Source organism: Streptomyces dryopteridis, from assembly GCF_049606955.1.
GTDB lineage: Bacteria > Actinomycetota > Actinomycetes > Streptomycetales > Streptomycetaceae > Streptomyces.
The window spans coordinates 56452-112759 of record NZ_CP187113.1; the positions used below are offsets into that span (position 1 = coordinate 56452).

The window sequence follows — 56308 nt, forward strand, 5'->3', positions numbered from 1 at the left end:
GGGTGCTCTGGACGTAGGTGGCGGTGTCGTCGAGGGTCACGCCGTCCGCGTCCCGGCCGACGATGTTGATCCACCGGTCCTGGAGGTACTGGGTGCCGGTCACCACGACGGTGGTGCCGACGGGGCCGCGGTTGGCGGACAGGGCGATGGCCCGCGGGCCGGTGGGCGTGTAGGCGCGGACGGTGAGGGGGCCGGTGGCCTCCTTGGTGCCGTCGTTGACCTTGACCAGGTACTGGCCGTCGGGCACGGCGAAGGCGTCGGCGAGGGTCGCGGTGCCGGTGAGGTTGCCGTTCGCGTCGATGGCGAGGGTGTCGGAGGTGAACCGGCCGGGGTCGCAGCCGCCGCCGTCGGCGGCGCAGAGCAGCGGGGTCGGGTCGGCGTTCGGGGTCCAGACGGTGCCGGTGAGGGCGACCGCGGTGTGCGGGCGGGCTTCGGCCGGGGTGGTCAGGGTGGCCGGTTTGCCCTCGTTGCCCTCGGCGGTGACCCCGCCGACGCTGCCGCCGCCGGCGGTCACGGAGCAGGTGGTCTGGTAGGTGCCGCCGAAGACCTTGGTCTGGGTGACGGTGCGCAGCGGGGTGAAGGCGATGGCGCCCTTGGCGTTCGCCGGGACGAGGAAGTCCCCTTCGTAGGGCGGGATGACGACGGCCTGTCCGCTGGTGGCGTCGAGGAGCACCTCGGGGCCGCGCACGGTGACGGTGCCGGTGGCTCCGCCGGACATGGCGAGGTCGATGCTCGGGGTGGTGGGCATGTCGTTGATGCTGACGGTGCTCTTGGCGGGGCCCGGGTCGAGGGTGACCTTGGCGTGCACCTTGCCGCCGGGCAGGACCACGGCGGGGCTGAGTTCCACGGTCATGGCCTGGGGGCCGGTGGCCTCGCCCTGACCGGCGGGGAGCACGCACTTGACGGTGGGGGTGATGGTGCCCGCGTGGGCCGGGGCCGCCGCCGCGAAGAGGCCGACGGTCAGCAGGGCGGCACTCGCCGACGCTGCCACGAAACGGTGCGCCATTAATCTCTGTCGAATTGCCATGGGGGTCTCCGTATTCCTCTCGGGAAAATCGGGGGTGGTGGATCGGCGAAATCCCGCCGGAGCCGCGGCGACGGAGAACTGCGAGAAAAGGGGCGGATTTTCGCCCTTCGCGGGGCGTCCGGACAGGTCGGCGGGAATTTCCGGCGCCATTGCGTGGGGCGGATGGGGGACGTGGGACGGTCGGACGGGTTCTCGCGCCGAACGCCCGCCCTGCCGGGGTGGCGGAGCGGGCGTTCGGGGCCCGGCCGGGGCCGGTGCGGCGGTTTCCGCTCAGGAGAGCGAGAGGGTGAGCACCGCCTGGTAGGTCCCGGCGGAGACGACCGCGGGAACGGACAGGGTCAGACCGGCGCCGGCGTCGAAGGACCCGCCGGTGACGGAACGGGCCCCGTCGCCGCCGAGCGAGCACAGCGCGGCGGGGGTGGAGCCCAGGGCGGCGAGCGGCCCCGGGGTGGGGCTGCCGACGCTGCCGGTGCCGGCCGCGCAGGTAGGTCGCCAGGAGACCGCGCCGGCGTCGATCACGGCCCCGCCGGCGCCGCCGGTGAAGTCGGTGAGGGTGCCGGTGAGGGACCAACCGGTGTTGTTGCCGCGGGCGTCGAGGACGGTGACCTTGTTGAGGTCGCCGCCGACGGTCTGCGGGCGGCCGGTCAGGCCGACGGTGCCGAAGGAGACGCTGCTGCCGGCCTGGACCATCGTGAGGTTGCCGTTGCCGACGGTCACCCCGAGGTTCTGGGTGGCCTGGTTCTCACCGCCGCCGGGGTCGGGCGGGGTGACGCGGAACGGGAGCTTCTCGATGGTGTCGGGGTCGTTGCCCTCGTCGGCCTGGATGAAGGCGATGGCGTCGGAGGAGACCGTGAACTCGATGGAGAAGGTGCCGTCGGGGGCGCTCTTGCCGTAGGCGGCCGTGTCGTCGAGCGTGGCGCCGTAGGCGTCGAGACCCACCACGTTGATCCACTGGTCGGGTCCGTAGCCCCGGCCGGTGACGGTGATCACGGAGCCCAAGGGGGCCTGGGGCACCGACAGGTTCAACTGCCGTTCGCCGGCCGCGACCGCCTTGACGGTGAGGGGAGCGGTGGCCTCCTTCGTTCCGTCACCCACCTTGACCAGGTACGAGCCGTTGGCCACGGCTCCGGCCTCGGCGAGGTGGGCGGTGCCGGTCAGGGCCCCGTCCGAGCCGATCACCAGGGAGTTCGCGGTGAACTTGGTCGGGTCGCAGCCGCCCCCGTCCGTGCCGCACAGGGAGGGGACCGGGGTGGCCCCGGGGGTCCAGCCGGCGCCGCCCAGCGTGACGTCGGTGTTGGGCCGCACCTCCCCGGTGGGGGCGGTGAGGGTGGCGTCGGGGCCGCCCTCGCCCTTGGCGGTGACGGAGCCGATCACCCCGCCGCCCGAGACCACCTCGCACACGGTGGTGAAGGTCTGTCCGAAGACCTTGGTCTGGGTGAGCAGCTTGGTCGGGGTGAAGGTGACCTCGCCGGCGGCGTTGGTGGGCAGCAGGAACTCGCCCTCGTACGGCGGGATCCTGATCGGCTGGTCCTTGACGATGTCGAGCGGGATCTCCGGCCCCCGGGCCGTGACGGTGCCGCTCGCGCCGCCGCCGAGCCGGAAGTCCACGCTCGGGGTGGTGGGCACGTCGGGCAGGTCGAACCCGCTGGTGGCCGGGGAGTCGCCGAGGGTGACCGATGCCTTGACCTTGCCGCCCGGGGCGACCTCGGACGGGCTGAAGGTGACGGTGATCTCCTGGGGCCCGGTGGCCTCGCCCTGACCGGCGGGCAGCACGCACTTCACCGTGGGGGTGATCGTGGCCGTGACCTTGGGCGGGCTGTTGGCCGCCGCGACCCCGCCGCCGAGGGCGAGGACGCCCGCGAGGGTCACGGCGAGGCGCCGATACGTGGGACGTCGTGGTCGTAACACCTGTCGCCTTTCTCTGTGGTTTCCCTGTCGCGTGTTGGCACATTGAGATGGCAGGGGGTGCAGAAGTCAAGACAAAACAGGGGCGGTTCCCGGCCGTTGACTATTTCCGGTCGCACCGTTTCACTGCGAGACAATGCCGGGCCCGGCACCCCGCACCATGTGTGAAATCCCCGGTCGTCGACCGGGGTTCGAGTCCCCTCGGGAAAGGAAGACTTTCATGTCCGTCTCCTTACGCCGCGCCACGACATCGGCGGCACTGGTCACGGCGGGGGCCCTGGTCTCCGTCGCCGCGCTCGCGACCAGCGCGTGGGCGGTGAGCCCGAGCACGGCCACCGCGTCCTACAACTGCGGCACCTGGGGCAGCGGCACCGCGACCCTGACGGCCACCGATTCGGGCGGGGTCAAGAAGATCAAGCTGACCTCGACCTCGATCACGATGCCGGCGGGGTCGAGCGCGAACCCGAACAGCATCACCACCACCCTCAAGGTCAAGAAGACGGCGGGCGGGGTGACGAGCGAGGTGCAGTTCTCCGGCACCGTCAACCCCGGGATGAGCGGGGGCAACCCCATCACCCTCGGCCCGATCGCCCTGTCCTCGGGCACCTTGGCGGCGGGCAACACCTCGGATTCGTGGGTCCTGGCCGGCGCGCCGAGCGCGTCGAACTGGTCCCTGCGGATCGTCACGTCCTCGCCGACGGCGGCGACGGTGTACTGCACGGCGACGGGAGCGCAGTCGTCGGTCTTCACCTGGTGACGCCGACCGATCGGTGAGGTCCGCCGATCGGTCGGGGGTCGCGGCCGGCGTCTCGCGCCGGTCTCCGCACCGCGCCCCGCCCTCTCCCTTGCCCCGGTTCCTCGGGACAAGGGGGAGTCACGGTTCAGGCGAGGGAGAGGAAGAGCTTCTCCAGCTCCGCTTCGGTCAGCGGCGGGGTCTCGCCGTCGGCGGCGTTCATGCACTGCCGCATCCCCGACGCGATGATCTTGAAGCCGGCCCGGTCCAGGGCCCGGGAGACCGCGGCGAGCTGCGTCACCACGTCCTTGCAGTCGCGTCCCGCCTCGATCATGGCGATGACGCCGGCGAGCTGCCCTTGGGCGCGGCGCAGTCGGGTCAGAACGGCGTGGGTGGCTTCGTCGCCGGCGGGGATGGCGGGCATCACGGGCTCTTTCCGGGTGGGAGGTGGGTGGGGCGGGAGGGGGCGCCCTCAGTCGCGGAGCGCGGCACGGGCGCTGTGCAGCGTATCCGGCGCCGGACGGTTGAACGGCAGTCGGCCCAGGACGCGGGCCATCGCGCAGGTGTCACTCACCGCCGACCACACCAGTCCGCCGGCCACGCCGGCGGCGAGCAGCCGGGCCCGGGGCGCGCGCAGTCCCAGCGCCAGCCCGGTCAGCACCAGGGCGCCGGCCGTGAACCGGACCTGCCGGTCCATGGCCCACGGGGCGCGGCCGGCGGGGGCGGGTCCGGCGGCCAGGGGCAGGCCGGCGGCCTCCCAGGCCGCGGTGCCGCCGGGCAGGTCCCGGGCGGTGATGCCCGCGTCGCGCAGCGAGTCCCGGGCGGCGGCCGAGCGGACCCCGGAGGCGCAGACCAGGACCAGGGGACGGCGGGCGCTCGCGGCGCGGAGGTCCTCGCGCAGGGCGTCCAGGTGGGCGAGCGGCACGTTCAGTGCGCCGGGGACGGCTCCGGCGGCGTGTTCGGCGGGGCCGCGCACGTCGAGGACGAGGGCCTCGCCGGCCTCGATGAGCTCGTGCAGGGCCTGGGGGGTCAGGGGCTGGGTGACGGTGGTGGTCATCGGGTCTTCCTCGGGTGCCGGGGCTGGGTGGGTCGGGCCGGTCAGGGGTGGTGGGGGCGGGCTGCGGACCAGGTGGCGTAGCCGCCGTCGAGGTTGCGGACCCGGCGGCCGAGGCCGGTCAGGAGCCGGGCCGCGGTGTGGCCGCGCAGGCCCACCTGGCAGTGGACCAGGAGGTCTCCCGGGGGGAGTTCACCGGCTCGTTCGCGCAGGGAGTCGACGGGGATGTTCACCGCGCCGGGTATGGAACCGGCGGCGTGTTCGGCCGGGGTGCGGACGTCGACGAGGGTGGCGCCCTCGGCTTGCGCGGCGGCCAGTTCGTGCCACTGGAGGGTGTCGGCGGTGCCGCTGATCAGGTTGTCCGCGATCAGGCCGACCATGGTGACGGGGTCCTTGGCGGAGCCGTAGGGCGGGGCGTAGGCGAGTTCCAGGTCGGCGAGGTCGCGGACGGTGAGGCCGCCGGCGATGGCGGTGGCGAGCACGTCGATCCGCTTGTCGACGCCGTCGGCGCCGACGGCCTGGGCGCCGAGGACGGCGTGGGTCTCGGGGTCGTAGAGGACCTTGAGGGCGATCGGCGAGGCGCCGGGATAGTAGCCGGCGTGCTGGCCGGGGTGGAGGTGGACGGCCTGGAAGGGGCGGCCGGCGGCGCGCAGCCTCTTCTCGTTCCAGCCGGTGGCGGCGGCGGTCCGGTCGAAGACCTTGACCACGGCGGTGCCGATGGCGGGGCGGGCCGAGACCGGGCGGCCGGTGATGGCGTCGGCGATCAGGCGGCCGTGTCGGTTGGCGAGGTTGGCCAGGGGGACGAGGGTGGGGGCGCCGGTGAGGGCGTCGGTCTTCTCTGCGGCGTCGCCGGCGGCGTAGACGGCGGGGTCGACCGTGCGGCAGGCAGCGTCTACGGCGATGGCGCCGGTCGGGCCCAGCGGCAGGCCGGCGGCGCGGGCGAGGTCGGTCTCAGGGCGCACCCCGATGGCGAGGAGGACGAGGTCGGCGGGGAGGACGCGACCGTCGGCCAGTCGTACGGCGTCCGGGGTGAGGGCGGCGAGTTCGGCGCCCAGTTCCACCGCCACTCCCCCGGCGCGCAGGGTGTCGGCGAGGGGGGCGGCCATCTCGGGGTCGAGGGGAGGGAGGACCTGGTCGGCGCGTTCGACGAGGGTGACGGCGAGGCCGCGTTCGCGCAGGTTCTCGGCGGCCTCGACGCCGATGAACCCGGCTCCGACCACGACGGCGGTGCGGGCTTCGGCGAGGGCTTCGGCGAGGCGGTCCAGGTCGGGCACGTCGCGCAGGGTGTGGGCCCGCTCGACGCCGGGGAGGTCGGGGACGAGGGGGCGGGCGCCGGGGCTGAGGACGAGGTGGTCGTAGGGCTCGTGGTGGAGGCTGCCGTCGGTGAGGTCGCGGACGGTGACGGTGCGCGCGGCGCGGTCCACGGCGAGCACCTCGTGTCGGACGCGGACCTCGATCCGGAACCGGGCGGCGAGGGATTCGGGGGTCTGCAGGAGCAGGTCCGCACGGTCCTCGATGACCCCGCCGAGGTGGTAGGGAAGGCCGCAGTTGGCGTAGCTGACGTGCGGACCGCGTTCCAGGACCAGGATCTCGGCCTGTTCGTCCAGGCGGCGCAGTCGGGTGGCGGCGGACATCCCGGCCGCGACGCCGCCGACGATCACTGTCCTCATGAGGGTCTCCTGTTGCGTGGCTCGAAAATGCTGACTGGATACCCCCCTGGGTATGAGCATATACCGAGGGGGGTATCCGGAGGCGAGCCGGGGACCTCGGTGTCGCGAAGTGGGGTCGAAGGTCCCGGGGAACGCCGACGGCCCGACACCCCGTCCGCCGCCCCGGGTATCGGGCGGTCGTGCGGTGGGTGTCGGGCCGCTGGGTGGCGGGCCGGGTGGTCCGGTCTAGCGGGTACCGTCGAGGTCCTTCGGGAGGGCCCCGAGGTGGTCCAGGAGGCCGTCCCCGAGGGCGGCGAGGCCGCGGTGGAAGGCGGTGCGGGCGTGTTCCTCGATCATGTCGAAGAAGCCGCCCGCCCAGGTCAACGGGTGCTCGTCGAGGAAGGCGCGCCGCGCGGCCAGCAGGTCCCGGGCGCGGTCGGGCGCCCCGGCCTCCACGGCGTCCAGGGCCCGGACGCTCAGGGCCGCCACGAAGGACAGCTCCAGGCCGAGATGGTCGTCGGGTTCACGACCCTGCCGGGGCGCGGCCAGGCCGTGCCGGGCGTACCAGGCGCGGACCTGGAGGGTCTCGGTCTCGAAGAGCAGCCCTTCCGGGGACCGGTGCACGGATTCCCACGGCGGGGCCAGGAGGGCCTCGGGGCCGACGAAGAGCCGGTTGTGGTCGGCCCGCACGGCGCTCGCGTCCTCGCCGAGCCGCCGGGAGTCGGCCCAGCGGACGAGCCCCTCGGCGGTGCGCCCGGTGGCGGGCAGCGGCCAGTCCGCGAGCAGTTCGGGGTCGCGGACCCCGTCGAGGTGCTGTTGGTCGGGGGCTTCGAGGAGGAGGCGGGAGACGACGGTGCAGGCCGCGGCGGTGGCGTCGAGTTCCCGGACGGCCTCGGCGAGGGCCTCGGCCGAGGGGGGCGGGGTCGGGTTCACGGGTGGGGTCTCGTTCCGGGTCACATGCCGATGCGGGTCATCGACTCGTAGAACTGCGAGCGGCCGATCAGTTCACCGACGAGGACGAGGGTGAACGCGGCGGTCGTGAGGGTCGCGGCGCGGCGCGGGCAACCGGCGCGGCGGGCGCTGTGCCGGTACAGGAGGGCCGCCAGGACGCCCGCGCCGGCGAAGACGAGGAGCAGGCGGGCGATGAACCAGGCACCGGAGAAGACGCCGGCGCTCGCGGCGGCGGCCGGGCCGCCGTCGGCGAGGGCGGTGAGGTGCAGCGGGATCAGGACGCTCTCGACGCCGAGGAAGGCGATGGCCGTCAGCGAGGTGCCGGTGAGGGCGCTGCGCAGCAGCGGGGTGGAGGTGCCTTCCGGCGCGGCGCCGCGGACCCGGCGCAGCAGGGCCGGGGCGGCGAACGCGGTGGCGGCCGCGAGGGAGCCGAGGAGGAAGGTGGTGGTGAGGAAGAAGGCGGGGGTGCGCCAGGTGTGCCAGGCCGGGACCACCGGGAGGGTGTAGTAGATCATGCTCATCGACCAGACCAGCCCGAGGCCGGCGAGGGCGGTGACCACCGCGAGGATCCGCCGTGCGAGGACGCCGCCCCGGTCGAACCAGGCGCTCGCCGCGTAGAGGAAGAGCAGGCCGCCGAAGACCACGCCCATCACGATCTCCCGGCTCAGCCAGGAGGAGCCGACGTGTCGGAAGACGTTGAGGACGTTGCCGATGTCGTTCATGTGGAAGATCGACGCGAACATGCCGAGGCCGAGGCCGGCGAGGGCCGCGTACACGCCGGGGTGGGTGAGGCGGTCGATCGCGGCCCGGTCGTGACCGCCCTTGACGCGGGCGAGGAGGCGGACCGCGCAGACCACGACGAAGGCGCCGACGCTCATCTGGGCGAGCACCGTGAAGGCGATCATGGGGAGTTCGTGCACGTACACGGTCAGATCTCCTCGGAGTTCGCGATGGCCCCGGTGCCCGTGCCGGAGGGCTGCGCGTCCCGGTGCGGGGTGATGACGAGACGGGGGCGGGTGATCTTGGGGTCCGGGAGGGGTTCGACGCCCGCGAGCTTCCCGTGCCGGGAGCGGAGTTCGTCGATCGGGCCCCAGTCGAGGGCGCGGGAGGGACAGGCCGCGACGCAGGCCGGGTCCTCGCCCTCGGCCCGGTAGTCGGCGCACATGTCGCACTTGGACATGTGGCCGGTCTCGGGATTGAACTGGGGCGCGGAGTAGGGGCAGGCCCATTCGCAGTAGCGGCAGCCGACGCACTTGGAGTCGTCGACGGTGACCACGCCGTCGGGTCCCTGGGTCATGGCCGTGGTGGGGCAGACCTTGACGCAGGCGGGCTCCTCGCAGTGGTTGCAGGAGATGGACATGTAGGACGCGAACACGCTCGGGGTGAACGTCTCCCCGCTCTGCTGCCAGGTGCCGCCGCAGTATTCGGCGACCCGGCGCCAGTTGACCGCCTGCGGGAGGTCGTGCTTGTCCTTGCAGGCGATCTGGCACGCCTTGCATCCCGTGCACAGGGACTGGTTGAAGTGGAACCCGAGCTTCTGGGGCTTGTTCGTCATGGTGGTCTTCGCTCTCCCCGGCCTCAGATGCCTTCGACCTGGACCAGGTTGGTGTGCTGCGGATTGCCCTTGGCGACGGGGGTGGGTCGCCAACTGGTGAGGGTGTTGATCGAACCGCCGACGTCCACGCCCGACTTGTCGGGCCGGTACCAGGCCCCTTGCGGGACGGAGACGACGCCGGGGGCGATGCGGGGGGTGACGCGGGCGGCGAGCCGGATCCGGCCCCGGTCGTTGAAGACGTCCACGGTGTCACCGTTGTCGACGCCTCGGCGCCGGGCGTCCTCGGGGTTGATCCACACCATCTGGGGGTGCGCCTCCCGGAGCCAGGGGACGTTTCCGTAGGTGGAGTGGGTGCGCTGCTTGTAGTGGTGGCCGATGCACTGGAGCGGGTACTTGCCGTGCCGCTTGGCCTCTTCGGGGCCCTCCCAGGTCTCGACGTGTTCGGGGAGGGCGGTGATCCGGTCGCCTTCGGGGAGCTGCCAGGTGCGGGAGCGCTCCCACAGGGTGCCGGAGAAGATCTCGATGCGGCCCGAGGGGGTCTTGAGGGGGTTCTTCTCGGGGTCGGCGCGGAAGCCGCCGAGCGCGATGAGCTCCTCGGGCTTGGGCGCGGTGGTCTTCCACACGCCCTGGGCGCGCAGGGTGTCGAAGTCGGGCAGGCCGGGGACGGTCTTGCGGGACTCCTCCACCACGAGGCGGACCCAGTCCTCCTGGGTGCGGCCCTGGGTGAACTCCCGCTCGACGCCGAGCTCCCGGGCGATGCCGGTGCACATCTCGTAGACGGTCTTGCAGTCGTGGAGCGGTTCGATGGCGCGGTCGGCGATGATCGCGTAGCCCATGGCGCCGGCGCTGCCCTGCTGGATGACGTCGATCTGCTCGGCGTTGGACACGTCGGGCAGGAGGATGTCGGCGTAGCGGGCCGAGACCGTCATCTGGTTGTCGATCACCACGATCATCTCGCACTTGGAGTCGTCCTCCAGGAGCTTGACGGTGCGGTTGATGTCGGAGTGCTGGTTGGTGAGGGCGTTGCCCGCGTACTGCCAGATCATCTTGATCGGCACGTCGAGCTTGTCCTTGCCCCGGATGCCGTCGCGCAGGGCGGTCAGCTCGGGGCCGCGTTCGACGGCGTCGGTCCACAGGAAGAAGGGGATGGCCGTCTTGACCGGGTTCTCCGTGACGAAGGGGTTGGCCATGGCCAGCTTCCAGGAGCCCTCGCGCAGGCCGGTGCCTCCGCCCGGGACGCCGACGCAGCCGGTCATCGCGGCGAGGGTGAACACGGCACGGGCCTGGTTCTCGCCGTTGGCGTGCCGCTGCGGACCCCAGCCCTGGGTGATGGCGACGGGGCGGGCGGTGCCGATCTCGCGGGCCAGGCGCACGATCGTGGCGGCCGGGACCCCGGTGATCCGGGAGGCCCACTTGGCGGTCTTCTCGGTCCGGTCGGGTCCCTTGCCGGTGAGGTAGGCGAGGTAGGAGCTGCCGGCGGGCACCCCCTTGGGCAGGTGCGCGTCGTCGAAGCCCTGGCAGTAGCGGTCGAGGAATGCCTGGTCGTGGAGGTTCTCGGCGACCATGGTGTGCGCGATGCCAGCGACGAGCGCGGCGTCGGTGCCGGGACGCAGCGGGACCCACTCGTCGCCGAGGGCCAGGGCGGTCTCGGAGTAGCGCGGGTCGATGACGATGGTGCGCACGCCGTGCTTGCGGCGGGTGTCCTGGGCGACGAAGGTCTCGCCGCCGCCGGACATCCGGGTCTCGATCGGGTTGTTCCCGAACATGACCTGGAGCTTGGCGTTCTTGGCGTCCTCCAGGGTGTTGGAGGCGACGCCGGGGCCGTACTGGTGGGTGCCGGCCTCGCTGATCGCGGCGGTGCTGTAGGTGCCGTACTGGTTCAGGAAACCGCCGACGCAGTTGAGGAGGCGGGCGATCGGGGACTGCTCGCCGGGCCAGCTGCGGGTGACGGTGCCGCCGAGAGTGCCGGTGCCGTACTGGAGGTAGATCGACTCGTTGCCGTAGTCCTTGATCAGCCGCTTGACCGTGCCGGCGATCTCCGCGTACGCCTGCTCCCAGGAGATCTCCTCCCATTCGCCGGAGCCGCGCTTGCCCTTGCGCTTCATGGGCTTCTTGAGCCGGTCGGCGTTGTAGATCCGCTGGCGCATCGCGCGGCCCCGGACGCAGGCGCGGATCTGCTGGGTGCCCTTGGTGTCGTCTCCGGTGTTGTCCGCGAGGACCCGCACGACGCGGCCGTCGGAGACCTGAAGGCGCAGCGGGCAGCGCGATCCGCAGTTGACGTTGCACGAGGACCAGACGGTCTCCAGCGGGCCGGGTCCGGCGCCGGCCGCGTGCGCGCGGCCCGTGCCGGGCAGCACGTCGAAGGCGGCGCCGGTGCCGACCAGGGCGAGGCCGCCGCCGACCGCCGCCGACCAGGCCAGGACGGACCGGCGCGAGGGGGTGTCGCCGCTCGGGGTGGTCCGGTCCGCCGGGTCCGTTCCGGAACCGTTCCGATAGCCCGCGCTCACGTGTCCTCCTGCCCGGCGGGGCCCTCTCGTGGGCCCCGCGTCCGCTGTGGTCTCTGGCTCAGTCTCGGGCGCGGCCGTGCGGGGTCCGGGCCGGCGAACGGGCCGGGTTGACAGTCCTGGGTCCCGAGATCGTGATGACGTTGGACCGGGTGGGGTTTCGGCTTCGCGGGGCCGGGCCGGCCCGTTCGTCGGGGGTGGGTCGCGGACGGGCCGTGGGGGGCGGGGCGTTGGCGGTGCGCGGCGCCGGCGGGAGACACGGCGCGGCGCGGGACCCTGCCTGTGGACAACTCGGCGCGGGGGCGGTTTGTCGCTAAGGTCGCCGTTCATGAACCAGTGGGAGGAGCCGGCCGAGGAGGATTCCCGGGTCCGGCGGGGGTGGCTCGTGGGGGCGGTCGCGGTGTGCGCCCTGGTCTTCGCCCTGGACGTGGTGGCGGCCCGGCCCGACGCGTACCGGCCGATGCTGATCGGGGAGGCGGTGGTGATCGCGGGGGCGCTGCTGCCGGTGCGCGGGGTGAGCGCGCCGGTGCGGCTCGGGGCGGTGGCGGCCCTGTCCCTGGGGGTGACGGCGCTCACCGCGTGGCAGCACCGCTCGTACACCTGGGGGGTGGGCGAGAGCCTCGCCCTGCTGTTCGCCCTGGGCGGTGCGGCGCGTTCGGCGCGGCCGGGGCGGGCCGCGCTCGGGGCCTGCCTGGCGCTGGTGACGGCGTTGTTGGCGGCGTTGCTGCGGAGCCTGCCGGTCCGGGACTGGAGCGAGATGGCCTTCCCGCTGACCTTGGCCGCCGCGTTCGTGGGCGGGCTCGGCTGGTACCTGCGGGTCCTGGACGAGCGGCGGGTGCGGGCGGTGGACGCGGTGCGGCAGCGGGAGCGGCTGCGGCTGGCCCGGGACCTGCACGACGACGTGGCGCACCACGTGACGGGCATGGTGGTGCAGGCGCAGGCGGCGCGCACCGTGCCGGGCCTGTCGGCGGGGGCGCGGGACGAGCTGTTGCGGGGCATCGAGACGGCCGGGGACGAGACCCTGGAGGCGATGCGCCGACTGGTGCGGGTGTTGCGGAGCGAGCCGGGCGGGGAGTCGGATCCGGTGGTGCGGCCCGGCGCGTTGGCGGCGGAGCTGGGGGCGATGGTGGCGCGGTTCGCGGGGGCCCGGACGGGTTCGGCGGAGCTGCGGATCTCGGCGCGGGCCCGGGCCGCGCTGCCGGCCGGCCCCGAGGTGGAGTCGACGGCGTGCCGGGTGGTGCGGGAGGCGCTGACGAATGTGGACCGGCACGCGGGTCCCGGGTCCCTCGTGGGGGTGGAGGTGGACGTCGTGCCCGGTGTGGAGGGGGAGCTGCTGCGGGTGTCGGTGGTGAACGGCGCGGCCGGCGTCGGGGTGGCCCGGCGCTCCGGGGGGCTCGGGCTGGTCGGGCTCGCGGAGCGGGTGCGGGGCATCGAGGGTTCGTTGGCGGCGGGGCCCGAGGCGGGCGGGGGATGGCGGGTCACGGCCGACCTGCCGCTCGGCGGTAGCGGCCCCCGGTGAACGGGATCATGGTGGGTGTGCGAATGGCGAGCGGACGGATGGGCTGATGGAGCGGGACGAACGAGACTCGGTGCGGGTGTTGATCGCCGACGACCAGGCGATGGTGCGCTTGGGTTTCCGGTTGATGATCGACGCCCAGCCCGACCTGGAGGTGGTCGGGGAGGTGGGGGACGGGGCCGAGTGCGTGGCGGTGGCCCGTCGGCTGCGGCCCGACGTGTGTCTCGTGGACGTGCGGATGCCGGCCCTGGACGGGCTGGAGGTGACGCGACTGTTGGCGGGGCCCGGGGTCGAGGATCCGTTGAAGGTGGTCGTGGTGACCACCTTCGACCAGGACGATTACCTGTACGGGGCGCTGCGGGCCGGGGCCGTGGGTTTCCTGTTGAAGAACGCGGGGCCGGAGCTGCTGTTGGAGGCGGTGCGCGCGGCGGCCCGGGGGGACGCGCTGGTCTCCCCCGCCGTGACCCTGCGGCTGCTGAGTCACGTCGCCGAGCGTCCGGGCGGGCCCTTGGCCGGGCGTCCGGGCACCGCCGGGGCGGCGCGGGCGGCGCTCTCGGACCGGGAGCTGGAGGTGGCGCGGGCGGTGGCGCGGGGGGCGACGAACCAGGAGATCGCGGCCGAGCTGTTCGTGTCCCTGTCCACGGTGAAGACGCACCTGACGGCGATCCAGACCAAGCTGCGGGTGCGCAACCGGGTCGAGATCGCCGCCTGGGCCTGGCGCACGGGTCAGGTCAGCGACGGCTGAGGTGCGCCCGCGCGGCGGATCGGGACGGGTTCCCACCAGGTCACGGCGCGCCAGGCCCATTCGAGGGGGCCGTAGCGGAAGTGCTTCAGCCACAGTCGGCCGAGGACCACCTGGGCGAGGAGGATGCCGGCGGCGAGCAGCAGGGCCTCGGTGTAGCGGGTGGACTCCGACAGTTCGAGGAGGGGGGCGAGGGCGACGACCACGAGGGTGGCCCCGAGGTAGTTGGTGAGGGCGAGTCGACCGAGCGGCGCGAAGACGCTTTCGAGGGCGCGGCCGAGCGGGGTGCGCAGCAGGAGCAGGAAGCCGGTGGCGTAGGCCAGGGCTCCGGCCAGGCCGGCGATGGCGGCGGCGCGGGTGCCGATCGCCTCGGTGCGGGTGGCGTCGGCCCACAGGGTCAGGGCGACCGCGGCGGGGGCCGCGAGGGCGAAGAGGACCGCGATCTGGCCGGTGCGGCGGTCGAGGGTGTCGGCGACCCCGTAGCGGGCGACGGCCGCGCCGAGCAGGAACAGGCCGGGTATGGAGGCGAGACCGCCGCCGACCAGGGTGACGCTCGCGACCGTCACCACGAGACCGCCGAGCAGGGCGAGCCACTTGGGCGCCCAGGTGAACGGGAGCAGCACCAGCAGCCCGAAGATCGCGTACGGGAGCAGGGCCTCGCCGGGGTGCAGCAGTTGGTGCAGTCCGCCCAGGACCGCGAGGGCGAGGAGACGGCGCAGCAGGACCAGGCGCGGGGAGTCGGTGCGGCGCTGGGCGCTCTCGAAGAAGAGGACGAAGCTGAGGCCGAAGAGGAAGGAGAACAGCGGGAAGAAGCGGTGCTGGACCAGGAGGTCGAGCCATTCCCGGGCGGGCACGAGCGCGCCGGCGGGATCGACGTGGGACATCCGGGTGATCTGCGGGATGTTCACGAGGAGGATGCCGCAGAGCGCGAAGCCGCGCAGCGCGTCGAGCGCGTCGATGCGCCGGCGCGGCGGGTGGGACGGGGTCGTGGACAAGGACGCTCCTGGTGGGGCGGGTGCTGTGCGCGCCCGGTCACCCGGGCTCCGTTCCATGATCGGATTCGCCGGCGGCGGCCGGCGTCTGACCTGAGCCGTACGCGCATCGGCCGAAAGTACGGTTCCTCGGGTCCCGCTCCCCTCCCCCGGTCGGGCCGACGGCGCTGTCGGTGGTCCGTGCGAGGATCCCCGGCATGATCGACTCCGCCGAGAAGTTCCTGCCCGCCGACGGTTCGCACCGGTCGCGCACGTACGCCGACTGGGCCGCCGCGCACGCCCCCGAGACGGCCGGGGCCGCCCGCGAACTGGTCGACGCGATGGGCGCGGAGCTGGCGCGGACCTGGACCAAACCGGGCCGGTTCGTGGACGCGATGGCCGTGCGCGCCCGGTCCCTGCCCGCGGCCCACCTGCCGTGGTTCTGGGACACCGTCGGGCACCGGCTGATCGGCTACGGCTCGAAGCCCGGCGGCCGGGCGTACGTGCTGGCGCGGGCGGCGGAGGCCGAGCACGGGCTGCCGGTGGACGTGGGGTACCGGCGGGCCAACGCGCTGTTGTTCGCGGCGGGCGGGGCGATGCCGGCGAAGGAGTTCGGGGCGCACCAACGGTTCCTCACGGAGCGGCTGGCGCCCGCCGATGCCTTCCGGGCCTGGGCGGAGCTGTTGGTGGCGTGGGGTTCCTCGGCGGCGGACCTGCCCGCGGACCTGGTGCGGCGGGCCCGGAGCACGGCGCGTTCGGCCGGGGTCGGTGAGGCCGAGGTGGCGGGGTTGGTGGGGTCGGTGTTGGCGGTGACCCGGGGCAAGGCGGTGCCCGATCCGGTGTTGGACGGCGCGGCGGAGCTCCTCGCCGCGCACCGGCCCTCGGAGGAGGTGGCGGCGGGGCTGCTGGGGATCTTCCCGGAGGGGGCCACCGACGGCGGGGCCTGGCTGCGGCTGCTGGAGCGTTCGGGGGCCGTCGACGCGTGGACGGCGGGCCGGATCGGGGCCGAGCGGACGGTGTCGGACTGGGTGGGGCACTACGCGCACATGTACTGCTACGCGGTACGGCGCGGGGGCGGCGTGGGCCGGCAGCGGATGCCGGAGGAGATCCTCTCGCTGGTCGGGCGGCTCGCCACGGCGCTGCGGGCGGCCGGGGCCCCGGTGTCCCTGCACACCACCCGTCACCACTGGCAGGGGCTGGACGCGGAACTGTTGGACGCGGTGCTCGCCGCCGGCGCCCCGGTCGTGGACCCGGGCCCGGAGGTGGGGCTGAAGGTGTGGGAGGGGCCGGCTCAACGCCCCCTGGTGGCGCTGGCCGCCGACCCGGTGTTCGGCCCCCGCTTGGAGGGGCGGGTGCACGCCAACCTGTTGCCGCCGATGTGGTCCTGGGACGGGCGACGACTGCCCGGATCCGCCGTGACCCTGCTGCCCGGCAACGACGCGATCGCGCAGGAGGTCGCCGCGCGGGCCGGGAAGCTCGTGGACCGGGTGGCGGGCGGGGCCCTGGCCTCGGCCGAGGAGGCCCTGACCGAGTTGGAGACCCTGCTCGACCGGCCGACGGCCACGGCCCTGGAGGGGATCGGGACGGCGCTCGGCGACTGCCCGACCGAGGCCCCGCTGCACCTGTCCCTGCGCTCGGGGCTGGCCGAGGAGTGGGGCTGGCCGGCCCTGGACGGGGTGCTCGCGCGGTTCGCGGACCGGGCGGCGCAGGCCGACGCCGAGGCGGGCGACCCGGCGCCCGGGGTGGTCGGGGTGACGTCCTCCTGGCCGGTGTTGACGGTGTACGGCCGGGACCGGGCGGTGGCCGTGGGTCCGCACGGGGTCGTGGCCGAGACCGCGTTCGCCCTGCCGCCGGATACCTCGCTGCACACCGCGCACCACATCGGCGGCTCCTTCCTCATCGCGTGGAGCACGACCGCGGGGGCTCGGTATGGGGACACGGCCTGCTGGGCCGAGCGGCCCGAAGAGGTGTTCCGGCCCGAGCGCCTGGACGGGCTGCAGCCGTTCACCGGCGGCTATCAGGAGCCCCTGGGCTACCGGTTCGCGACCCCGGACGGCTCCGGCGCGCACGACGGGGGCCGGCTGCTGCGGGCCGGCGGGCGCGAGGGCGTCGCCCTCCAGTACCTCCAGGTCTCCGACGGCGAGCGGGTCTGGCACAACGGGCACCACGTGTGGCGGCCCTGGCTCGCGGTGGACGCGCGGACCGGCGAGGAACTGGGCGAGGTGCCGTTGCCGGAGTTCGCGGACGGAACCGTGTCCGAGGCCCCGGAGCCGACGCCGGCCGGGGTCGAGTCGACCCGGCACGCCGAGTCGACGACCCTGGCCCCGCTGCCCGCCGGGCTCGCCGCCTCCCCGCTCGGCGACCGGGACGGGCTGGTCGGCTTCCGGGCCCGCGCCGCGCGCCGGCGCACCCCGGGCCCGCTCGACGTGTGGGCGGTGGAGAGCGTGGACGGCCGGCGGGCCGGGTTCACGATCGACCGCGAGGGTCAGGAGCCCTTCGGGCTGCTGCGCCCGGCCGGAGCCCCGGAGGAGGAGGCGGACGGGTCGCTGGTCCTGGTGCGCGGCGGCGGGCTGAGCGGGGTGCGGGCGTACGCGGCCGGCGGCGGTCTGCTGTGGCGACTGCCCGGTTTCCCCTCCACGCTGCGGCTGGACACGACGACGCGGGCACGCGGGGTGTGCGCGGCCTCGCTGGGGGTGGCGGTGCCGCCCGCGTTCTGGCACCTGCTGCGGGTGCGGGACGCGGCCGGTTCGCGCGCGCTGCGGGAGCTCGGGGCCGAGGCCGTGCGGGGCCTGCTCGACGCCGCCGGGGACGGTCCGTCGGCCTTGCGGACGGCGATCGGTCGGGAGCTTCCGGAGCTGTCCTCGCGGCCGGTGATCGCGGCGGTGGAGTGGAGCGTGCGCCGGGCCCTGGCGGTGGCCGAGCGGCGGGCGGAGCTGGCCGAACGGGTGCGGTTGATCCGGGAGGAGCTGCCGCCGGCGCCCGCGCGGACGGCGCCGGACGAGGACCTGGCCCGGGCCCTGTTCGGGCTGGGGAACCCCGGCGAGGAGCAGCGCCGGCGGGACGGGGCGGCGGCCTCGGCGCATCCCGCCACGATCGAGGCCGTGGCGGCGGACGGGCTCGCCCTGGCCGGGCGGATCCCCGAGGCGGTGCGCCGCCTGGCCCCGCAGGCGCCGCCCCGGGACTGGTCGGCGGTGCTCGGCACCATCGACGCGGTGGCCTGGCGCCTGGTCGCGGGCCCGGGCGGGGACCAGGAGCGGGCCACGCTGGCGGCGTTCCTGACGGCGTGGGCCGACACCCCCTTCGCGCGGGCCGGTTCGACCTGGTGGGTGGGGCGCGCGGAGCCCCGGGCCGTGGCCTCGCTGCGGGCGGCGGGGCTGCCGGTGGCGGCCGGGGCCGGCCCGGACGCCACGTGGTGGGTGGCGCCCGCCGGCGCCTCGGACGGAGCGGTGGCCGCGGTGGATCCGCGGGCCCGGACGGTGCTCGTGGACCGTGACGACGCGCTTCGGCTGCGGCGGATGGTGGAGTTGGTGGACGAGCGGGGGGCGCCGGCCGTTCCCGAGGCGGCGGCGGCCCGGTTCGCGGAGCTGACCGGGGTGCGGCGGCCGATCGCGCGGCTGGTGCTGGCCGGTTTCCCCCGGGACCCCGGGCACGACGAGGACGTGGCCCTGGCCCGGCGGGCCCCGTTCCGGGCCTCCCCGTGGACCGGTGACCTCTACCGGCGGCTCTGTGAGCGGCTGGGGGCGGCGGGTCGACGGGAGGTGCTCGCCGCCGGGCCGCCCGCCGATCCGGACGCTCTGTGGGAGCGGGACGGGTTCGGCGCGGCCGTCGAGCGGATGGCCGCCGTCTGGGTGGAGCGGCTGGGGGCCCGGCCCCCGGTGGACGACGCGCTGGCCGACGAGTTGGAGGAGGAGATCGGGGTCTCCGAGCACTGGGCCCGGGCGTTGGGTTCCGGGCCGGGGGCGGAAGGGAAGGTGTTCCGCCCGGCGGCCGACTGGCGGCTGTTCGCCGACCGCTACCGGGGCGCGCAGGCACGGCCGGTGCTCCCCGACGGCACCACCGGTCCCCGGGGGACGGTGCTCGGGCTGCCGATCCCGGCCGTCGCGGCGGCGCTGGTCTGGGCGTGGACGGAGCGGCCCGCGGGGGATCCGGCGACCCGGTGGGCGGGCGCCCTCCACGACCTCCTGCGGGCGGAGTTGGCCCGACCGGAACTGCTGTACCCGCTGGCGGAGCGGGCCGACGGGGACGAGCGGGAGCTGGAGCGCCGGTTCGGGCCGGCGCGGCTGCCGGTGGTGCCGGCGGCGCCGCCGACGGACGGCACCGAGCCGGCGCCGACGCCGATCGCCTGGGACGCGGGGGCACTGGTGGTGTGCGCGCCCAGTGGCGCGGCGTTCGTGCGGCCGGCGTTGACGGCCGATCCGGTGGCGTGGGAGCGCTTGGTCACGGAGTCCGGGTTGGCTCGGGGCCTGGAGCTGTTCGAGCTGTTGCGAGTGGGCGGCGGACTCGACCGGATGCGGGCCCGGGCCGCGTCGGGGGTGGTGCCCGAAGGGTGCCACGAGCTCGATCCCCGGGTGTCCTGCCCGGAGTTGACGGACGAGGCGGCCGAGGCCCTGGGCGTGTCGCGGGACGCGGCCGGGTACTTCCTGCAGCTGCTGACGTTGGCGCGGCCCACGGACCGGTCGGTGCGCCGGTGGAACGGGTGGACGGGGGCCCGGTTGACGGCGGCGCGCGAGGAGTTGGCCGGGGTGGGCGCGGTGGTGATCGCGAAGCGGGCCCGGGCGGGCCGGTCGGCGTTCGCCCCGGGCGGGTGGACCGAGCTGAAGGCACCACATCTTCCCGTGGAGACGCCCAAGTTGGGGCTCTATCGGGTGCGGCCGTTGTGGCAGAACCGGATCGAGGGCCCCTTCGAGCGGCTGCTGGCGCCCGCGCCGGCGCACGAGTTGTTCGCGGCGGCCTGGCGCGGGCGGGGGGAGGCTCAGGGTCAGGCTCAGGAGTAGGTGACCGTCACCTTGGTGAAGCCCAGGGAGCGGAGCAGGCCGTCGAGCATGGCGGTGGTGTTCTTCTCGGCGCGGGCGGTCAGTCCCCCCTTGGTCGCGGCCTCTCCGATGCGTTGGACGGCGAGGCGTTGGACGGCCTGTTCGCTGCCGGGGTTGCCGGAGAAGAGGTCGCCGAGACGGTCGAGGAGGCCGCGCTGTTTGGAGACGGCGTAGGAGCGCTCGGGGTCGAGGGCCGCGCGGTCGAGGGTGGCCTTGGGCAGCCGCAGCGTGGCCTCGGTGCGGCCGGCGTCGACGGTGACGGCGTCGTCGGCGAGGCCGCCGAGGTCGACGTGGGCGGCGACGGTGCCGGCGCCCACGTAGAGGGTGCGGGTGCCCCGGATCGCGTCGGGCAGGAAGGGGGCGTCGTGTTCGAGGTCCACGACCACCTGGTAGTCGCCGGCGGCGCCCTCGTAGCGGCTCATGTCGCGCAGGGCGGTCAGGACGGCCGGGCCGGTGCGGTCGTGGGTCCGGGTGCCGAACAGGTCGTCCAGTCCCGGGATCCGCAGCCGGTTGCCGGCCACGACGAGGGCGCCGGCGAGCAGCACGAGGACCAGGACGAGGACGGGCCCGCGGGCCCGGCGGCGCGGGCGGGGGGCCGTGCGGGGCTCGGGGGCGGGATCGGGATCGGACCGTCTCTTCTCCATGACCCCCCAATGCCCGGTGGGCGCCCGCTCATCCGTCCTTCCCGTCCACCGCGCCGGCCCGGGCCTCGCGCACCGCGCCGTGCACGGTGCGCAGGGCCAGCAGCAGGACCCCGATGTCGTCGAGGTAGACGGGGTCGGGCAGCAGGTCCACGGGCCACAGGGTGTAGACGACGGCGAGGCCGAGGAGAGTGGTGTGCCGGGCCCGGACCCCGGCGTTCTTCAACAGGGTGCGGGCCCGCCACACCTTGACGAGGAGGGTGAGGGCGGCGACGGCGCAGCCGAGGAGGAGCAGGCCGGCCAGGATCCACCAGAAGGTCCCGTTCACGGTGTGCGGGTACATGGTCCGCTGGTACCCGGCGCGGCGGCGTTTCCTCCCTCCCCCGGCCGGTTTTCGCCTCGGGTGTGACCCGTTCGGCGGGACGGGGGCTGTTCGACCCGTTTTCGCGGGTGGGCGGCGGAGCATGAGCGCCCTGTGACAGCAGAACTCGAACGCGCCCCCGGGCCTCCACACCGTGCGGCCCGGACCCCCTCGCGGGCCGCCCTCGTCCACTCCCCCGTCCCCGGGCCGACCGCCGGGGCGCCGGGGGGCGCGGTCGCGGCGGGGTTGCGACGGTTGGGGGGCGCCCTGCGGGGGACGGCGGTGCGCGGCTGGCACGACAACATCGCCGATCACGCGGCCGCGTTGACGTACTACGCGGTGTTGGCCCTGGTGCCGGCCCTGTTGATCGCGGTCTCGCTGGTGGGTCTGGTCGGGGACGGGACCCGGGAGCGGGTGATCGCCGACGTGACCGCGTATCTGCCGGCGCAGTCGGCGGGGGCCCTGCGCGAGACGTTGACGGATCTGACGGCGGCCCCGTCCTCGATGTGGTTGTTGGTGGCGACGGGGGCGCTGAGCGCCCTGTGGTCGGCGTCGAGCTATCTCGCGGTGTTCCGGCGGGCGCTGCACGCGATGCACCGGGTGCCGGACACCCGGCCCGCCCTGCGGACCGCGCACACCATCGTGATCACGGCGCTGGTGCTGCTCGGGTTGCTGTTGACAGCGACGGCGGGGTTGGTGCTGTCGGGGCCGGTGGCGCGCCGGGTGGGCGCCTTGGTGGGGCTGGACGGGACGGGCACGTGGGCGGTGCTGCGGTGGCCGGTGTTGATGGGGGTGGTCACGGCGTTGATCCTCGTGCTGTTCCGGACCGGTCCGGCGGGGGCGCGGGGCAATCGTCGGGGGTTGCCGGGCGGGTTGTTGGCGGCCGTGTTGTGGCTGGCGGCCTCGGGGCTGTTCACCCTGTACGCGCAGGTGGGCACGTACAGCCGACTGTACGGGTCGCTGGCGGGGGTGGTGGTGTTCCTGGTGTGGTTGTGGCTGAGCAATCTGGCGCTGGTGATCGGGGCCCAGTTCAACGTGGAGTGGTGGCGTCCGCCGGTCGGCGCGGCGCCGGCTCCGGCGTCCGGGGTCGGGCCCGGGGCGCGGGTGGCTCGGGGGACGCGCGGGCGACGGCGGGCCCTGCGGCGGCTGCGCCTGCGCGGCTCCCGCCCGGGGCGTGATCGCTGACACAGGTGTGCGGAGGCATCCGGGAGGGGGGCCGGCTCCGAATGGCCGGACATGAGGACACGCGAGAGGGCGGCCGGACGCCTGGCCGAGCTGTGGGAGGTCTGGGTCGGGGCGCCGCTGCCGGTGCGGCTGCGGGCCTGGGACGGGAGTGTGGTGGGGCCGGCGGGGGCGCCCGAGGTGGTGGTGCGTTCCCCGCGGGCCCTGCGCCGGATGGTGTGGCGGCCGGGTGAGCTGGGGCTCGCGGACGCCTACCTGGCCGGTGAGCTGGAGGTCGCGGGGGACGTGGGCGAGGCCCTGGCCCTCTTGGGCACGGCGGTGCGGCAGGCGCGGGGGCACGGGCCCGAGGCCGGGGGCGGCGCCGCACGGCCTGGGCCCGGCGCGTGGGTCCGGTCGGCGGCCCTGGTCGCGGGGCTCGGTGGGTTCGGGGTGCGGCCGCCGGCGCCGGGCGCGGCGCGGTCCCGACAGCGCGGGGCCCTGCACAGCACGGCGCGGGACCGGGCCGCGATCCGACACCACTATGACCTGTCGAACGCGTTCTACGAGCTGTTGTTGGACGAGTCGATGGCGTACTCCTGCGCGTGGTGGACCCGGCCGGCGGGGCCGGGGTACGGGCTGGCCGAGGCTCAGCGGGACAAGCTGGAGCTGATCTGCCGGAAGTTGGGGCTCGGGCCCGGGGCCCGGTTGTTGGACCTGGGGTGCGGCTGGGGGGCGCTGGCGGTGTACGCGGCGCGTGAGCACGGGGTGCGGGTGACGGCGGTGACCCTGTCGCGGGAGCAGGCCGCGTACGTGCGGGAGCGGGCCCGGCGGGCGGGGGTGGCGGAGTCGGTGACGGTGGAGCACGCGCACTGGCGGGAGGTGCGGGCGCGGGACTTCGACGCGGTGTCGGTGATCGAGATGAGCGAGCACGTGGGCGACCGGGAGTACCCGGCGTTCACCGGGCTCGTGCGCGAGGCGCTGCGGCCCGGCGGCCGGGTGTTGGCGCAGGTCATGTCGCGCGGGGCGCAGGCGCCGGGCGGGGGCGCGTTCATCGAGGCGTACGTGGTGCCCGACATGCACATGCGTCCGTTGGGGGCGACGGTCGGACGGTGGGAGGGGGCGGGGCTGGAGGTGCGGTCGGTGGACTCCCTCCGGGAGGACTACGGGCGCACGATCCGGGCGTGGGCGGCGACCCTGGAGGAGCGGCGCGCGGAGTTCACCGCCCTGGTGGGCGCCGTGACGGTGCGGGTGTGGCGGCTGTACCTGGCCGGGTCGGCCCTGACCTTCGAGGAGGGACGAATGGGGGTGGACCAGATCCTGGCGGTGCGACCGGAGGGGGCGGACGGGGCGGGGTGGCCGCTCGCGGCGCCCCGTGCCTGGTACGCGCCGGGGGCGGAGGCGGGGCGGTCGTGACGATGCCGGCTCAGGACGCGCGACCGGCCGCCGGGGACGGGGCGGCGCGACTGCGGGTGTGGCCGGGGACGGGGGACCTGTCGGCGGCCTGCGGGGCGGTGCTGTTGCTGCACGGCGGGCGGGCCGAGGGCTGGGATCCGGTGCCGCGCGCGAGCCTGCCGGCGGCTCGGATGCGGCCGTTCGGGCGCGCGCTGGCGCGGGCGGGGATCCTGGCGGGGGCGCCGGTGGTGGTGGCGGAGGTCCGCTACCGGCGGCGGGGGTGGAACGGGGAGCGGGCCGATCCGGCCCGGGACGCGGCGGGCGCGCTGACGGAGTTGGCCGCGTTGGCCCCGGGCCTGCCGGTGGTGTTGGTGGGCCATTCGATGGGGGCGCGGGCCGGGCTGCGGGTGCTGGACCGGCCGGGGGTCCGGGGGCTGGTGGCCCTGGCCCCGTGGTGGCCGCCGGACGAGCCGATCGGCCGGCCGACGGGCCGCTGGGTGACGGCCCTGCACGACGAACGGGACCGGGTGACGGACGCGCGGGCCACGTGGGCGGCGCTGGAGCGGTTGGGCGCGGCGGGGGCGCGGGCGGTCGGGGTGTCGATGCCGAGGGGGCGGCACGCGATGCTGCGGGACGCGGGCCGGTGGCACCGGGCGGCGGTGACGGCGGCCGGGGCGGCGCTGGGCTGGTGGCCCGAGCCGACGGCGTGGCCCGGTCCGGCGCGGCGGTTCGGTCCGCGACGAGACGGCCGAATCGGTGCGTGAACGCTGCGAGAGACGAGGAGGCGGCGACGGGCGCAGGCTGGACGGGAGGATCCGCGCACGCGAGTTTCGGAGGCGTCATGAGGCTGAGCGAGGAACTGCCGGTGGACCACCGTCTGAGCCGGGTGTACCGGGTGGGGGCGGCCCTGTGCGGTGTGTTGTTGCTGGTGTTCGGGGCCCTGGGGTTCGCCGGCGGCCTGGGCTTCTTCGACACCGAGGGGTCCACCATCGCGGGCATGTCGTCGAACGGGCTGCTCAGCCTGGTGTCGGTGGTGGTGGGGGTGGTGCTGATCGGGGCCGCGGTGGTGGGCGGGAACCTGGCGTCCACGGTGAACATGGTGGTCGGCGGGCTGTTCGTGCTGAGCGGTTTCGTGCACCTGGCGCTGATCGGGAGGTCCGCGAACCTGCTGGACTTCGGGATGTCGAACGTCGTGTTCAGCTTCGTGATGGGGCTGCTGCTGGCGACGTTCGGGATGTACGGGCGGGTCAGCGGCGGGCTGCCGCACGACAATCCGTACTGGCGGGACCGGCACCGGGAGCAGGCCGGACGGGAGGACGCGGCGCGGTCCCGGCGCGCGATGGTGGGGCCCGCGCCCCGCTGACCCCCGGGCCGAGGGGAGGGACGGCGAACGCCGGGTGCTCCCGCGAGGATCGGACGATCGATCCTCTCGGGGGCACCCGGCGCGTGTGTGCTCGCGGTACGGGTCCGGCCGGGGTCAGTGCGCGGCGGGCGCGGGGGTGAGCTTGTCGGCGAGCCCGGGCTGCTCGTCCAGCCAGGTGCGCACCGCCTCCTGTTCCTTGCCCTTGCCGGTCTTCTGGATGGTCGCCTCCAGGCCGGTGAGCTGCGCCTCGGTCAGCTTGAACCCCTTCAGCCAGCGGGCCACCTCGGGTTCGTCGGCGGCGAAGCCCTTGCGGGAGAGGCTGTGGATGCCGTCACCCTCGCCCCAGACGTTCTTGGGGTCGGCGAGCTTGGTCAGCTCGTAGGAGGAGTAGGCCCAGTGCGGGGACCACAGGACCACCGCGACGGGTTCCTTCTTGTCGTAGGCCCGCTTGAGTTCGGCGAGCATGCCGGGGGTGGAGCCGTCGACGACCTGGTATTCGTCGCCGAGCCCGTAGGCGCCCATGACCTTCGACTTGAGCAGGTTCATCTCGCCGGCGCTGGGTTCGATGCCGATGATGCGGCCCTTGAAGCGGTCGGCCTTGCCCTTGAGGTCGGCGAGCGACTTCACGTCCTTGACGTAGGAGGGGACGGCGATCTCCAGGGAGGTCGGGCCGTACCAGGAGCCGAGGTCGTCGAGCCGGTCCCCGTACTTCTTCATGTACTGGGCGTGGGTGCCGGGCAGCCAGGAGTCGGTCTGGAAGTCGATCTGGCCGCCGGCCATGCCGGTGTACAGGGCGCCGAGTTCGAGCTGGCGGGCGTCGACGTGGAAGCCCTGGCGTTCGAGGAGTTCCTTCCACAGGAAGGTGCTCGCGATGCCCTCGTCCCACGGGATGTAGCCGATGCTGACGGTGCGGCCCTCGCCGACGCCGCCTTGCGCGCCGTCCCCGTCACCGGCGAAGGCGGTCATGCCGCCGGCCGTGAGGGCCAGGACGAGGGCGCCGGAGACGGCGAGCGCGGGCCGGGGGCGGTGGCCCCAGATCCGGCCGGCGCCGTGGGCGGCGGCCCGGGCCTTGTCCAGGGTGCGACGGCCGAGCGGGGAGACCTGGCGGCCGAGGGCGCCGGTCATCCGGTCCAGGTACATGGCGAGGATGACGATGGAGATGCCGGCCTCGAAGCCGAGGCCGATGTCCACGTTGCCGATGGCGCGGTAGACGGCGCCGCCGAGTCCGCCGCCGCCGACCATGCCGGCGATGACGACCATGGACAGGCTGAGCATGATGACCTGGTTGACGCCGGCCATCAGGGTGGGCAGGGCCAGCGGGAGCTGGACCCTGAAGAGGGTGTTGCGGGGGGTGGTGCCGAAGGCGTCGGCGGCCTCGACGAGGTCCCCGTCGACCTGGCGGATGCCGAGTTCGGTCATCCGCACGCCGGGCGGCAGGGAGAAGACGATGGTGGCGATGATGCCGGGGACGACGCCGACGCCGAAGAAGATGATGCCGGGGATCAGGTAGACCATGGCCGGCATGGTCTGCATGAAGTCCAGCACGGGTCGCAGCACGGCGCTGACCCGGTCGGAGCGGGAGGCCCAGATGCCGAGCGGGACCGCGATGACGAGGGTGACCAGGGTCGCGACGAGGACCAGCGCGAGGGTGGACATGGCGTCGGTCCACAGGCCGAGGGAGTCCACGAGCGCGAAGCCGGCGAGGGTGACGAGGGCCGCGAGCAGGCCGCGCAGCCACCAGGCGGCGACGGCGAGGATGCCGGCCAACAGCAGCGGTTGGGGGGCGGAGACCACGGCCTCGACCCCGTCGTAGAGGCCGGTGACGCCGGTGCTCAGGGCCTCGAACAGCCAGGAGAGGTGGGACTGGAGGGAGTCGACGGCGCTGTCGACCCAGGAGCCGAGGGGGATGCGGGGCATCATGCGGCGGCCACCTCCGTCGGGTCGTCGACGGGGGCCGTGGGCGCGCAGCGCAGCGGCGGTCGGTCCTCGTCGCCGATGAAGGCGATGAGTCGGGCCCGGGGGACGACGCCGATCGGAGTGCCGGCCGGATCGGTGACGGTGACCGGGTGGGTCACGCGGGCGCTGACGGCGCACAGCTCGGCCAGCGGGGTGTCGGCGGTGACGGTCGGGCAGTCGCACCGGTCCGGGCCGGGGTGGGCCGGGAGGGTGGTCATGACGGCGTCGGCGGTGAGCACGCGGGAGCGGTCCACGTCCTGGATGAACGAGGCGACGTAGTCGTCGGCCGGACGCGTGAGGATGTCCTCGGCCGTGCCCTGCTGGACCACGCGGCCGTCGCGCATGACGGCGATGCGGTCGCCCAGGCGCATGGCCTCGTTGAGGTCGTGGGTGATGAAGACGATGGTCTTGCGCAGGGTCCGCTGGAGCTCCAGGAGCTGGTCCTGCATGTCGCGGCGGATCAGCGGGTCCAGGGCGCTGAAGGACTCGTCCATCAGGAGGATGTCGGCGTCGGTGGCCAGGGCGCGGGCCAGGCCCACGCGCTGCTGCATGCCGCCGGACAGCTCGTCGGGCCAGGAGTCGGCCCAGCCGGACAGTCCGCACAGTTCGAGGGATTCGGCGGCGCGCCGGTCGCGTTCGGCCTTGGGCACGCCCTGGACCTCCAGGCCGTAGCCGGCGTTCTCCAGCACGGTGCGGTGCGGGAACAGCGCGAAGTGCTGGAAGACCATGCTGACCTTGGTGGACCGGACGCGGCGCAGGTCGCGGGGGGCGAGGGCGGTGAGGTCCTCGCCGTCGAAGAGGACGCGCCCGGCCGTGGGGTCGAGGAGTCCGTTGAGCATGCGCAACAGCGTGGACTTGCCGGAACCCGACAACCCCATCACCACGAAGATCTCGCCGGGCTCGACGCGGAAGGAGGCGTCGATCACGGCGGCGGTGGCGCCGTCGGTCCGCAGGTCGGCGCGGTCGGCGCCGTCCCGGAGAGCGCGGACCGCGTCGTGGGGTCGTCTGCCGAACACCTTGTAGACGTGTTCGGCTTCCAGCGTGGACACATGTACCTCGCGGGTCGTGGGGAAGACCGGGCGCCCGGCCTCGGGGCCGGGCGCGCGGGGGCGGGACGGAATCTGTCCGTGTGGCCCGGGCCCTTCGATCGGGTCGAAGGACCGGGGTCCGCTCCGCAGGGCGGATGCCCGGGGTTCGCGAGGGCAAACGCGCAGGTGACACAGGTCACGTGCCGAGACGGGTGGGACGGGTGGGGTGAAAGTGACGGGAGTGGTCTCTCGGGGGCCGGATCGAGCCGCGCCGGCCGGGTATACGCGGCCCACGACGCGCCCCGGAGGGTCCGGGGCCGTACGGAGGCTGGGAGGACCCGGGAATGAAGGCGGTCGAAGGCGTGGGGGCGGGCGGTGCCGGTGGGGCCGGGGACGGCGCACGCGGCCGGTTCGGCGGGCCGGGGGCGCGGTGGCGGGGCCGCTGGGCCGGGCCGACCGAGGAGGAGCGTCGCGAGGGCGACGGGGGCGCGCCGGCGCCCGAGCGGGAGCCGGCGCCGGAGCCCGGGACGGAGCCGTCCCCGGGGTCCGCGCCGACGGATCGGGGCGGGGCGCACCCGGTGGTCCGGTGGGCGGCGATGCTCGTGGCCTTCGCGGGGATGGTGGTCTTCGCGTGGCTGCTGGCGCGTCTGACGCTGGAGCCCTCCCCCGCGTCCGAGTCCGTCACGTACAACAACGTGCGGCCGGGTCGGTCGCTGTCGGCGTACTGGAACGGCGGGACGGCGCGCGAGGCGGTGCGGCAGATCGGCGGGAACCTGGTCCTGGGGGTGCCGTTCGGGGTGCTGCTGCCGGTGCTGTTGCCCCGGGCCCGAGGGGCGCTGCGGGTGGTGCTGTGCACGGCGGCGGTGATGTTCCTGGTGGAGCTCGTGCAGGGCGCGCTGGTGACGGGCCGGGCCTTCGACGTGGACGACGTGATCCTCAACACCACCGGCGCGCTGCTCGGCTACCTGCTGGTGGGGCGGCGGCTCGGTCGGGCCGTGCACCCCCGGCGGCGGCACTGGTGGCAGCGGGCGGCCCGGAACCCGCGGCCCGCGCCGGTGGACCCGGCCGCCGGCGGCCCGGGAACCGCGGTCTGAGGCGGGGCGGGGCGGGCGCCGGTCGACGGACATGCCGAGCGCCCGCCGCCGCGTGAAGGGGGGTCGCGGGCGACGGGCGCTCGGGGCGGGGGCGACACGGGGGGAGGGTGTCGACCCCGGGAGGGGGATGGTCAGTCGTCCTGCAGCATCGAGGTGCGCAGGTGGTTCAGGACCCGGGTCAGGATGCGGGAGACCTGCATCTGGGAGATGCCGAGGGTCGCGCCGATCTGGGCCTGGGTCAGTTCCTGACCGAAGCGCAGCTCGAGCATCTTGCGCTCGCGGTCGGTGAGCTTCTCCAGCAGCGGTGCCAGGGTGTGCAGGTCCTCGACCAGCTCCATGGCCGGTTCCTCCGCGCCGATCACGTCGGCGAGGCTGTGGCCTTGGCCGGCGGCCCCGGACTGCTCGGCCTCGGTGTGGGGCGCGTCCAGGGAGCCGGAGGTGTGACCGTTGGCGGCGACCAGGCCCTCGACCACCTCGTCCTGGCTCAGCCCGAGGTGCTCGGCGAGGTCGGAGACGGTGGGCGAGCGGTCGAGGGAGGCGGTGAGCTCCTCCTTCGCCTTCGCGATGTCTATCCGCAGCTCCTGGAGCCGGCGCGGCACCCGGACGGCCCAGCTGGTGTCGCGGAAGTGACGCTTGATCTCGCCGATGATGTACGGCATCGCGAGGGTCGAGAACTCGGTGCCCCGGTCGGGGTCGTAGCGGTCGATGGCCTTGATCAGACCTATGGTGCCGACCTGCACGATGTCGTCGATGTCGGTGCCGTCGCCGCGACCGCGGAAGCGGCGCACGGCGTACTGCACGAGCGAGGCGTTCATCTCGATCAGCGTGTTGCGGACGTAACGGTGGGCGTGGGTGCCCTCGTCGAGCTCGCGCAGCCGCCGGAAGAACATCGGGGAGAGTTCCCGGGCGTCGGACGGCGGAAGTTCTCGGGGGCACTCGATCCAGGGCAGACCGTCGGGGACGGTCGGCGCCTGGGCGCCGTAGGGGACGGCGGGCTCGGCGGCGGGGGCGGGCAGGGTGACGGCGCCGTGGGCTGCGATCTCGGTGTCCGGGGTGGACGGGGCGGTGACGGACATGGGGTTCGCTCCTTGGGCTTGCGGCTTGCGGCGCGGGACCTTGACTTCGGTAGATGATTGCCCGCCCAGCGTCATACGTCAAGAATTACCGGAAAACCTTTTCGTGTCTTGCTTCACCGGAATCCGGTACCGCATCATGAGCGCATGGGTGCGACCGGTCAGCGTCAAAATTGGACATTCCTCACTAATCATGCACGAGTGTTGGTGGCGATCTCACGGGATCCCGGCACTCGCCTGCGGGACGTGGCGATGACCTGCGGGCTCACCGAACGCACGGTGCAGACGATCGTCACGGACCTGGAGACGGACGGCTACCTCACGCGCGTGCGCGACGGCCGTCGCAACCGCTACCTGATCTCCCACGACGCCCTCTTCCGTCACCCGGCCGAGGCCGGCGTCCGGGTGGCCGGACTGCTCGCCCTGCTCACGGCCGCGCCCGAGGGCCCGCCCACCTCCTCGGTGCCCCTCTCCGAGGACTCCGTCGGACCGCACGCGGCCGGGGAGCCCGAGGCCGAGAGACCCGAGGACGCCGCCCCCGAACCCGCGACCCTGGCCTCCGTCCACGACTGACCCGGCCCGGAGCCCCGGCCGCGCGCCCGCTCACCGGCCCGCCGTCCGCACCGCCGCGCCCCGCGCGCCCCGGACCGGGCCCGAGAGCACGCCCGCCTGGGCCGGGCCCGCGTCCCGCCCGGCGCGCGGCGCCAGGGCCAGCACCGTCAGGTCGTCGTGGCCCCGACCCGCGTGCCACGCCGCGACCACCGACTCCACCCGGGTCACCACGGCCTCCACGGGCAGTCCCCGACAGCCCGCGAGCACCTCGGCGAGCCGCTCCTCCCCGAACTCCTCCCGCCCCACCCGCCCGCGCGCCTCGGTCACCCCGTCCGTGTAGAACAGGCACGTTTCTCCGGGCTCCAGCCGGGTCCGCCAGGTGTCGGCCTCGACCACGGGCAGCACGCCGACCAGGGTCCCGGAGGTCGCCGCCCGCTCCACCCCGCCGTCCCGGCGCAGGATCAGCGGCGGCGGATGCCCGGCCGAGGTCAGATCCAAGGTCAGCCCCCCGCCGCCGCCCGGGGCCCCGGGGTGGAACGCGGCGAGCACCAGGGTCGCGAACCGGGAGTCCTCGGCCTCCAACAGCCGCTCGTTGAGTGCCTGCAACAACCGGTCGGGGCGCGGGTCGTAGCGCAGCAGGGCGGCGCAGGTGCTGCGGATGAGCCCGGCGATGACGGCGGCCCGCGCGCCGCTGCCGCACACGTCCCCGAAGACGAGGTGGCCACCGGGACGCTCGGGGCCCCGGGCCCGGTACACGTCGTAGAAGTCCCCGCCCAGGCCGTCGCCCACCCCGCCGACCTCGACCCCGGCGGCCGGACGGTGCCCGCAGGCCAGGTCCAGCCCGCCCAGCACCAGTTCGCGCGGCGGCCGCAGGGCCTCCTGGAGGGTCTCGGCGAGCCGGGCCTTGCGGGTGTGCAGACAGGCGGCGGAGAGCGCCGCACCGGCCGCCGCGACCAGCGGGGCCCAGGCCCGGGGCCGGACCCGGAGCGGCTCGACGGGAAGGCGGGGGCCGCACAGCACCAGGGCCGCCGCGTGCGGCCCCCGCCCGGTCAGGGAGACCACCCAGCGGGAGCGCCCCTCCCCCTCCCGGTCGGGGTCCGGCCGGCCCGGCACGGGCAGGTCCGCGGGCCAGGGGCGAGGGCCGCAGCGGCCGACGGGCGCGGTCGCCAACGCCTCCGCGAGGGGCCCGCCGGGCACGGCCTCGGCCCCGCGCAGCACCCCCTCCGACACGATCCGCCCGTACTCGGCCCGGACGAACTGCCAGTCGGGCCCGACCCCCCGGGCCACGATGGTCGCCCCGCCCACGCCCCGGCCCTCGGAGGCGATCCGGGCCACCTCGCGCAGGCACCGGTCCCAGTTCAGGATCCCCCACAGACGGGCCAGGGAACGCGGCCCACCGCCCCCGCCCAGATCGCCGTCCACCTGCACCATCCCGAAGGCACTCACGACCGGCCGCGGCGTGCACACGCCGCGCATCGCGGATCTCACTCATCGTGAGCGCATCGGATCCCGATTACACGGCTCGCCGGGCGACGACCACCCCTCGGAGTGGTCGACCGACGATCTCCGTCCCGGGTCCGCGCCCTTCTGCTAGGGGACGCGCGCGCGTCCGGCGGCCGACTCCCCCACCAGTGCCCCCTGGTCCGACCCGCCCGCCCCACCCGTCCCGCGAGCGCTCCCCCGTCACGGTCCGGCCCGGATCCGGGCCGGGTGTCGGACCGCGTCGCGAGCGGAACGTTCAGCACGCCCCCGTGCGACCGAACGCCTCCTCCCCCGCGAGCAGCAGCGCGAGCAGCACGGCCGCCGCCTCGCCCTGGAGCAGTCCGGCGGCGTCCCCGAGCCGGTGGGCGCGGGAGAGCGGCAGGGACAGGGCCAGGCATTCGGCGGCGGGGCCGGAGCGCAGCGGCACGGCGGCGCACAGGGTGCCCAGGGCGTACTCCTGGAGGTCGAGGACGGGCGCCCGGGGCGAGCGGGTGTCGAGGTGTCGCAAGAGGGCCCGCTCGTCGGTGATGGTGTGGCGGGTGAACCGGCAGACCCGATGGCGGGCGAGGTGGTCCCGGCGGTCCTCGTGGCCGAGCTGGGTGAGCAGGCACTTGCCGACGGCGCTGGCGTGGGCGGCGAAGCGGAAGCCCACCCACTCCTCGACGGTGGGGGTGTTCGGGCCGGCCGCGTGGCGCGGGACGGTGACCTCCCCGTCCTCGTAGCGGCTGAGGTACACGGCGGCGCCGACGGAGTCCCGGATCCGGGCGAGCAGGGCCGCGAGGCCGCCGGGGTCGGCCTCGGGGTCGCCCTCGGGCACGGGGTCCCAGGTCCCGGGGCCGAGGGTCCAGGCCCGCGGGCCCACCGCGCCGATGGCGCCCTCCCTGGTCAGCAGTCCCAGGCTGCGCGAGAGGTGCGCGGTGGGCAGGCCGGTCTCCCGGCGGATCTGCGGCAGCCCGGTGCCGCCCGAGTGCCGGTGGATCACTTCGAGGACCCGCAGGGCCCGGTGCACGGAGGCCAGGGTGTCGGCGCCGGTCGGGCGGACCACGGCCCGTCGGGCCCGGTCGGTGAGCAGCGGGGCCCGCAGCGGGGCCGGGGAGTAGGCGTTGGCCTCGCTGACCAGGTTGAGCGGGATGAGCCGGGCGTGCCGGCGCAGGGCGACGGCGAGGGCGGTGTCGGGTCGGGTGAGTTCCCCGAGGTCGGGGTCGGAGCGCGCGGGCAGGGCGCGCACGACGTCGAGCAGGCGGGCGGGCAGGGTGCGGGGACGGCGGAACAGGGGGTGGGGCGGGGCCTCGGCGGGGGCGGCGGGGTCGGGCCCGGGGCTCTGCGCCGTCGCGCACGGGCCGGGGTGGCGTTCCTCGGGCAGCGGGGGCAGCGGGGCGCGCAGGGGTGGGTCCGCGTCGAGCCGGCCGGAGCGGGCCTCGCGCTGCCAGTGCGCGGCCGTGGCGTGTTCGGCGCGGGCCAGGTGCAGCAGGCGCAGGGCGTGGGCGGCGGCCCGCGAGCCGGCGCCGGCGGCGTACTGGAACCAGAACTGGGAGGAGTCGGCGCGGCCGCCGAGGTGCAGCACGCAGGCCAGGAGGAGGGCGGCGGCGGCGCTGTGCGGCCAGGAGTCGGGGTCGAGGGCGTGGGCGGTGAGACCCGGGTCGTCGACCAGGCGGCCGGCGAGCAGGTCGAGGGCGTGGGCGGCCCGCAGGTGCGCGACGGCGGCCGGGAGCGGGCCCGCCGCGTCGCGTCGGGCGGGATGGGGGGCGCCGGCGACCAGGCCCAGCGGATCGGCCGGCGAGAGGGCGAGGGCGCGCGGGTCGGCGGGCACGCGGGGCAGCGCGGGGCCCCGGTCCTCGGGGGCGCTCTGGGCGGGGATGCGGCGGCGCGGCCGGGCCCGGGGGCCGAGGAGTCCGTCGAGGTCGGGCCGGGTGGCGCGTCGCGGCGACGGGGGTGGGGGGCCGGGGGTGAGCGGCGCGTCCCCGCGGGCCTCCGGTCCGACCGGCGCCCCGGGCGCGGGGGGCGAGAGCCGGGTGGGCGGCGGTCCGGTCGGGTCGGTCGTGATCCGCCCCGGCGCGCCGGCCGGCGCGGGGGGCGCCGGGATCGTGGGCGGGGCGGGGGTGCTCGGACGGCTGTGCTCGGCGGCCGGGTAGGGGGCCGGGCCGGATCGGGCGCGGGCCCCGGCCGTGCGCGGCGGCCCGGGGGCGGGGTCGGCGGCGCCGGCCGGGGGGCGCGGAGCGGGGTCGGGGGTGGGCGCGGGGGCGGCGGGCGGGGGGCCGGCAGGGGTGCGCCGGGCCCGCGCGGCGAGGACGCGGCGGGCGATGCGGCGGCGGGCGGCGGCCTCGTCGTAGCCCGCGTACTCCTCGGCCAGCACCTCGGCGTCGGCGAGGGCGTCGGCGACCTCGCGGGCGACGGCGTCACGGTCCCGTGGCGCGTGACTCACCGGTCCACTTCCTCTCCGGGGCCCCAGTGGACCCCGAGTCTGCGTGACAGCGTGCGGTGCGCGCTGCGGATCTGGGACAGGGCGGTGGCGTGGGAGATGCCCATGGTGCGGGCGGCCTCCTCGACCCGGTATCCCTCCAGGAACACCAGCAGGACCACGTCGTACTGCCGTTCGGGGAGTTCGGCGATGGCCGAGTAGAGCCCGAGCCGGTGCTCGGCCCATTCGGCCCAGGCCACGCCCTCGGGCGAGGTGCGGCGCAGGGCCTCGAACCAGGCCGTCTCGACCATGGCGGAGGGGCGGCCCAGGGTGCGGCGCCGGGCCTCGACGGCGGCCCGCAGCTCCGCCCAGGCGAATGCCTGGAGGTTGGGTTCGCGCAGGGCCTGGGCCCACATGGCGAGGAGCACGGTGAACACGTCCTCGACCACCGGCTCGGCCTCCTCGCGGGAGCCGAGTTGCAGGTGGGCGTAGCGCAGGTAGGCCCGGTGGTGGTGGGAGTGGAAGGCCACGAACTCCACCGGTTGCGCCCCCGCGAGTTCGGCGCTGAGCTGCCGGCCGGCGGGGTCGGCCTCGCGGTCGGTCATGCGGCGCACCCGCCGGGGGTGTGGGGTCGCGGGCGGCGCCCGGGTCCGGCGCCGGAGTCGGGGCCGTGGCCGGGCCCGCGGCCGTCCGGGCGGCGCCCGGTGGGGCGGGCGTGTGGTGGGTGCGCGGGGTGGGGGCGGGGACCCGGTGGGGTGGTGGTCGCGTGTCCGCGGCCGGGATCGGTCCGGCCGCTCCGGGGGGAGGGGCGGCGGGCGCCGGAGGTCGCGAGGGGGAGTTCCACGTCAGGTCTCCTTGTGGTCGGGGCGCGCGGCGGTCGCCGGCCCGACGTCGACTCGTGTCACCTGGCGGCGTGGCGGGCCCCGGACCGCGCGAGCCCAGGGGATCCATCCCAGCCCAGTCGGGGGCCGGTTGGGGGCCCGTTGCGGGAGACGATCGGGCGGATGGGAGCGTCCGCCGCAGCGTGCGCCCCCATCCGCTCGCGCACGCCCCCGTGCGCGCGGGCGGGCTTCACCGGGGCGGCGCACGGCCGGGGGCCCGGTGGGGGCGGGGTGCGGGCGAGCGGCCCGGCGCGGTCCCGGGCCGGTGATAAAATCGCAGTTCACATGCCCTGCCGAGGAAGGTTCCCGTATGAGCCGAGCCCCCCGCGAGGGCCAGCAGCCCCGCGCGTCCGCCGCGTCCGTCGAGGCCGGTGCCGACCCCTCCGGCGGTCTCGCCGGTGACTCCGTCGACCCCACCGCCGAGGCCGTGACCGGCACCGATGCCGCGCGCGAGGAGGTGGTGACGGACGCCGTGACGGTCTCCGTCGAGGGCCCCGTCGGCTCGTTCGCGGACCTCGGGCTGCCGGCCGCCGTGCTGGAGACGCTGACCGCCCAGGGCATCGTCGCGCCCTTCCCGATCCAGGCCGCGGCGATCCCCGTGGCCCTGGCCGACCGGGACGTGCTGGGGCGGGCCCGGACCGGTTCCGGCAAGACCCTCGCCTTCGGCCTGCCGCTGCTGACCCGCCTCGCGGGCCAGAAGGCGGGTCCGAGTTCGCCGACGGGCCTGGTGCTGGTGCCGACGCGCGAGCTGGCGCAGCAGGTGGCGGAGGCGCTGGAGCCGTTCGCGAAGGCGCTCGGGCTGCGGATGGCGGCGGCGGTCGGCGGGCTGCCGATCAACAAGCAGGTCGCGGCGCTGCGGGCCGGTGTCGAGGTGCTCGTGGCCACGCCGGGCCGGTTGACGGAGCTGACGGGCAAGAACTGCTCGCTGGAGCGGGTCAGGGTCACCGTCCTCGACGAGGCCGACCGGATGGCCGACATGGGCTTCCTGCCGCAGGTCTCGGCGCTGCTGGAGCAGGTGCCGACGCGCGGGCGCCGGATGCTGTTCTCGGCCACCCTCGACGCGGACGTCGCCGAGCTGGTGTCCCGTCACCTCAGCGAGCCGGTGACGGTGGCCGTGGACCCGACCCTGGCCGGCGAGGCCACGGACTCCGCGCACCACCTGTTCGCGGTGGACGCGGGCGAGAAGTTCCTCGTGGCCGGGGAGATCGCGGCCCGTCAGGGCCGGACCCTCATGTTCCTCGGCTCGCGGCTGGGCGTGGACCGGTTCACCCGTCAGCTCAAGGCGAGCGGGCTGAACGCGGCGGCGCTGCACAGCGGCAAGTCGCAGCCGCAGCGCACCCACACCCTGGAGCGGTTCCGGGACCGGGAGCTCGACGTGCTGGTGGCCACCGACGTGGCGGCGCGCGGTCTGCACGTGGAGGACCTGGAGCTGGTCGTGAACGTGGACCCGCCGAGCGACCCGAAGGACTACCTGCACCGGGCCGGGCGCACCGGTCGGGCCGGCGGCGCGGGTCTGGTCGTGACCCTGGTGACGGCGGCGCAGCGGCGCGAGGTCTCCGAGATGTTGAAGAAGGCCGGGGTGGGCGCCGGGGTGAAGGTCACCAACGCGCGCCTCGGCGGCAAGGACGTCGCCCGGATCACCGGGGCCCGTCCGGTGCCGGACCCGAAGGGCGCGGCGGCCGGCGGCCGGGCGCCCGGCAAGGCCGACGAGGCCCCGGCGCGGGGTCGGGACGGCGGTCGAGCCGCGGAGAAGGGCTCGTCCCTGGGGTTCCGGGGCATCGGCAAGCGGACCGGCGAGGCGGCCAAGGCCGGCAAGGGCCAGGGCGGCCGGCGGGGCGCCGCGAAGGCCGGCGGGGCACGCAACACGGCGGAGGCGAAGATGCTGGCCGAGGCCCGCAAGGCGGCCGAGGTCCGCAAGAACAACCGCTGACGACGCGGGGGAATCCCCCTCGCGCCTGACGACGCCCGCGCGCGCCGTCCCGACACACCGGGGCGGCGCGCGCCGGTGTCGGGGGCGCTCCGGCGGCGCTCGGCCGATCGGGCGGAGTCGGCCCGGCCTGTCGGGGGCGCGCCCGGGGCGGGGCCGACCATGGCCGCATGACCCTGCCCCGTCGGGCCCTGTTCCGGGCCGCCGCCCTGGCCGCCGCCGCGTTCGGCGCCCACACCGCCACGGCCCCCTCCCCCACGACTCCCCCGACGCCCGCGCCGCGCCGCAGTCCGCGCCGGGGGCCCGACTGGGCCGCGTTGGCCCGGGACCTGGACGGGCGGGTGATCCGGCCGGGGGATCCCGACCACGAGGAGGCGCGCCGGCTCTTCCAGCCCCGGTTCGACCGGGTCTCGCCGGCCGCCGTGGCCTATCCGGCGCACGCCGCCGACGTGGCCACGACGATCGCCTTCGCCCGCCGGTCCGGGGTGCCGATCACGGCGCGTTCGGGCGGGCACGGGTACGCGGGCTGGTCCACCGGGCCAGGTCTGGTCGTGGACACGGGCGCGCTGGCCCGAATCGAGGTGTCCGGGGCCGGTGCGCGGGCGAGCGCGCGGATCGGCGCGGGGGCCCGGCTGGGCGAGGTCAACCGGCTGCTCGCGGCGCGCGGGGTGGGGGTGCCGACGGGGCTGTGTCCGAGCGTGGGGATCGCCGGACTGGCGCTCGGCGGCGGTCTGGGCCTGTCCTCGCGGGCCCACGGGGCGACGAGCGACGCGGTGACGGCGATCGAGGTGGTGGCGGCCGACGGGGTGGTGCGCACGGTGTCGGCGCAGCGCGATCCGGATCTGTTCTGGGCCCTGCGCGGGGCCGGTGGCGGCAATTTCGGGATCGTCACGGAGTTCACGCTGGGCGCGCACCCGGTCGGGCGGACCGGGATGGTGGAGGCGCACTGGGCGGCGGCGGACACCCCGGCCCTGCTGGCGGGGTGGCAGCGGTGGCTGGCGGCGCTGCCGGATCCGGTCTGGAGCCAGGTGGAGTTCACGGTGTCCTCGGACGATCCGGCCGGGGCGCCGGGGGCGCCCTCGGTGCGGGTGGTGTCGCTGGAGGGCCGGGCGGAGGCGGACCGGCAGGTGGACCGGTTGGTGGCGGCCGTCGGGCGCGGGGAGCGGGACCGGTGGGCGGTGGAGCGGGAGTACGGGGAGTTGACGCGCGTGATGGGGGGTTGCGGGGATCTGACGCCGGAGCAGTGCCGGCTGCCGGGACGGTTGCCCGGGCACGACCCCCGGGGGCGGCTGGGCCGGGACTCGTACGCGGCGCGCTCGGACTTCTGGGACGCCGGGGCGCTGACGCCGGGGGCGGTGGACGCCGTCCTCGCGGCCCTGGCCCGGTACCGGGGGGCGGTGCCGGCGGGGTGTTTCGGGGTGGTGCAGTTCGACGGGGTGTGCGGTGGGGCGCTGAACCGGACGGCGCCGGGGGCGACGGCGTTCGTGCACCGTTCGCACGCGTTCCTGGCGCAGTACCTGAGCTACTGGCCGGCCGGGGGCGACGAGGGGACGGGGGTGCCGCGCCGGCACCGGGAGTGGCTCGACGGGTTGTGGCGGGACGTGCGGCCGTGGGCGAGCGGGGCGGCGTACCAGAACTACGTGGACCCGGCGTTGACGGACTGGCGGCGGGCGTGCCACGGGGCGAACCTCGGGCGTCTGGAGGAGGTGCGGGGGCGGTGGGATCCGGAGCGGTTGTTCCGGTTCCCGCAGGCGATCTGAGTGGGCGGGGCGGGCGGGCGGGACGGTTTCAGGAGGCGCCCGCCGGGCGGCCGGCGGGCTGTCCGGCCGGCCGGTCGGCGGGCTCGGCGACGGCGCGGCGGGCGGGTGCGCGGCCGGCGAGCCGGCAGCCGAGGCAGTCGGCGTGACCGGTGCGGGCTCTGGTGTCGCGGATCCGCCAGGGCCACTGGTCGGCGGGGCGGGGTCCGGCGGGCTTGCCCCAGCCGGCGAGGTGGAGCGCCCAGGTGACGGGGGCGGCGAGGAGCACGAGGGCGAGGCCCGCCACGAGGGTGGGGCCGTGGGCGAGGGCGAGACCGGCGCCGGCCGCGGCGGTGCCGAGGAGGACGACGCAGGTGCCGGTCCAGCCGGCGAGGGTGTGGCCGAGGTCGACGTCACCGTGTGCGCTCATGACGGGGGTCCGCTTTCGGGGATGGGTGCGGGTGGGCAGGGAGCACTAAGCTCGAAACGAAGGCGATTCATCTCACGAGCTAAGTAACTTAGATGCTAAGGAGTATCCGCGTGCAGGGCAAGACCCGCCCCCCGGCGACGGCCGGGGAGGCGATTTCCCGCATGGACACCTACATGGCCCTGGGCATCCTGGGGCAGCAGGAGGTCGCCCAACACCTCGGGCTGAACGTCACCGACCTGACCTGCCTCGGGCACGTCCTCGGCGCCGGGGACCGTCCCTTGGGCGCCGGCGAACTCGCGGAACTCATGCAGCTCACCACCGGGGCCATCACGGGGGTCCTGAACCGACTGGAACGGGCCGGGTACGCGCACCGCGAACCGGACCCCGAGGACCGACGGCGGGTGCGGGTGGTGCCCGATCCCGGCGCGACGGCGCGGGTGATCGCGGTGTACGAGCCGATGTACGCCCGCCTGGCCGGGGTCTTCGCCCGCTTCTCCGACGAGGAGGTGGCCGTGATCGCGGACTGGTTCGCGCAGGCCGCCGACGAGGTCCGCGAGCACTGCGCCGACCTGCGGGAGGGCCGCCTGGGCTGAGCCCCGCGGGGTGACCGGGGCGCGCGCCGGGGCAGGGCCGGCGCCGCGCCCGGGTCAGCCGGCGAGCGGGTTGGGCAGCGGCAGGTAGCGGGAGGCGGCGCCGTCGGCGCGCGTCCAGCGCAGCAGCAGGTTCGTCTTGCCCGGCAGGGTGCGCGCCGTCAGCAGCTCCTTGATCTCGGGCATCGGCCGGCGCGCGTCACAGGCCGTCAGCTCCTCGCGCGCCAGCGGCCACAGCTCGCCGGCGACCTCGGGCCGGACCTCCGCCACCGCGCCCGCGATCTCGCTCAGGTGGTTGACGACCAGGCAGTACACGAGCCGTTCCCAGCCGGCCTCCCGGCCCGTCTCCGGCAGCCGCTTGACCCCCTCCGCGTCCCGGAACAGGGCCTGCACCGGGGTCCCCTCGGCGTCCACGGCGATCAAGGTGTTCTGCAGGTGCGCCTCCAGCACCAGCCCGTGCCGGTCGAAGACCTCCAGCAACGGCGGCACCACCTGCCGCAGGTAGGCGCGCCACCACGCGAGCGGGTCGGCCCCCGGCCGGGCCAGCGCGGCGATCGGGCCGCCCTCGTGGCCCTCGGCCAGCGCGGCGGCCAGCAGCGGGGTGGCCCCCGGCAGCAGGTGGCCCCCGAGCCCGGAGCGGACCAGCACGGCCAGTTCCTCGAAGGCGAACCGGGCGGTGCGGTAGCCGAGGTCGCTGAGCCAGCAGGCCGGGCTCCCCGTGTGCTCCCGCAGCTCCTCGAAGGCGGCCACGACGGCGGCGTCGGTGGCCCGCAGGCCGGCCAGGTCGTGGCGCCACAGGCGTCGGATGTCGTTGGTGATCCGCACGTCCAGGCTGAACTTCACGAACGCGTCGCCCGTGCGCAGCGCCGGATCGCGTCCGGCGTCGGGGCCCGGCACGTAGAGGGTGCGCAGCGAGGCCGTGGGGTGGGCGGGGCGGGAGGTGACGCCGAGGCGTATGAGGCGTCCGTCGGCGAAGGCCCCGGCGAGTTCGGGCCGGTCGGCCACGAGCGCGAGCTGCCAGGGGTGCGCGGGCAGCAGCGCGTACCCGTCCGGCACCCGGGTGGGCCCGTCGAGTCGGTCCACGAGCTCCACGAGCGCGGCCTCGGCCGGGGCCCCGCCCTCCCCCGTGACCTCGTCGGCGCGGACGGCCAGCACGTGCAGGGGGAAGGCGGCGTGCGCCTCCGGCGCGTACGGCAGCCAGCGCGCGGCCGGTCCGCCGCCCCGGGTCTTGGGCGCGGGGTGGTACGGGTGCCCCATGACGAGGGCCTGCTCGGAGCGGAGGTAGGGGTCGGCGGGGGCGGCGGTGCGGGCGCGGGCCCGCAGCACCTCGGCGACCACCTCGCGGCTGTCGGCGATCTCGGCCGGCAGTTCGTCGTTGTCGACGCCGGTGTGCGCCGCGAGCTCACGGGTGGCCACGGCCACCAGATCGCCGTGGTCGAGCGCGCGGGGACCGGCGGGGGTGACCAGTTCGGGGGCGGCCGGGCGACGACCGGCCCGGACCCGCAGCCGGGCCCCCGTGCCGCGCAGGCGGAACTCCCGGTGCCCGGCCGGCGGATCGGGCACCGGATCGCCGAGTTCCTGGGCGAGGCAGTTCAGCAGCGGCACGGCCGCGAGCGCGTCCGCGCGGGCGGCGAGGTCGGCGGCCGGGGGCGGGGCGTCCGCGGCGGCGGGGGTCGACGGGCGGGGCGCGCGGGGGCGGGCGGGGCCGGACGCGTGCCGGTCGCCGGTGTCGTCGCTGCGCCGGGAGGCGGTGAGGTCCACGGATTCCATTCGGTCCAGGCGGCGCGCGGAAGCTGAGCGGGGTGCGCTACCGACAGTGATGCCCAGTATCCCCCGACGATCGCGTAGCGTGGACATTCCTTGATCCGCACGCCCGCGTTCCCGGGGTCCTTCGGGAGTGGGCCGGCGCCGGTGGCGTCCGCCCCGTCGCGTCTCGCCGAGGAGCAGAGTCCTGAACCGTCCGACGCCCACCGATCGTTCCTCCTGCGGCACTCCCTCCCCCCGCTCCGCCGCGCCGGGTCCGGCCGGGTCCCGGGACTCACCCTTCCCGGCCGGGACCGCCGCCACGCATGACGGGGACGCGGGGGTCGCGGGCGCGGCGGAGGAGGCGGTGGGCGCGGAGCTGGCCGACGCGGCCCCGGAGCTGACGGCCGGTTACCGGGCAGCCCTGCCGGGGGCGCGGGCCGGGGTGCTGGGCCGGTTGTGGCGCGGGCTGGCGTGCGATCCGCTGGACTGCGTCCTGCGGCGGGAGCACGGCGCGGACGGCACGCTGCGGCTGGTCCTCGCGGACGGCGGACGGCTGGTCGGACCGGCGGTGGACCCGTTCGCGGGCGGCGCCGAGGTCCCGGGGATCCGGCACGAGGACGCGAGCGGTCGGGCCCGGGTCCACACCCGGGCGGGCGAGCTGGTGCGGGCCCTGGGGCTGCCGGGCGGGCCGGGGTTCGCGGCCGAGCTGGACCACAGCACGGCCTCGCTGGCCCTGTCCCGGGCGGGCGGGGCGCGGGCCGCCGAACTGCGCCCGGAGCCGACGGACGGCAGCGGGGCGTGGGAGCGCCGCCTCACCGACGGTCACCCCTACCACCCGAACTGCCGCTCCCGGCCGGGGTTCACGGTGGCCGAGCAACTCGCGTACGCGCCCGAGCACCGGCCGACGGTGACCCTGCGGCTCGTCGGCCTCGACGAGCGGCGCGCCCTGGTGAGCGGGGTGTGGCCGCGGGAGTGGCGGGAGGGGCGGGAGCTGCTGCTGCCCGTGCACCCGTGGCAGGCCGAGCACGTGCTGACGCGGGCGCGGTCCCGGGGCGAGGTGGACGCGGCTCCGCTGCTGGCCCTGCGCACCCTGGCCCCCGTGGCGGACCCGCCGGGCGGCGGGCCGGACACGGCGGCGCACGTGAAGACGGCGCTCAGCGCCCGGCTGACCTCCTCCGTGCGGGACATCTCGGCCTATTCCGTGGAGACGGCGCTGACGGTCTCGGAGTTCGTCACCGACCTGGCGCGGCGCTTCGACGGGCTGCTGCACGTCACGCGCACGCTGGGCGCGGCCTGTGACCGGGGCGCGGACCTGTCGGCGGTGCTCCGGGAGTCCCCCGACGGGTACGCGGACCGCGCGGCCGGGGAGCGGGTGGTCCCGGTGGCGGCGCTGCCGCTCGCGGCGCCCACGGGGGATCCGGGGTGGGCGGCGGCGTTCGCGGAGCTGGTGTTGCGGGTGGGCGTGGGGATGCTCGACCTGGGCGTGGCCCTGGAGGGGCACGGTCAGAACCTCTTGGTCGTCCTCGGCCCGGACGGGGCGCCCCGGCGGCTGGTCTACCGGGACCTGGCGGACATCCGGATCAGTCCCGCGCGCCTGGCCGAGCACGGGATCGCGCCCCCGGCCCTGACCGGCAGGCTGTTGAACGACGAACCCGGGGCGCTGCGCCGCAAGGCCCTCGGTTCCCTGCTGGTCGGGTCGCTGGGCGCGACGCTGGGCTCGCGGCGGGCTCTGGCGGAGGCGCTGGGGACGGCCGCCGACCGGCTCCCCCGCACTCCCGCCCTGACGGCGGCCCTGACCGAGCCGCTGCCCACCAAGGCCCTCACCCTGATGCGTCTGTCCCCGACCCCGGGCGACCACTGGACCACGGTGGCGAACCCGGCGGCCCCGGGCCGCCACTGAGCGGCCCGGGGGCGCCCGGGGCGGTTCAGGGGCGGCCTTGGGCGCTGCGGGCCCGGCGCAGGGCGCGGGTCAGGGCCGGGGGCAGGACGTCCTTGGCGAGCCGTCGGGCCAGGGCGGCGCGCGCGGAGGGGGGCGCCGGTCGCTTCGGCGGCTCGGGGCGGACCGGCGCGGGGGGCTCGGGGCGGGTGTGCCGGGAGGTGGGGTGGGCGGGCGGGACGGCCTTCTGTCCGGTGACGCGGATCAGCGGGGCGCCCGCCACCTCCTCGACGCCGTGCCACAGGTCGGCGCGTCCGCTCAGGAACGCGGCGAGTTCGGTGCGCAGCGGTTCCGGGTCGTCCCAGGTCGCGTACATCTTGTGCCGGGTGATGCACAGGACGTGCAGGCGGCGGGCGTCGACGGCGCCCCAGACCGCGGCCGCGACCCCGGGGCAGTGTTCGGCCCGGAAGTCGTCGAAGACGACAACGGCGCCGGGGGCCGCGACGGTCCGGGAGTTCTCCAGGTCCTCGTGGACGTGCGCGTACAGGTGGGAGGCGTCCACGTGCACGAACCGGCAGGAGTTCGCCCGGACCCGGTCCGGGACCACGGAGGTCACGGCCTGCACCACCGTGGGCAGCCGCTCGTGGAACGACAGGTAGTTCGCCTCGAAGGCCCGGCGGGTGAGGGTGGCGTAGGAGCGGCGCATCTCGTCGTCGTTCTCCTCGTCCTCGGCGGGCGAGTCGAAGAGGTCGCAGACGGTGAACTCCTCGCCCTCCTTGAGGTATCGGCCGAGGAAGATGGCGCTCTTGCCGAGGTAGGCGCCGAGTTCGAGGAGGTCGCCGGTGGCGCGCGGGTCGGCGTTCTGGCGGGTCAGGAACCAGTCGAAGAGGATCTGGTCGGCGGGCCAGAACCAGCCCTTGACCTCGTCCAGGTTCGCGGGTTCGGGCAGGCGGGTCTCTTCGACGGGCTGTGCGGTCATGGAGCGGTCATCCTCGGGGTGGGCGACGCGGGGCGTGTGGCCCGGGCGACCCTAGGGGCGACGGGTGACGGTCCGGCGAACGGGCGTCGACGGGGCGGCGGCGCGGGGGTGCGGGGAGTGCGAGGGGGCGGGGGCGCGGGCTCAGCCGAGGTGGGGACCGGCGAGGCCGGCGCGGTGGGCGAGGACCACGGCCTGCGCGCGGGTCGCGAGGTCGAGTTTGCTCATGCACTGGTGCACGTAGCTCTTGACGGTGGCGACGCTCAGCACGAGGCGGTCGGCGATCTGGGTGTTGGTCAGGCCCGCGCCCACCAGGGCGAGCACCTCGCGTTCGCGGGGGGTGAGGACGTCGAGGTCGGGGCCCTGGACCGGCGCTCCCGCCGTGCGGACCGCGGCGGCGGCCGGCGTCGGGGGCCGGGCGGGGTCGGGGGCGCCGTCCACGAGGGCGCGCAGCACGTTGGAGCTGAACAGCATCTCCCCCGCGTGCACGGTGTGCACGGCGGCCACCAGGCGTTCGGGCGGCGTGGTCTTCAGGAGGAAGCCGACCGCGCCGGCCCGCAGGGCGTCCCGGACGTGGGCGTCCTCGTCGAAGGTGGTGAGCACGAGGATCCTCGGGGCGGGCCACACGGCGGCGGCCAGGATCCGGCGGGTCGCCTCGATCCCGCCGACGCCCGGCATCCGGATGTCCATGAGGACGACGTCGGGGCGCAGTTCGACGGCCATGGCGACGGCGCGTTCGCCGTCGTCGGCCTCGCCCACCACGTCGATCCCGGGGGCGGCCCGCAGGATCGCGGCGATGCCGGTGCGGGTGAGCCGTTGGTCGTCCACGACCAGGACGGACGGCATCCGAGGGTCCTTCCGAGGGGGGTGGTCGGTTCAGGGGGCCGGCGGGGTGCGCGGACCGGCCGGGTGGGGGCCGGGGACGGGCAGGGTCAGTCCGATCCGGTGGATCTCCGGTGCTCCGGCTGCCTCGGGCGGGCCCTCGGGTTCCACCGTGAGCGTCCCGTCGTAGATGGTGGCGCGTGCCCGCATCCCGATCAAGGCGCGCTGCGCTCCGGGGCTGCAAGTGGCCGGATCCCGACGGTCCGCGGCGGGTGGGGCGGAGACGACGAGGGTGATCCCCTCGTCGTGGTAGGCGAGGTGCACCTCGCTCCGGGGGCGGGTGGGGTCGCAGCCCACGCGGAGTTCGGTCAGGGCCTGGTGGACGGTGCGGTACACGCACAGGTCGAGGCCGGCGGGAAGGGGGTAGGGGACGCCGGTGACCCGATAGGCGACGGGCGGCGAGGTCCGGGGGGCGAGCCGGCGCAGCAGCTCGGGCAGGCGCGCGACGCCGGGGGCGGGGGCCCACGGGCCGAGCCCGTAGCGGCCGTGCCCCGGGGGCCCGGGGACGGGAGGTCCGTCGAGGGGGCCGGGCGGGACGGGCACGGCGACCGGTGCCGGGGGCGCCAGGACGCGGGCCATCCGGCGGAGTTCGGCCAGCGCCTCCTCGGCGCTCGCGGTGACGGCGTCGAGGGAGGCGCGGGAGGTCGCGGGGTCGGAGTCGAGGACGTAGCGGGCCAGCCCGGCCTGCACCGCGAGGGCGGTGAGGTGGTGGGTGATCACGTCGTGCAGTTCGGCGGCGATGTCGAGCCGGACCCCGGCATCGGGCCCGGGCGCGGCCGGCTCGGCCCCGGGGATCGAGGGGCGGGGGCGCTCCGCGTTCCCCGGATCGGCGCCGGCGGCGGCGCGCGGCAGCACACGGGCGGCGACGGCGCGGGCGGCGCGGGCCAGGGTGCGCGGGGCGGCGCTGCGGATCCGGGGTACGGGCATCGTGCGAGCGTAGAGCGCGCGGGGGCGCCCCGCGCAGGGGCGGGCGCGCACCTCCACCCGGGGGTGGGGCGGGTCACCCCCGGGGTGGTGGGCCAATGCCCGCACTGGTGGGTGTTCGGGTGCGGGACGGGCGCGTAGCGTCGTTCGGGTCGCACGGTCCGGGACCTCGACGGGCACGGGGGCCGTCGCGCCTTCGGCGTGCGACCGGGGGGTGGAGCTTCCGCCCGTTCTCGTCCACGGGGGACGTGACGGAACGGGCGGGACCACCCCGCGTGCCCGGGACCCCCGCCGCGGCTCGGATCGGCCCGGAAAATCGGGGCCTGTGCGGTCAGCGGGTGCTTGGATGGGGCGATGCGGACGAGCGAACGGGCGCCCTGGGGCCCGGAATTGGTCGAGGAGTTCGGGAAGCCCGCGGGGGTCTCGGCGGTGGGGAGCAGTCCCCGGTCCCGGGTGTGGCGGGTCGAGGCGGCCGGGGGGCGGGTCTTCGCCGTGAAGCGGAGCGTCGGCGGGGCGGACGCCGGGGAGCGGTTCGGGCGGGAGGTGGCCGCCTTGCGGGCCGCCTGGGCCGCGGGGCCGGTCGGCGGGGAGGTGGTGCCGGCGGTGGTGGCCGCGGACGGGGACCGTCGGGTGATGGTGCTGGAGTGGGTGGATTCGGGGCCCGTGGCCGACGGGTGGTCGGTGGGGTGGGCGCGGGCGCTGGCCCGCTTGCACGCGACCGGGGTGCGGTTCGGGGGCGGGGGCGGGCTCGCGGCGGTGCCCCGCGCCGCGCCGCCGACGCCGGCGGACGCGGCCGCGCTGATCGAACTGGCCGACCGGCTGGGGGTGCGGGTGCCCCGGGGGGTGTCGGAGGAGTTGGCGGCGCTGCTGGACCGGTTGGGTACGGCGGCGCGGGAGGGGCGGGCCCTGTTGCACGGGGATCCGTGCCCGGGCAACGATCTGCGGACCGCCTCCGGGGTCCGGTTCGTGGACCTGGAGCAGGCCCTGGTCGGGGACGGGCTGCGGGAGTTGGCGTACCTGCGGATCGGGTTCCCGAGCTGTTGGTGCGTGACCCGGATCGCGCCGGAGGTGGTGGAGCGGTCCGAGGCCGCGTACCGGGAGGAGTGGCGGGCGCGGACCGGTGTGGAGGTGCCGGGGTGGCCGTCGGGCCCCGCCTCGGGGGTGGGCCCGGCGCCGCCGGCCGGGTTGGTGGACGCGTGCGTGGGGTGGGTGCTGGGCGGGGACGCGCTCGTGCCGAGGGCGCGGCGGACGGGGGTGGACCGGCTGGAGCGGGCGCTGCGGCGGGATTGGCGGTGGGGGACGCTGACGGCGCGGGAACGGCTCGCGCACCGCTTGGGGGTGGTGGCCGAGCTGACCCGCCGGCGGCCGGAGTTCGCCGCGTTCCACGAGTCGGCGGGCGCGACCCGTGCCGCGCTGGTGGCGCGTTTTCCGCGGTTGGCCGGGTTGCGGGTGCCGGAGCGGGGGCCCGGGGACGTGTGACCCCCTACCGGGGTACGAGGGCGGGGCCGGCACCTGGGGGTGACGCCCCGGCGCGGGGCCGCGCCCTAGGCTGATCCGATCATGGACGACAGACCTGCCTCCGAAGAGTCCCCCGGCGCCGAGGGCGCCCGTCTGCGACGCCTGCGCCCGCGCCTGCCGCACGAGTGGCCGTGGGCCCGGTGGTCGGGGCGGGTGGCGGGGGCCGTGGTGCCGGTGCCCCGGGACGCCTGGCGGGAGCTGGGCGAGGCCCTGCGGACCCCGCCGGGGGCGGGGCGGGCCCTGCTGGCGGACGCACCGACCTGGTGGCAGCGGGCCCTGCCGTACCTGGTCGCGTGCGCGTTCATCGCCCCGCTGATGCCCGCGTCCATCGTGCACTTCTCCAACGAGTACCACGCCGGTGGCGGCTGGGGCGGGGCGCTGGGGGTGGCGCAGACGATGCCCCTGCTGCTGGCGGTGACCCGTCCGGTGCAGGCGTGGCTGATCATGCTGGTGGCCGACGTGGTGGGGGCGTTGGTGCTGCTGAACGCCGGGCAGGTGTTCGCGCACCCCTGGCCGTGGCCGGCGCCGACGATCATCGGCTACCTCGCGCTGCTGGTGTACCTCGGGCTGCGCGCCGCGCCCCGGATCCTGGTGACCGTGTGGGTGATCACGGCCCTCGTGGGGGTGCCCCTGGGCTTTCTGACCCCGGCCGCCGGCACGAACACGCACGCCCTGCTGACCGTGCTCGCCGGGGTGGTCCTCGCGCTGACGGGGACCTTGCGCGGGTTGGGGAACGCGCGGTGGAAGGTGGCCGAGCAGGAGCGGATCAGCGAGGCGGAGCGGGCGCGGCGCACCTTGTTGGAGGAGCGGACGCGGATCGCGCGGGAGCTGCACGACGTGGTGGCGCACCACATGTCGGTGATCACGGTGCAGGCCGACTCGGCCCCGTACCGGGTGGCGGGGATGCCGCCGGAGGTGCGGGAGGAGTTCGCGACGATCGCGGCGAGCGCCCGGGAGTCCCTGACCGAGATGCGGCGGCTGTTGGCGGTGCTGCGGGGCGCGGACGGCTCGGGCGGGGAGTTGGCTCCGCAGCCCGGGGTGGGTCAGGTGCGCCGGTTGGTGGAGGCCACGGTGCGCTCGGGCCTGCCGGTGGACCTGTCGCTCGGCGCGACGGTCACGGATCCGCCGGCGGGCGCGGCGCCGGTGCCGTCGGCGGTGGACCTGTCGGCGTACCGGATCGTGCAGGAGGCGCTGGCGAACGTGGTGCGGCACGCGCCGGGCGCGCACACCCGGGTGTCGGTGTCGCGGGAGGCGGCCTCGGGCCTGTCCGGGGAGGCGCTGCTGGTGCTGGTGGTCAACGAGGCGCCGGAGGAGGGGCCGGGGCGGCCGGTGGAGGCGGCCTCGGGGACGGGGCACGGGCTGGTGGGGATGCGCGAGCGCGTACGGTTGACCGGCGGGACCCTGGACACCGGGCCGCTCCCCGACGGTGGTTTCCGGGTCGCCGCCCGGCTGCCGTTGACGGGCGGCACGGGCGGGTAGCCGAGAGTCGCGGGGACGCGGCCGGGTCCGTCGGGGTCCGGCGTTGCGGCCCCCGTGATCGGAGCGGGTGCCCCGGACCCGGAGGGTTTCCCCGAGTGAGCATCCGCGTGATCATCGTCGACGACCAGGCCATGGTGCGGGCGGGTTTCGCCGCCCTGTTGTCGGCGCAGGCCGACATCGACGTGGTCGGTGAGGCCCCGGACGGTCGGGCCGGGGTGGAGGTGGCGCGGTCCACGCATCCGGACGTGGTGCTGATGGACGTGCGGATGCCGGAGTTGGACGGGCTGGCGGCGGCGCGGGAGATCCTGTCCCCGCCGCCGGGGGTGGTGCGGGTGCCGAAGGTGCTCATGCTGACCACCTTCGACGTGGACGACTACGTGTACGAGGCGCTGCGGGCGGGCGCCTCGGGGTTCCTGCTGAAGGACGCCCCGCCGGCCGACCTGATCGCCGCCGTGCGGGTGGTGGCCGGCGGGGAGGCGCTGTTGGCGCCGTCGGTGACCCGGCGTCTGATCGCCGATTTCGTGGGCTCGCGGCCCGCGCCCCGACGCGATCCGAAGCTGCGGCTGAACGGGCTGACCCCGCGTGAGACGGAGGTGCTGGAGCTGATCGCGCGCGGGCTGTCGAACCGGGAGATCGCCGAGCACCTGGTGGTGGCGGAGCAGACGGTCAAGACTCACATCGGGCGGGTGCTGGCCAAGTTGGACCTGCGGGACCGGGCCCAGGCGGTGATCTTCGCCTACGAGGCCGGGGTGGTCCGCCCCGGCGACGGCGGCTGAGCCCCGGCGGCCGGCTCCCGTCCTCCGCCCGGTGATACCGGGGTATGACGGCGGGCTTGGCCCCTCGGTGCGACGCCCCGGGCGCGGGCCGGCTCCTACCTTCCTCCCTGTTCCCAGGAGAGGAGACGGGCCATGCCGCGCCCCACCCCCACAGCACCGTCGAAGTCGTCGCCGTCCGCCCGGGCCGGTCTGTCCCGGGCCGTCGCCCGGATCGAGGCGGCGACCCCGCCGCACCGGGACCGCGCCCTGGACGGGTTGCGGGCCCTGGCCCTGCTCGCGGTGCCCGTCGGGCACTGGATGCTCGGCGGGTTCACCGTGACGGACGAGGGGGCCCTGCGCAACGCGAGCCCGCTGTCCACGTTCGGGGCGCTGGCCCCGGCGAGTTGGGTGCTCCAGATGTTGGGGGTCTTCTTCCTCGTGGGCGGGTGCGCCTCGGCCCTGTCGTGGGCGCGGCACGGGGCCGGCTCGCGGGGGGCGTGGCTGCGGGGGCGGCTGGCCCGGTTGGGCCGGCCGGTGCTGGGGGTGGCGGCGGTGTGGGCGGTGTTGGCGCCGCTCGCGGCGCTCGCCGGGGTGCCGGAGCGGACGTTGCGGACCGGGGCAACGCTGGTGATCCAGCCGCTGTGGTTCGTGGGGGTCTACGCGGTGGTGACGGCGCTGACCCCGCTGTGCGCGCGGGTGGTGGAGCGGTTCGGGGCCTGGTCGGCGGCGCCGCTGCTCGGCTCGGTGGCGGTGGTGGACTTCCTGCGGTACGGGCCGTTCGAGGCGTCGGTGCCGGGCTGGGTGGCGCTCGTGAACCTGCTGCCGGGCTGGTTGTTCGCGTACCACCTGGGGGTGGCGTGGGCGGCCGGGCGGATCGACCGGCGGGGCGCGCACCTGCTGCTGTGGGGCGGTGCGGCGCTGTTCGCGACCCTGCTGCTGGTCTTCCACTACCCGCTGTCGATGGTGGGGGTGCCGGGGGCCGAGCGGACCAATTCGCACCCGCCGTCGCTGCTGGTCCTGGCCCTGGCGGCCACGCAGTCGGGGGCGGCGGTGCTGCTGCGGGACCGGCTGCGGCGGCTGCTGGCGCGGCCCGCGCTGTGGGCTCCGGTGGTGGTGGTGAACCTGGCGGCGATGACGATCCTGTGCTGGCACCAGACGGCGATGCTGGCGGCGGCCGTGCCGGTCTCGGTGGCCGGGTGGACGGTGCCCGGGTTGACCACGGCCCCGGACACGGTGGGCTGGTTGCTGTGGCGGGCGGCGTGGTTGCCGGTGTTCGCGTGCGCGCTGGTGCTGATCGCGCGGCGGGCCCGGGTGTTGGAGGCCCCGTGGACCGGGGCGCGGGCCGGTCGGCGGGTGGTGGCCGGGGTATTGGCGCTGGGCTTCGGGGCTTTCGCCCTCGGGTTGGCCTGAGGCTCCCCGCACGCGCCGGGGCCCCGTCGACCGGGTGGTCGGACGGGGCCCCGGGGCGTGCGCGGCGGCGCGGATCAGGTGATCGAGGCGCAGACGATCGCGGCGACGGCCACGTTGCAGGAGGCGGTGACCCAGACGGCCGGGTGCGGTTCGGGGTCGACGACTATCGCGCCGAGCTTGCCCGGGGTGACCCAGTCCAGGACGAGGAAGGCGATCCCCATCAGGGCGAGGCCGAGCACGCCGAAGACGGCCGTGTTGAGCAGTCCCTTGCAGAAGTCGTCGTAGGTGGTGAAGATCGCGGTGGCGACGATCCCGCCGACGCCCAGCAGGGCGGAGCTGAGCATGACGGCCGCGTTGCGGTTGCGCTCCTGCCAGATCTGCCGCCCGAGCTTGCCGGGGGTGAGGACGTCCACGAGGAGGACGCCCAGGATGAGCAGGACCAGGCCGACCGCGCCGTAGGCGGAGGTCCGTCCGAGTCCGTTGACGATGTCGGTCATTGCGCGGGAGTCTCCGGTGCGTGTGTCGGGGTGCTGGGGGGCGTGACGCAATCTAGCGCACGGTGGGCGCGTGGTCAGGGGCCCCGGCGGGAGGGATCGCGGGCGGGCGGCCCCCGGTCCGGGCCGGTGACGGGCCCCGACGGCGGGCACCTGCGGAGGAACCGGGCGCATCGGGCATCGCGGGGCGGGGAGGGGGACCGATCGATACCGGCCGGCCGCCGACACCCCGCGCGGACGCACGGACGCGGGGCGGGCCTCGTGAGGAGGCCCGCCCCGCGTGAACGGTGTGGACGGTGTGGGGGGATGGGGTTCCGGGGCGGGATCAGCCCCAGGCGCGGATGAGTTCGCGGCGTTCCAGGGTGGTCATGCCGCCCCAGATGCCGGAGGGTTCGTGGGTCCGCAGGGCCCAGTCCAGGCAGCGGTCGACCACCGGACAGGGCCCGCAGACCTCCTTGGCCGTGCTGGTCTGGGTCACGGCGGGGCCCGAGGTCCCCACCGGGAAGAAGAGGTCGGGGTCTTCCGTGACACACAGGGCACGGGTTCGCCAGTCCATCAACTGCGCTCCTCCCACGAGAAGGTGAGGTGCCGCCGGCCCGTCACGGGCCGGTCCGACACCCCCCACCCTCCGATGCGCCCGGACCTGGGTCAACGAACCGAAGGTCCCCACGGTTCGGGACCTCGGACCCGTTCGCGTTCCACTCTCGTGTCGCGGTTCCGCTTACTGCCAGCGGGGGCGGCTTCCGTCCATCTCGCAGTACAGGGTGGAGCCGTGGGAATCGAGGGTGGTGAGGCCCAAGTGGGCCTTCTTGCAGAACTGTCCGCGCTTGTAGCGGTTGCCGGCCGGGGAGAGCAGCACATCGCCGTCACCGGATTCCGGTTCGGCGCGGGTCGGGGCCGCCGCGGGCTTCTCCGGGGCCACCCGCTCCGCCTTCGGGGTGGGGACGGCGGTGGGGGTGGCGGGCACCTTGACGGGCTCGGGTTCGGCGCTCGGGGTGGGGCTCGCCGTGACGCTCGGCGAGGGGGAGGCCGCGGGCGAGGCGGAGGCGGTCGCGGAGGCCGTCGCCGAAGGCGTCGCCGAGGCCGAGGTCGAGCTGTCCGGGGTCGGGGTGTCGGATCCGTCACACGCGGTGAGGAAGAGGGCTCCGAGGGCCAGAAGTGCGCCGGCGAGGGGGCGCCAGCGGTTTATACGAGAGGTCACACCTCGTTACCCTGGGGTCCTGACCTGCGGCGATTCAAATCCGGGCCCTTGGGCCGCGCGAAGGCCGCGCGGTCGGGACCTTCGGCGCAGGATTCTCGCGCGGGGGGTCACGGTCCGCCCGGGTCGAGGCCCGACCTTACGTGTTTTGGTCCGATTGTGTGAACCTGGGTGGGTTGGTCACTTCGGGTCGGTCGCCTCGCGCGCGCCGGCCCGTTCCGCGAGATCCCCTGGAGAACCATGTCCCGCTCCGCCGCAGACCGCCGTCCCGCCGCGCACGCGCGACGCCGTCGTCCGGTGCTGCCCCTCGTGTGCGGGGCCGCCGTGCTGGGCTTCGGCGGCCTGTACGCCGCCGGGCTGCTCGTGGGGGACGACATACCCGAGGGCACCTCGGTGCGCGGGGTGGCGATCGGCGGGATGAGCCGGTCGGAGGCGCGCGAGGTGCTGACCCGGGAACTGGGGGCGGAGGGCTCGGCGCCGTTGCCGCTGCGGATCGGGGAGCGCACCAGTCCGACCCCGGTCAAGGAGCTGGGGCTGGCCCTGGACGCCGAGGCCACCGCCGACGCCGCGGCCCGTTCGGGCAACGCCCCGTGGACGGTGGTCGCGCGCCTGTTCTCGGGTGGTGACCGGGAGGTCGAGCCGGTGGTGACCCTGGACGAGAAGACCGCCCGCAGCCGGTTGGCGGCGCTGGAGAAGTCCTCGGGCACGGCCGTCCGCGAGGGCTCGGTGACCTTCTCCGAGGGCGCGGCGAAGGCCACGGAGCCCCGGGCGGGGATCCGCGTGAACGTGACCCCGGCCCTGGACACCCTGCGGACGGCCTGGCCGCGACCGGTGGGGGCCGCCGCGAGCGGGGCCGGGAAGGCCGTGGCCGCCCCGGTGGAGATACCCGTGACCCGCACGCGACCGAAGGTCGACAAGGCGATGGTCGACCGGGCCGTGCGGGAGTTCGGCGAGCCGGCCATGTCGGCGCCGATCACGCTGAAGGTCGGCGAGGGCTCCGTGACGGTCGCCCCCGGGACCCTGTCGAAACACCTGACGATGAAGCCGGGCACGGTGGCGGGCCACCCCGCTCTGGTGCCCGCGCTGGACGCGGAGAAGCTGCTCGCGGACCCGGCGGTGGCCGGGCCGCTGGAGAAGGCAGGCGGGGAGGTCCGGGAGGCGACGCTGCGCCTGGACGGAACGCGCGTGGCCGTGGCCCGCGAGGGCGTCTCGGGCCGGCAGGTCACCCCCGCCGCCCTGGGCGAGGCCGTGGTCCCCCTGCTCACGGGCGGGGACGCGGCGGCCCGCACCGGCACGGTGGCCACGCGGGAGGTCAAGCCCAAGCTGAGCTCCGCGACCCTGGCGGAGCTGGGCATCAAGGAGAAGATGTCCTCGTTCACGGTGAACTTCGAGCCCGCCGAGTACCGCCGGATCAACATCGGTCGGGCGGCGGAGCTGATCAACGGCTCGCTGGTGATGCCGAACGAGGAGTGGAGCTTCAACAAGCGGGTCGGGGAGCGCACCGAGGCCAACGGGTTCACCGAGGGCATCATGATCAACGACGGGCGCTACGTGAAGGCGGCCGGCGGCGGGGTCTCCGCCGTGGCCACCACCATGTTCAACGCGATGTTCTTCGCGGGGGTCAAGCCCGTGGAGTACGGGGCGCACTCCTTCTACATCGAGCGCTACCCCGAGGGCCGCGAGGCCACGGTCGCCTGGGGCAGCCTGGACCTGAGGTTCCGCAACGACTCGGGCAAGGCGATCTACGTGCAGGCGGAGGCCACCGACCGTTCGGTGACCATCTCCTTCCTCGGGACGAAGAAGTACGACGAGGTGCGGGCCACGAAGGGACCGCGCACCAACGTCGTCAAGCCGGCCGAGCGGACCGCCTCCGGGCGAACCTGTGAGGCGCAGAGCCCGTTGGAGGGATTCGACGTGGCCGTGGACCGGATCTTCGTCAAGGGCGGGGCCGAGGTGGGCCGCGAGACCTTCAAGACCCACTACACCCCGCGCGACAAGGTCACCTGCGAGCCGGAGAAGTCCCCGACCCCGAGCGGGTCGGCCTCCGCCTCCTGAGGCCGCGCGGGGCGCGCGGGCTCACGCCAGTTCGGTGACCGGGCCGCGGAGCGGTTCGGGCAGTCCGCGCAGCCGGCGGGCCTCGTGGACGGCGGCGATCTGGGCGGGGCCGTCGGGGCCCCAGTCGGTGAGCTCCCGGATCTGTTCGGGGGTGGCCAGCAGGGCCGCGTACCGGCCGCCGGGGGCGGTGGCGCCGGGGCCGAGACGACCCACGGTCCGCAGGTGCAGCCAGGGCGCGTTCTCGTCGTGCAGGTGGCCGAGGGGTGCCAGGGGGCCGTCGACGTGACCGGGCGGGACCTGTTCGGGAGTGGGCAGGGACACCGTGCCGTGCTCGCGGTCCACCAGGGCCAGGGCGCGGCCGTCGGGGGCCAGCAGCCAGCAGCGGGTGTCGCGGACGGCCAGGTCCTGCGGGACGGGTCCGGTGCGCCAGGCCCCGTGTTCGCGGGGGCGGGGGGCGCACAGCACGCCGAGGCGGTCCAGGGCGCCGGGTTCGGCGGGCCGGCCGCGTTCGAGGAGGGTCGGGGCCTGCCCCTCGACGCGGGCGCGCAGGGCGGCGAGGACGCGGCGGGCGTCACCGGCCTCCATCACCCGGGCCAGGTCGCCGGGTTCCACGAAGCGGATGCCGGTGATCTCCTGGGCGGGCAGCCGGACCGAGGCGATGCGTTCGGGGCTCCAGGTGCCGCCGTCGAAGACGTAGACGATCTCGCCGGGGAAGCGCATCTCGGGTTCGAAACCGGGGGTGTTGGCGGGAATCCAGTCGACGACCAGGCCCCGGGTGGGGCGGGTCTCGACGCCGAGTTCCTCGTCCATCTCGCGGGCGGCGGCGGTGGAGGGGGATTCGCCGGCGTCGACGGCGCCGCCGGGCAGCAGCAGGGTGTCGCGGTAGTCGACGTGCTGGACGAGGACCCGCCCGTCCCGGTCGGTGACCAGGACGCCGGCGGCCGTCCACAGGCCGGCGCGCGAGGCGCCGTACTCCGCCGGGGTCATCCGGCTGCCGGGCTGGTCCGGGATCGCTTCGGTCAACGGGGTCATGGGGGCTCCGTTCACGGGGAGGGGAGGGATGCGGACGGGGAGTGTGGCTGGGACACGGGCTGGTGGGGGATGGCCGGGGGGCGCGCGGGCGGTTCCTCGTCGAGGAGGAGCCGGGCGGTGGTGCGCCCGAGGGCCTCGGCCTCGGCGGGTGCGCCGTGGACGTGCGCGACGGAGCCGGGGCCGCCGTCGGGGTCGAGGAGTTCGGCGCGGATCCGCAGCCGGCCGTCGGGAAGTCTGGTGGTGACCACGGAGGCGGCG

The 56308-nt window shown here is 75.7% G+C and carries 47 protein-coding genes (2 of these 47 running past the window's edge); 19 read left to right on the forward strand and 28 right to left on the reverse strand.

Going from position 1 to position 56308, the window contains the following annotated elements:
• Positions 1–1027, reverse strand: the 5' portion of a protein-coding gene (locus tag ACN20G_RS00260) for a hypothetical protein (protein ID WP_424210636.1). 965 nt of this gene lie to the left of the window's left edge; the window shows 1027 of its 1992 coding nt (coding positions 1–1027); the start codon lies at positions 1025–1027; its stop codon lies beyond the left edge, outside the window.
• A 270-nt stretch (positions 1028–1297) separates the two neighbouring features.
• Positions 1298–2896, reverse strand: coding sequence for a WxL domain-containing protein (locus tag ACN20G_RS00265; RefSeq protein ID WP_424210637.1), 1599 nt, complete (start codon positions 2894–2896; stop codon positions 1298–1300).
• A gap of 256 nt (positions 2897–3152) precedes the next feature.
• On the opposite strand from ACN20G_RS00265, the gene ACN20G_RS00270 reads away from it, so the two are divergent.
• Positions 3153–3689, forward strand: coding sequence for a hypothetical protein (locus ACN20G_RS00270; RefSeq protein ID WP_424210638.1), 537 nt, complete (start codon positions 3153–3155; stop codon positions 3687–3689).
• Between the two features lie 124 nt (positions 3690–3813).
• Here ACN20G_RS00270 and ACN20G_RS00275 read toward each other — a convergent pair whose 3' ends face one another.
• The 7 genes from ACN20G_RS00275 to ACN20G_RS00305 form a co-directional block, all read right to left on the reverse strand.
• Positions 3814–4089: a metal-sensitive transcriptional regulator gene (locus tag ACN20G_RS00275; protein ID WP_424210639.1), complete on the reverse strand. Its 276-nt coding sequence runs from the start codon at positions 4087–4089 to the stop codon at positions 3814–3816.
• Positions 4090–4137: 48 nt separating this feature from the next.
• Positions 4138–4722 (reverse strand): rhodanese-like domain-containing protein, encoded by a 585-nt coding sequence (locus tag ACN20G_RS00280; RefSeq protein ID WP_424210640.1) that lies wholly within the window; start codon positions 4720–4722, stop codon positions 4138–4140.
• A 41-nt stretch (positions 4723–4763) separates the two neighbouring features.
• On the reverse strand, positions 4764–6389 hold the full coding sequence (locus ACN20G_RS00285; RefSeq protein WP_424210641.1) for an FAD-dependent oxidoreductase: 1626 nt from the start codon (positions 6387–6389) through the stop codon (positions 4764–4766).
• Positions 6390–6614: 225 nt separating this feature from the next.
• Entirely contained in the window at positions 6615–7301 is a 687-nt protein-coding gene (locus ACN20G_RS00290; RefSeq protein WP_424210642.1) for a TorD/DmsD family molecular chaperone, read from the reverse strand.
• 20 nt (positions 7302–7321) lie between these two features.
• The gene (locus ACN20G_RS00295) at positions 7322–8245 is read right to left on the reverse strand and encodes a dimethyl sulfoxide reductase anchor subunit family protein (RefSeq protein WP_424210643.1); all 924 of its coding nucleotides are present in this window, start codon (positions 8243–8245) and stop codon (positions 7322–7324) included.
• Positions 8246–8247: 2 nt separating this feature from the next.
• Positions 8248–8874, reverse strand: coding sequence for a DMSO/selenate family reductase complex B subunit (locus tag ACN20G_RS00300; protein WP_424210644.1), 627 nt, complete (start codon positions 8872–8874; stop codon positions 8248–8250).
• Between the two features lie 23 nt (positions 8875–8897).
• Complete coding sequence (locus tag ACN20G_RS00305; protein WP_424210645.1) at positions 8898–11381, reverse strand: DMSO/selenate family reductase complex A subunit; 2484 nt, start codon at positions 11379–11381, stop codon at positions 8898–8900.
• A 325-nt stretch (positions 11382–11706) separates the two neighbouring features.
• On the opposite strand from ACN20G_RS00305, the gene ACN20G_RS00310 reads away from it, so the two are divergent.
• Both ACN20G_RS00310 and ACN20G_RS00315 read left to right on the forward strand, forming a co-directional pair.
• Positions 11707–12897 (forward strand): sensor histidine kinase, encoded by a 1191-nt coding sequence (locus ACN20G_RS00310; protein ID WP_424210646.1) that lies wholly within the window; start codon positions 11707–11709, stop codon positions 12895–12897.
• 46 nt (positions 12898–12943) lie between these two features.
• Positions 12944–13639, forward strand: coding sequence for a response regulator (locus ACN20G_RS00315; protein ID WP_424210647.1), 696 nt, complete (start codon positions 12944–12946; stop codon positions 13637–13639).
• Here ACN20G_RS00315 and ACN20G_RS00320 read toward each other — a convergent pair.
• Positions 13621–14631: a DUF418 domain-containing protein gene (locus ACN20G_RS00320; RefSeq protein WP_424210648.1), complete on the reverse strand. Its 1011-nt coding sequence runs from the start codon at positions 14629–14631 to the stop codon at positions 13621–13623. The two genes, ACN20G_RS00315 and ACN20G_RS00320, sit on opposite strands and share 19 nt — an antisense overlap.
• 194 nt (positions 14632–14825) lie before the next feature.
• Here ACN20G_RS00320 and ACN20G_RS00325 point away from each other — a divergent pair, with 194 nt between their 5' ends.
• Complete coding sequence (locus tag ACN20G_RS00325; RefSeq protein ID WP_424210649.1) at positions 14826–19601, forward strand: hypothetical protein; 4776 nt, start codon at positions 14826–14828, stop codon at positions 19599–19601.
• Here the strand turns inward: ACN20G_RS00325 and ACN20G_RS00330 are convergent.
• Positions 19592–20284 (reverse strand): DUF4230 domain-containing protein, encoded by a 693-nt coding sequence (locus ACN20G_RS00330; protein ID WP_424210650.1) that lies wholly within the window; start codon positions 20282–20284, stop codon positions 19592–19594. The genes ACN20G_RS00325 and ACN20G_RS00330 overlap by 10 nt on opposite strands.
• Before the next feature lie 28 nt (positions 20285–20312).
• On the reverse strand, positions 20313–20624 hold the full coding sequence (locus tag ACN20G_RS00335) for a hypothetical protein (protein WP_424210651.1): 312 nt from the start codon (positions 20622–20624) through the stop codon (positions 20313–20315).
• A gap of 132 nt (positions 20625–20756) precedes the next feature.
• Between ACN20G_RS00335 and ACN20G_RS00340 the strand changes: the two genes are divergently transcribed.
• The 4 genes from ACN20G_RS00340 (at position 20757) to ACN20G_RS00355 (ending at position 24558) form a co-directional block, all read left to right on the forward strand.
• Positions 20757–21827 carry a YihY/virulence factor BrkB family protein gene (locus tag ACN20G_RS00340; protein WP_424210652.1) on the forward strand — a complete coding sequence of 357 codons (1071 nt, stop codon included), beginning with the start codon at positions 20757–20759 and terminating at the stop codon, positions 21825–21827.
• A gap of 51 nt (positions 21828–21878) precedes the next feature.
• Positions 21879–23216, forward strand: a complete 1338-nt coding sequence (locus ACN20G_RS00345; RefSeq protein ID WP_424210653.1) for a class I SAM-dependent methyltransferase — start codon at positions 21879–21881, stop codon at positions 23214–23216.
• A 2-nt stretch (positions 23217–23218) separates the two neighbouring features.
• The gene (locus ACN20G_RS00350; RefSeq protein WP_424215307.1) at positions 23219–23959 is read left to right on the forward strand and encodes an alpha/beta hydrolase; all 741 of its coding nucleotides are present in this window, start codon (positions 23219–23221) and stop codon (positions 23957–23959) included.
• A gap of 77 nt (positions 23960–24036) precedes the next feature.
• Positions 24037–24558 carry a DUF4383 domain-containing protein gene (locus tag ACN20G_RS00355; protein WP_424210654.1) on the forward strand — a complete coding sequence of 174 codons (522 nt, stop codon included), beginning with the start codon at positions 24037–24039 and terminating at the stop codon, positions 24556–24558.
• A gap of 114 nt (positions 24559–24672) precedes the next feature.
• Here the strand turns inward: ACN20G_RS00355 and ACN20G_RS00360 are convergent, their stop codons facing one another.
• The gene (locus ACN20G_RS00360) at positions 24673–26475 is read right to left on the reverse strand and encodes an ABC transporter permease/substrate binding protein (RefSeq protein WP_424215308.1); all 1803 of its coding nucleotides are present in this window, start codon (positions 26473–26475) and stop codon (positions 24673–24675) included.
• A complete protein-coding gene (locus ACN20G_RS00365; protein ID WP_424210655.1) occupies positions 26475–27563 on the reverse strand; it encodes a quaternary amine ABC transporter ATP-binding protein in 1089 nt (362 codons plus the stop codon). The genes ACN20G_RS00360 and ACN20G_RS00365 overlap by 1 nt, the downstream gene beginning before the upstream one ends.
• Positions 27564–27886: 323 nt before the next feature.
• On the opposite strand from ACN20G_RS00365, the gene ACN20G_RS00370 reads away from it, so the two are divergent.
• A complete protein-coding gene (locus ACN20G_RS00370) occupies positions 27887–28636 on the forward strand; it encodes a VanZ family protein (RefSeq protein ID WP_424210656.1) in 750 nt (249 codons plus the stop codon).
• A gap of 131 nt (positions 28637–28767) precedes the next feature.
• Here the strand turns inward: ACN20G_RS00370 and ACN20G_RS00375 are convergent, their stop codons facing one another.
• Positions 28768–29712: a SigB/SigF/SigG family RNA polymerase sigma factor gene (locus ACN20G_RS00375; RefSeq protein ID WP_424210657.1), complete on the reverse strand. Its 945-nt coding sequence runs from the start codon at positions 29710–29712 to the stop codon at positions 28768–28770.
• Positions 29713–29856: 144 nt separating this feature from the next.
• Here ACN20G_RS00375 and ACN20G_RS00380 point away from each other — a divergent pair, with 144 nt between their 5' ends.
• Positions 29857–30282 (forward strand): helix-turn-helix transcriptional regulator, encoded by a 426-nt coding sequence (locus ACN20G_RS00380; protein ID WP_424210658.1) that lies wholly within the window; start codon positions 29857–29859, stop codon positions 30280–30282.
• A gap of 30 nt (positions 30283–30312) precedes the next feature.
• On the opposite strand, the gene ACN20G_RS00385 is transcribed toward ACN20G_RS00380, so the two are convergent.
• The 3 genes from ACN20G_RS00385 to ACN20G_RS00395 all read right to left on the reverse strand — a co-directional run bounded on the left by ACN20G_RS00385 (position 30313) and on the right by ACN20G_RS00395 (position 34746).
• Complete coding sequence (locus tag ACN20G_RS00385) at positions 30313–31683, reverse strand: PP2C family protein-serine/threonine phosphatase (protein ID WP_424210659.1); 1371 nt, start codon at positions 31681–31683, stop codon at positions 30313–30315.
• Positions 31684–31999: 316 nt separating this feature from the next.
• Positions 32000–32815 carry an IclR family transcriptional regulator gene (locus tag ACN20G_RS00390; protein ID WP_424215309.1) on the reverse strand — a complete coding sequence of 272 codons (816 nt, stop codon included), beginning with the start codon at positions 32813–32815 and terminating at the stop codon, positions 32000–32002.
• Between the two features lie 1346 nt (positions 32816–34161).
• Positions 34162–34746 (reverse strand): RNA polymerase sigma factor, encoded by a 585-nt coding sequence (locus ACN20G_RS00395; protein ID WP_424210660.1) that lies wholly within the window; start codon positions 34744–34746, stop codon positions 34162–34164.
• 586 nt (positions 34747–35332) lie between these two features.
• Here ACN20G_RS00395 and ACN20G_RS00400 point away from each other — a divergent pair.
• Both ACN20G_RS00400 and ACN20G_RS00405 read left to right on the forward strand, forming a co-directional pair.
• A complete protein-coding gene (locus tag ACN20G_RS00400; protein WP_424210661.1) occupies positions 35333–36952 on the forward strand; it encodes a DEAD/DEAH box helicase in 1620 nt (539 codons plus the stop codon).
• Positions 36953–37119: 167 nt separating this feature from the next.
• Positions 37120–38709: an FAD-binding oxidoreductase gene (locus ACN20G_RS00405; protein WP_424210662.1), complete on the forward strand. Its 1590-nt coding sequence runs from the start codon at positions 37120–37122 to the stop codon at positions 38707–38709.
• A 28-nt stretch (positions 38710–38737) separates the two neighbouring features.
• On the opposite strand, the gene ACN20G_RS00410 is transcribed toward ACN20G_RS00405, so the two are convergent.
• Positions 38738–39115: an HGxxPAAW family protein gene (locus ACN20G_RS00410; protein ID WP_424210663.1), complete on the reverse strand. Its 378-nt coding sequence runs from the start codon at positions 39113–39115 to the stop codon at positions 38738–38740.
• Positions 39116–39225: 110 nt separating this feature from the next.
• Between ACN20G_RS00410 and ACN20G_RS00415 the strand changes: the two genes are divergently transcribed.
• On the forward strand, positions 39226–39708 hold the full coding sequence (locus tag ACN20G_RS00415; RefSeq protein ID WP_424210664.1) for a MarR family winged helix-turn-helix transcriptional regulator: 483 nt from the start codon (positions 39226–39228) through the stop codon (positions 39706–39708).
• A gap of 54 nt (positions 39709–39762) precedes the next feature.
• Here the strand turns inward: ACN20G_RS00415 and ACN20G_RS00420 are convergent, their stop codons facing one another.
• Positions 39763–41475, reverse strand: a complete 1713-nt coding sequence (locus ACN20G_RS00420; protein WP_424210665.1) for an IucA/IucC family protein — start codon at positions 41473–41475, stop codon at positions 39763–39765.
• 340 nt (positions 41476–41815) lie between these two features.
• On the opposite strand from ACN20G_RS00420, the gene ACN20G_RS00425 reads away from it, so the two are divergent.
• The gene (locus ACN20G_RS00425) at positions 41816–43351 is read left to right on the forward strand and encodes an IucA/IucC family protein (RefSeq protein WP_424210666.1); all 1536 of its coding nucleotides are present in this window, start codon (positions 41816–41818) and stop codon (positions 43349–43351) included.
• A 25-nt stretch (positions 43352–43376) separates the two neighbouring features.
• Here the strand turns inward: ACN20G_RS00425 and ACN20G_RS00430 are convergent, their stop codons facing one another.
• The 3 genes from ACN20G_RS00430 to ACN20G_RS00440 form a co-directional block, all read right to left on the reverse strand.
• On the reverse strand, positions 43377–44306 hold the full coding sequence (locus ACN20G_RS00430) for a class I SAM-dependent methyltransferase (RefSeq protein WP_424210667.1): 930 nt from the start codon (positions 44304–44306) through the stop codon (positions 43377–43379).
• 141 nt (positions 44307–44447) lie between these two features.
• Positions 44448–45149, reverse strand: coding sequence for a response regulator transcription factor (locus ACN20G_RS00435; RefSeq protein WP_424210668.1), 702 nt, complete (start codon positions 45147–45149; stop codon positions 44448–44450).
• Between the two features lie 30 nt (positions 45150–45179).
• Positions 45180–46112, reverse strand: coding sequence for a sensor histidine kinase (locus ACN20G_RS00440; RefSeq protein WP_424210669.1), 933 nt, complete (start codon positions 46110–46112; stop codon positions 45180–45182).
• A 351-nt stretch (positions 46113–46463) separates the two neighbouring features.
• Between ACN20G_RS00440 and ACN20G_RS00445 the strand changes: the two genes are divergently transcribed.
• From ACN20G_RS00445 to ACN20G_RS00460, 4 genes are all read left to right on the forward strand, one after another.
• The gene (locus tag ACN20G_RS00445; RefSeq protein WP_424210670.1) at positions 46464–47588 is read left to right on the forward strand and encodes an aminoglycoside phosphotransferase family protein; all 1125 of its coding nucleotides are present in this window, start codon (positions 46464–46466) and stop codon (positions 47586–47588) included.
• 81 nt (positions 47589–47669) lie between these two features.
• Positions 47670–49106: a sensor histidine kinase gene (locus tag ACN20G_RS00450; protein ID WP_424210671.1), complete on the forward strand. Its 1437-nt coding sequence runs from the start codon at positions 47670–47672 to the stop codon at positions 49104–49106.
• 95 nt (positions 49107–49201) lie between these two features.
• Complete coding sequence (locus ACN20G_RS00455; RefSeq protein WP_424210672.1) at positions 49202–49882, forward strand: response regulator; 681 nt, start codon at positions 49202–49204, stop codon at positions 49880–49882.
• A gap of 132 nt (positions 49883–50014) precedes the next feature.
• Positions 50015–51271 carry an acyltransferase family protein gene (locus ACN20G_RS00460; RefSeq protein ID WP_424210673.1) on the forward strand — a complete coding sequence of 419 codons (1257 nt, stop codon included), beginning with the start codon at positions 50015–50017 and terminating at the stop codon, positions 51269–51271.
• A 74-nt stretch (positions 51272–51345) separates the two neighbouring features.
• On the opposite strand, the gene ACN20G_RS00465 is transcribed toward ACN20G_RS00460, so the two are convergent.
• From ACN20G_RS00465 to ACN20G_RS00475, 3 genes are all read right to left on the reverse strand, one after another.
• Complete coding sequence (locus tag ACN20G_RS00465) at positions 51346–51768, reverse strand: DUF350 domain-containing protein (RefSeq protein ID WP_424210674.1); 423 nt, start codon at positions 51766–51768, stop codon at positions 51346–51348.
• Positions 51769–52090: 322 nt separating this feature from the next.
• Positions 52091–52321 (reverse strand): WhiB family transcriptional regulator, encoded by a 231-nt coding sequence (locus tag ACN20G_RS00470; RefSeq protein ID WP_424210675.1) that lies wholly within the window; start codon positions 52319–52321, stop codon positions 52091–52093.
• Between the two features lie 165 nt (positions 52322–52486).
• Positions 52487–52966 (reverse strand): hypothetical protein, encoded by a 480-nt coding sequence (locus ACN20G_RS00475; protein WP_424210676.1) that lies wholly within the window; start codon positions 52964–52966, stop codon positions 52487–52489.
• Positions 52967–53203: 237 nt separating this feature from the next.
• On the opposite strand from ACN20G_RS00475, the gene ACN20G_RS00480 reads away from it, so the two are divergent.
• Positions 53204–55018 carry a VanW family protein gene (locus tag ACN20G_RS00480; RefSeq protein ID WP_424210677.1) on the forward strand — a complete coding sequence of 605 codons (1815 nt, stop codon included), beginning with the start codon at positions 53204–53206 and terminating at the stop codon, positions 55016–55018.
• 21 nt (positions 55019–55039) lie between these two features.
• Here ACN20G_RS00480 and ACN20G_RS00485 read toward each other — a convergent pair whose 3' ends face one another.
• Both ACN20G_RS00485 and hemC read right to left on the reverse strand, forming a co-directional pair.
• On the reverse strand, positions 55040–56050 hold the full coding sequence (locus ACN20G_RS00485) for an NUDIX domain-containing protein (RefSeq protein WP_424210678.1): 1011 nt from the start codon (positions 56048–56050) through the stop codon (positions 55040–55042).
• An 11-nt stretch (positions 56051–56061) separates the two neighbouring features.
• Positions 56062–56308, reverse strand: partial view of a hydroxymethylbilane synthase gene (gene hemC / locus ACN20G_RS00490; RefSeq protein WP_424210679.1) — the 3' portion only. Its footprint extends 773 nt past the window's final position; 247 of the gene's 1020 nt are visible here — the last part of the coding sequence; its start codon lies off the right edge, out of view — the gene reads right to left on this strand; it ends in the stop codon at positions 56062–56064.

What these genes read in the sequence shown, in the direction of transcription:
- ACN20G_RS00270 (WP_424210638.1), top strand. Translation starts at nt 3,153, where the DNA reads ATGTCCGTCTCCTTACGCCGCGCCACGACATCGGCGGCACTGGTCACG.
- ACN20G_RS00275 (WP_424210639.1), bottom strand. Translation starts at nt 4,089, where the DNA reads ATGCCCGCCATCCCCGCCGGCGACGAAGCCACCCACGCCGTTCTGACC.
- ACN20G_RS00280 (WP_424210640.1), bottom strand. Translation starts at nt 4,722, where the DNA reads ATGACCACCACCGTCACCCAGCCCCTGACCCCCCAGGCCCTGCACGAG.
- ACN20G_RS00285 (WP_424210641.1), bottom strand. Translation starts at nt 6,389, where the DNA reads ATGAGGACAGTGATCGTCGGCGGCGTCGCGGCCGGGATGTCCGCCGCC.
- ACN20G_RS00300 (WP_424210644.1), bottom strand. Translation starts at nt 8,874, where the DNA reads ATGACGAACAAGCCCCAGAAGCTCGGGTTCCACTTCAACCAGTCCCTG.
- ACN20G_RS00310 (WP_424210646.1), top strand. Translation starts at nt 11,707, where the DNA reads ATGAACCAGTGGGAGGAGCCGGCCGAGGAGGATTCCCGGGTCCGGCGG.
- ACN20G_RS00315 (WP_424210647.1), top strand. Translation starts at nt 12,944, where the DNA reads ATGGAGCGGGACGAACGAGACTCGGTGCGGGTGTTGATCGCCGACGAC.
- ACN20G_RS00325 (WP_424210649.1), top strand. Translation starts at nt 14,826, where the DNA reads ATGATCGACTCCGCCGAGAAGTTCCTGCCCGCCGACGGTTCGCACCGG.
- ACN20G_RS00330 (WP_424210650.1), bottom strand. Translation starts at nt 20,284, where the DNA reads ATGGAGAAGAGACGGTCCGATCCCGATCCCGCCCCCGAGCCCCGCACG.
- ACN20G_RS00335 (WP_424210651.1), bottom strand. Translation starts at nt 20,624, where the DNA reads ATGTACCCGCACACCGTGAACGGGACCTTCTGGTGGATCCTGGCCGGC.
- ACN20G_RS00345 (WP_424210653.1), top strand. Translation starts at nt 21,879, where the DNA reads ATGAGGACACGCGAGAGGGCGGCCGGACGCCTGGCCGAGCTGTGGGAG.
- ACN20G_RS00350 (WP_424215307.1), top strand. Translation starts at nt 23,219, where the DNA reads ATGCCGGCTCAGGACGCGCGACCGGCCGCCGGGGACGGGGCGGCGCGA.
- ACN20G_RS00355 (WP_424210654.1), top strand. Translation starts at nt 24,037, where the DNA reads ATGAGGCTGAGCGAGGAACTGCCGGTGGACCACCGTCTGAGCCGGGTG.
- ACN20G_RS00360 (WP_424215308.1), bottom strand. Translation starts at nt 26,475, where the DNA reads ATGCCCCGCATCCCCCTCGGCTCCTGGGTCGACAGCGCCGTCGACTCC.
- ACN20G_RS00370 (WP_424210656.1), top strand. Translation starts at nt 27,887, where the DNA reads ATGAAGGCGGTCGAAGGCGTGGGGGCGGGCGGTGCCGGTGGGGCCGGG.
- ACN20G_RS00375 (WP_424210657.1), bottom strand. Translation starts at nt 29,712, where the DNA reads ATGTCCGTCACCGCCCCGTCCACCCCGGACACCGAGATCGCAGCCCAC.
- ACN20G_RS00380 (WP_424210658.1), top strand. Translation starts at nt 29,857, where the DNA reads ATGGGTGCGACCGGTCAGCGTCAAAATTGGACATTCCTCACTAATCAT.
- ACN20G_RS00395 (WP_424210660.1), bottom strand. Translation starts at nt 34,746, where the DNA reads ATGACCGACCGCGAGGCCGACCCCGCCGGCCGGCAGCTCAGCGCCGAA.
- ACN20G_RS00400 (WP_424210661.1), top strand. Translation starts at nt 35,333, where the DNA reads ATGAGCCGAGCCCCCCGCGAGGGCCAGCAGCCCCGCGCGTCCGCCGCG.
- ACN20G_RS00405 (WP_424210662.1), top strand. Translation starts at nt 37,120, where the DNA reads ATGACCCTGCCCCGTCGGGCCCTGTTCCGGGCCGCCGCCCTGGCCGCC.
- ACN20G_RS00410 (WP_424210663.1), bottom strand. Translation starts at nt 39,115, where the DNA reads ATGAGCGCACACGGTGACGTCGACCTCGGCCACACCCTCGCCGGCTGG.
- ACN20G_RS00420 (WP_424210665.1), bottom strand. Translation starts at nt 41,475, where the DNA reads ATGGAATCCGTGGACCTCACCGCCTCCCGGCGCAGCGACGACACCGGC.
- ACN20G_RS00430 (WP_424210667.1), bottom strand. Translation starts at nt 44,306, where the DNA reads ATGACCGCACAGCCCGTCGAAGAGACCCGCCTGCCCGAACCCGCGAAC.
- ACN20G_RS00435 (WP_424210668.1), bottom strand. Translation starts at nt 45,149, where the DNA reads ATGCCGTCCGTCCTGGTCGTGGACGACCAACGGCTCACCCGCACCGGC.
- ACN20G_RS00440 (WP_424210669.1), bottom strand. Translation starts at nt 46,112, where the DNA reads ATGCCCGTACCCCGGATCCGCAGCGCCGCCCCGCGCACCCTGGCCCGC.
- ACN20G_RS00445 (WP_424210670.1), top strand. Translation starts at nt 46,464, where the DNA reads ATGCGGACGAGCGAACGGGCGCCCTGGGGCCCGGAATTGGTCGAGGAG.
- ACN20G_RS00450 (WP_424210671.1), top strand. Translation starts at nt 47,670, where the DNA reads ATGGACGACAGACCTGCCTCCGAAGAGTCCCCCGGCGCCGAGGGCGCC.
- ACN20G_RS00460 (WP_424210673.1), top strand. Translation starts at nt 50,015, where the DNA reads ATGCCGCGCCCCACCCCCACAGCACCGTCGAAGTCGTCGCCGTCCGCC.
- ACN20G_RS00465 (WP_424210674.1), bottom strand. Translation starts at nt 51,768, where the DNA reads ATGACCGACATCGTCAACGGACTCGGACGGACCTCCGCCTACGGCGCG.
- ACN20G_RS00470 (WP_424210675.1), bottom strand. Translation starts at nt 52,321, where the DNA reads ATGGACTGGCGAACCCGTGCCCTGTGTGTCACGGAAGACCCCGACCTC.
- ACN20G_RS00480 (WP_424210677.1), top strand. Translation starts at nt 53,204, where the DNA reads ATGTCCCGCTCCGCCGCAGACCGCCGTCCCGCCGCGCACGCGCGACGC.
- ACN20G_RS00485 (WP_424210678.1), bottom strand. Translation starts at nt 56,050, where the DNA reads ATGACCCCGTTGACCGAAGCGATCCCGGACCAGCCCGGCAGCCGGATG.